Source organism: Ruminococcus sp. 1001136sp1, assembly GCF_039841815.1.
GTDB lineage: Bacteria > Bacillota > Clostridia > Lachnospirales > Lachnospiraceae > Blautia_A > Blautia_A faecis.
This window is the reverse complement of sequence record NZ_JBDPGY010000027.1, coordinates 1-49,543: the sequence shown is the minus strand read 5'-3', so window position 1 is coordinate 49,543 and position 49,543 is coordinate 1. Positions and strand designations below refer to the sequence as shown.

The window sequence follows — 49,543 nt, the reverse complement described above, 5'->3', positions numbered from 1 at the left end:
TGATATTTATTATATCAGAAAAGCGGTTCCAACAATAGCAAAACCCTGCAAAAGCAGGGCTTTGTCTACAGTCTGAAGCAGCTGGATTACAGCTGCTTCAGTACGTTTAAGAGTTTTGTATTATCGTCGTGCATCATGATGCAGAAGCGGACAAATTCGCCGTCCAGGCACTGGAAGGAAGAACAGTCGCGGATCATCAGGCCTTTTTTGATGCAGGCCTCAAAGACATCGGCGGAAGTCAGACCGTCCCGGCGGATTTTTAATAAGATGAAATTGGCATAGGCAGGATAAACTTTAAAAGTAGGGATATTTTGAAGTTCCTGCTCCATGCGGTCACGCTCATCGAGGATCAGATCACGCGTTTCCTGAATGTAGTCGTGGTCACGGAGCATCAGCTCTCCGGCAAAGGCACCAAGACTGTTCAGTGACCATGGCGTCTGTTTTTCTCGCATTTTGGAAAGAAATTCCATATTTCCGGTAATTCCGTAACCGAGACGCATGCCCGGTGCAGCATAAAATTTAGAAACACCACGCAGTACCATAAGATTGGTAAATTCTCTGGTCAGAGGAATTGCAGTTATTTCTTCGACATCTGGTGCGAACTCTACGTAAGTTTCATCGATCATGACAAAAATATCTTTATCTGCACAGAATGCGATCAGTTTGCGGAGATCTTCCTCCATGATTGCAGAGGAAGTCGGATTATTCGGATTGCAGAGAATCAGGAAATCATAACCGTTTTCCAGAGTTTTGCACAGATCCTCTACATCGAGAGTGAAATTTCGTTCTTCTCGCAGATGATAATATTCCTGTGTGCTTCCGGAGAAAGAAAGTTCTCTGGAATATTCGGAATATGTCGGTCCGAGAATCAGGGTGTGTTTCGGCGCACGTTCCTGAATCAGAAGTGAGATCAGTTCACTGGAACCATTTCCCGGTAAAATAAATTCAGCGGGAATCCTGCAGTATTCTGAGATCGTATTTCTGAGAGATACATAATCTCTGTCCGGATAAGAAGAAAAAAGATCGACATTTTCTGCAATTTCTTTTTTTACAGAGGCGGAGAGGCCAAGAGGATTGACATTTGCCCCGAATTTAACGATATCTTCTTTATTTAAATGATAGTAGTCACATATTTTTTCTATGTCACTTCCATGAAAAACCATTTTTGTAGTCATAAGGTTACACTCCTCATTATTTCGCTATTTACTATAATAAATCATCGAAGCGTTTTTTACAATAGACAACCGCCGAAGATGTGTTATACTAGAAAAACAGGTGTTGCTGTGAATACAGGCAGTATTCCGCGAGGTGTTTTGGAATGGATTTTGACCAAGTTGCTGTGAACGGAGTGAACAGTAACAAACAGGTGTTGTTGTGAACAGCAATAACTAATAAATATGCAAGACGGGGGAATGAATATGAGATTGCAGACAGTACAGGATGCATTGAATCAAAAAAATATCAGGTTTGAATATACCGAAGAAGACGGATGCGGAAGTCTGGATTTTATGTTCCGCGGACTGAAATTCCATGTGTGGGAATATCACGATGGAGTCTGGGGTGCAGAGACAAATATCTATGAGGCAGGCAGAAGTGAGGATATTGAGGGCGATTATGAAGAAAAGATTGCTGGAGAAATTCTGTCATGGCCGGATATGATCAATAATTAAGCAGGAGAGAAAAATGAAACTTGTAAACATTGCCGATGAAGGCGCAAAATATAAATGGCAGCTTTATGATCTGTATGATAAAGCATTTCCGGAACAGGAGAAAAAGCCCCTGCAGGTAATGGAAAACCTGGTAGCAGATGGAAAGATGGAGATGCTTGCAATGGTTGACGAAGATGAATTCGTAGGATTGGCAATCAATCTGATCGATGCGGAGCAGGATAGGTCGCTTCTGGATTATTATGCAATTGTACCGGAGAAAAGAAATTACGGATATGGAAGCAGGGGACTGGAGGCATTACTTAAAAAGTTCAAAAATCATAAATATATTTTTGAAATAGAAACACAGGATGAAAAAGCAGAAAATGCTGAAGAACGCAAAAAAAGAAAGGCTTTTTATCTTCGGAACGGACTTCAGGAGACGGGATTGTTTGTAAATGTGTATGATACAGATTTTGAAATCCTTACACCGGACGGTGAGCTGACTTTCTGGGAATATGTAGATTTTCTGCGAGAAGTAATGTATGAAGAATACGTACAGATTCTTCGCCCGACATTGATTGCGATGAAAAAATAATAAAAATACAAAAGGAAATTAAGGACAGGGAACGTGGGAGAAAATGTGGTTTTAGTTTATCTGGTAGTATGTTTTTTTGTATTTCTGGCAGGATTTGTGGATTCGATTGCCGGAGGAGGCGGACTGATCTCACTTCCGGCATATATGATTGCGGGACTGCCGGTACATACTGCAATTGCAACAAATAAAATGAGCAGCTCCATGGGAACTTTCGTGGCATCTTTTCACTACATGAAAAAAGGCTTTATGAAATGGAAAATCTGTATTCCGGCAGTTTTTGGTGCAATTGCCGGATCCTGGATAGGATCTCATCTGGCTCTTCTGATTTCGGAGAAAGCTTTAAAGATCGCCATGCTGGTTGTGCTTCCGGTCATTTTGTTTTATGTACTGAGAAGCAAAGCACTGAAAGGAAAAGACGAAAATGCAACAGAAGTAATCAATGGAATGCTGATTTTTAAAAGTATTCTGATCGCAGCTGTAGTTGGTATTTATGATGGGATTTACGGACCGGGAACAGGAACATTTCTGATGCTTTTATTTACCGGTTTCTGTCATATGACATTAAACGATGCAGTAGGTGCCACAAAGGCAATCAATCTGACAACCAATATCACAGCACTTGTCGTATTTCTGATCAATGGCAAAGTGCTTTTGCCACTGGGAATTGCAGCAGGAGTTTGTAACATGGCAGGGAATTATCTTGGAAGTCATAGCTTTACTTCAAACGGTCACAAGATCGTAAAACCGGTTATGATTGTGGTGATCGTGATCTTCTTCATTAAAGTATTAACAGAACTGATTTGAAACACACAAAAGGGGACTTATTTCACATCCCCCTTTGTCTACAGTCTGAAACCCTGGTGCGTGTGAGCAACAGGGTTTTTTATTGCGATAGTTTGTGATGATATCACAGAAAATGATTTACCTTTTGCTTATAATGTAACTACAAACAAAGTAAGGAGGTAGTCTAAATGAGATTAAAAGATAAAGTTGCAATCATTACGGGTGGAAGCCGTGGTATAGGATTTGCTACATCTGATAAATTCTTGAAGGAAGGTGCTTCAGTTGTGTTGGCAGCAAGTTCACAGGAATCGGCAGATGTTGCTGTAGATAAATTAAAAGAAAAATATCCCAATGCAATAGTTGCTGGAATTAGTCCAAATCTGACAAGCATGGAGTCTGTCAGAAAGGCTTTTAAAGAGGCAACTGAAAAATATGGATGTGTCGACATACTGGTAAATAATGCAGGGATTTCAGAAAACACCTCATTTATGGATTATACAGAGGAGACTTTTGATAAAGTCATGGATCTAAATGTAAAAGGAGTATTTAATACTACTCGTGTAGCAGCAGAATGTATGGTGGCAAGAGGCAAGGGGGTCATTCTCTCAACTTCTTCCATGGTGAGTATTTCGGGGCAGCCAAGTGGGTTTGCTTATCCGGCATCGAAGTTTGCAGTAAACGGATTGACTGTATCATTAGCAAGAGAACTAGGACCTAAAGGTATTCGTGTTAATGCTGTTGCACCTGGGATTACAGAAACTGATATGATGAAGGCCGTGCCAAAGGAAGTTATCGAACCTATGATTGAAAGAATTCCATTGCGTCGTCTTGGACAGCCAGAAGATATTGCCAATGCGTTTGTGTTTCTTGCTTCAGATGAGGCGAGTTACATTACAGGTGTTATATTAAGTGTAGATGGTATGGCAAGAAGTTAAGTTAATGAGGTATGGTGATGTAATCACGGAAAATAAATGAAATTAAGACTATAATAAATCTACAAAAAGAAAAAGATAAGGAGGACTGTAAAATGTCTGCTATTAATATCAATAAAAATAATTTTCAGAACGAAGTACTGAATTCCGATAAACCCGTTCTTTTAGATTTTTGGGCATCTTGGTGTGCACCTTGCCGCATGGTAGTACCTATTGTAGAGGAGATTGCAAGTGAGCGTAGAGATATTAAAGTTGGAAAGATTAATGTAGATGAAGAGCCTGAACTGGCAAATAAGTTCAGTATTATGAGCATTCCGACTTTAGTGGTTATGAAGAATGGGAAGATTGTACAGCAGGTTTCAGGGGCGAGACCTAAGAATGCGATTTTAGAAATGCTTTAGGGAGGTGTGCTAATGGGATTTTTGATCTCTTTAAACAGTCGAATATTAATCAAGGCATAGAAGAATATAAAAGGACTGATGATGCAGTTCTGCTGGATGTACGTACACCGCAGGAATATCAGGAAGGACATATACCAGAAAGTAAAAATGTGCCGTTGCAGCAACTTGACAATATTGCTTCTGTAGCGAAGAATAAGGATATCCCACTGTTTGTATACTGTTATTCCGGTTCACGAAGCCGCCAGGCAACTGGGATACTGCAACGAATGGGATATTCTAAAGTAAATAATATCGGTGGCATTGCAGCTTACTCAGGAAAGGTGGAAAAATAAGATGAAGGTAATAATTGTAGGAGGTGTAGCCGGAGGAGCTACAGCCGCAGCAAGAATACGCAGACTGAATGAACATGCTGAAATTACTGTGTTTGAAAGATCCGGATACATGTCCTATGCAAATTGTGGACTTCCATATTATATTGGAGACGTGATCACAGACCCGGAAGAACTTACACTACAGACACCAGAGAGTTTTTTTAAACGCTTCCGTATTAACATGAAAATTCATCATGAAGTTATCTCCATACATCCGGAACGTAAAACGGTTTCAGTGAAAAATTTAGAGAATGGTGAGATATTTGAAGAAAAATATGATAAGCTGATCCTCTCTCCAGGTGCAAAGCCAACACAGCCGAGACTTCCCGGAGTAGGTATTGATAAACTTTTTACACTTCGTACTGTAGAAGACACTTTTCGGATAAAGGAATATATAAATAAGAATCATCCAAAATCGGCTGTATTGGCAGGTGGCGGTTTTATTGGTCTGGAACTGGCAGAAAATTTGAGGGAGCTTGGCATGGATGTTACGATTGTCCAGCGGCCTAAGCAGCTGATGAACCCTTTTGACCCGGATATGGCATCCATGATCCATAATGAAATGAGAAAGCATGGGATAAAACTGGTACTGGGCTATACAGTAGAAGGATTTAAAGAAAAAGACAACGGAGTGGAGGTCCTGTTGAAAGATAATCCATCCCTTCAGGCTGATATGGTAGTTCTGGCAATCGGAGTCACACCAGACACAGTATTAGCAAAAGAAGCCGGTCTGGAACTTGGCATCAAGGAAAGTATTATAGTGAATGACAGAATGGAAACCTCTGTACCGGATATTTATGCTGCAGGTGATGCAGTTCAGGTAAAACATTATGTTACGGGTAATGATGCGCTGATTTCTTTGGCAGGACCAGCCAATAAACAGGGCAGAATCATCGCTGATAATATTTGTGGCGGTGATAGTCGTTACCTGGGCAGTCAGGGAAGCTCCGTTATAAAAGTGTTTGATATGACAGCAGCCACTACAGGTATCAATGAAACCAATGCTAAAAAGTCAGGATTAGAGGTAGATACAGTAATTCTTTCTCCTATGAGTCATGCCGGTTACTATCCTGGTGGAAAAGTGATGACCATGAAGGTGGTTTTTGAAAAAGAGACCTATCGTTTGCTTGGTGCTCAGATTATTGGATATGAAGGAGTTGATAAACGTATTGATGTGCTGGCAACAGCAATCCATGCAGGGCTGAAGGCAACTCAGCTGAAGGATTTGGATCTCGCATATGCACCGCCTTATTCCTCTGCCAAGGATCCTGTAAATATGGCAGGATTCATGATAGACAATATAGCAAAAGGTACCTTAAAACAATGGCATCTGGAAGATATGGATAAGATTTCTAGAGATAAAAGTGTTGTGTTGCTGGATGTGAGAACTGTAGGTGAATTTAACAGGGGGCATATGGATGGATTCAAAAACATTCCTGTAGATGAACTAAGGGAACGTATCAATGAAATTGAGAAGGGAAAGCCTGTTTACCTGATATGCCAGAGTGGGCTGCGAAGTTATATTGCCAGTCGTATTCTGGAAGGAAATGGATATGAAACATACAACTTCTCCGGCGGATTCCGCTTCTATGATGCAGTTGTCAATGACCGTGCGCTGATTGAAAAGGCATATGCATGTGGTATGGATTATTAAAAATAATCATAATATTTTTATAATTTTCTCGTAATATAAAAAGATCCCCCATTTATTAGAATGACTTTCATAATTCTGATAAATGGAGGATTCTTCTTTATATGTTACAGAAAAACAATTTTATGACCTTTGGAGTGTTTCCAGTCTTTTTGGATCAAGGATTGTGATTTTGCCGCGGGAGAGTTTGACGAGACCCTCGCCTTGAAAGTATCGAAGCATTCGAGTGATAACTTCCCTGTGGGAACCAAGATGATTAGCAATCGTCTCATGAGTGATTTTCAGCTCGTTTGTTCCTTCGATAGAGGTCTCTTCTAAAAGAAATGAAGCAACACGCTTATCCAAACTCTTCCACATGATTTGTTCAATCAGCCACATGACATCAGAAAAACGGGTGGCTATTAACTCATTGGTATAGTTTGCGACGGGAGCAGATTCCTTCATAATGCCCTTATAGATTTCAGCAGGGATGATCCAAAGATCAGTATCTTTTTCTGCTTCAATGGTTACTTCAAATTGAATGGAGCGTATGATACATGAGGCGGATAAAAGACACATATCCATATCGAACAGACGGTAAAGTGTAATCTCTCGTCCTTCATCTGAAAGTATGTAGGTTCGAAGCTGCCCGGATTTAACCAGTAATAATCCAGTGCAATCCAGGTTTCCATTGTGAATGATTGTCCCTTTTTTTACATACTGTGTGATTAAATTGTCTGAAATTATTTTTTTCTGTGTTGTATTTAAGTCATTCCATAGTGGAAAACAATTTTCGAAGTTCATAACCGTTATCTCCTTTACGAATATAGTATACTTGCTTTTTTTAGATGCGTCAATTATGTAACTGGCATATGCCATAAATAGAAATAAAAAGAAGTGTAATAAAGTAAATTATCTTTTCTGTGATATCATCACAGAAGCAAGATCTTTTATGCGATATATTAAGTTCAAACAGGAGAAGGAGTTGAAAAATATGACATCAATAAATATAAATAAAGAAAAGTTTGGACAATTAACTCATAAAGAAAAACCGGTTTTGGTTGATTTCTGGGCACCTTGGTGTGGTTATTGCCGTAGAATTGGAGCGGCTTATGAAAAAATAAGTGAAGAATACAGCGATATTCTTATTGCTGGAAAAGTAAATATTGATGAAGAACCACAGATTGCAGAAGCTGAAAAGATTGAGATAATTCCTAAGCTGGTTTTATATCGGGATGGAAAGGCAATAGATTCTATTGTTGCACCTGAATCAAAAATAATGATAGAGAATTTTATTAATGAAGCATTGGAAAAATAAAAGGAGGACTGCTGTATGAATGAAAATCATGTTTACGATATGATTATCGTGGGGGGAGGACCTGGAGGGTATACTTCAGCATTATACGCAGCCAGAGCAGGATTTGATACAATTGTTTTAGAAAAATTATCTGTAGGTGGTCAGATGTCATTGACCTGGCAGATTGATAACTATCCTGGTTTTGAAAATGGAATTGACGGATTTTCATTAGCAGAGAAAATGCAAAAACAGGCGGAAAAATTTGGCGCTAAAAGTGAATATGCTGAAGTTTTTAATATGGATTTAACAGGAAAGCTTAAGAGAGTAGAAACTAGTTCGGGAATTTATATTGGGAAAACAGTAGTGATTGCTACTGGAGCAAATCCAAGAGAACTTGGTCTCGCTAAAGAAAAAGAATTGATAGGTCATGGGGTTGCTTATTGTGCCTCCTGTGATGGTATGTTTTATAAAGATAAGATCGTGGTGGTTGTTGGTGGTGGAAATTCTGCTGTATCAGATGCTGCTCTTTTAAGTCGAATTGCTAAGAAAGTCATCATTGTTCATCGTAGAGATACATTACGTGCAACGAAAATCTACCATGACCAGCTGATGAAAACTGAAAATATAGAGTTTCGATGGAATAATACAGTAAATGAACTGATTTATGGAGAACGATTGACTGGTGTGCGGTTGAAAGATACAGTTACAGGAGAAGAAAGCATTATAGAATGTGACGGCCTGTTTGTGAGTATAGGAAGAAAACCGACAACAGATTTTTTAGATAATCAGATAGAACTGGATAATAAAGGATATATTGTGGCAGGTGAAAACACTGAAACGAGTATTCCGGGTGTTTATGCTGTAGGAGATGTCAGAACAAAGTTACTTCGTCAGATAGTAACAGCAGTGGCAGATGGTGCTATGGCAGTACATATGGCAGAAGAGTATATGGAGAAATAATAATCAGAATTTGAATAGTGAACTTTTTATACTGAAATATGTACGATTTCAATAATGACATGAACTTATGGGAACGTATTGCGGATACTTTGTGAACTTTATCCTGATACAATGATTATGCTGATGAAAGAAGGCATTCAGAATGGAATTACACTAGAAATACTTATGACAAAAAAACATAAGAAAACACCGGAAGAAAAAGCAGCTGTTGCGAAACAAAAGAAACAACAGATGAGAGCAAAACTGAAAAAAGAAACAAGAGATAATCTGGCTAAAGAAGAGATCTTGCAAGATGACCGATTTTTCTTTATTGCCGGTTATACCTCCGGAGGTGCACCGTATGGTATCACCTTGGAGGAAATGGGTCTGAAACCTTGGGATGATTTGGAGGAAAATAAAATGGTGTAAAAGTGGTGTAAACAAAAATCAGCTGTGAAGATTATTGAAAACTATTGAAAACAATACGCTTCTCATATAAATATGCAAAAAAAAAGTGGGTTATTATATTTTTTTACATATAAAAAGAAATTGTGAAATTTTTATCTTTAAATGTGCGAAAATTATGAAAATTGTGCGTATTCATATACTTATACAGAAGAATTTTCATGTAATAAGGCTAAAAAATGAAGCGTAGCGGTAGAATACGGAGCTGATTTGCACAATAAAATATAAAAAAACCAAATAAATCAATACGTCATTTAAAAACAAATTCTTAACAAATAATGAATTTTGTATATATTCAAACGTTTTTGTTGCACTTCTTTTGTCAATTTGCTATAATTGGTACAATAAACAGAAAGAAATGGGAGAGGTGAACTATGAATTTAGGTATCATTGCACATAATAGTAAAAAAGTTCTCATTGAAGATTTCTGTATCGCTTATAAGAACATCCTGGCCAAGCATGAAGTATATGCTACCGGCACTACAGGAAGAAGAATTGAGGAAGCCACCGGTCTTCATGTCCATAAGTTTTTACCGGGCAGTATCGGAGGCGATAAGCAGTTCATGGAAATGGTAGAGCGGCAGGATCTGGATATGGTAATACTTTTCTATAATCCTGTTATGATAGATCCGAAGGAGCCAGACATCACAGCTATTGTAAAGCGCTGTGACCAGTATAATATTCCGGTGGCGACCAATATCGCTACTGCAGAACTTCTTATTCTTGGACTGGCCCGTGGTGATCTGGATTGGAGACTGAATCTGAAATGAGAGTCATCGCAGGAAAAGCAAGACGACTGAACCTTAAGACTGTGCCGGGTATGGATACACGCCCCACCACAGACCGCATCAAAGAAACTCTTTTTAATATTCTTCAGCCTGAACTTCTGGATTGTCACTTCCTTGATCTGTTCAGCGGAAGCGGTGCAATCGGCATTGAGGCATTAAGCCGCGGAGCAGCTCGGGCTGTTTTTGTTGAAAAAAATCCCAAGGCATGCACATGCATAAGAGAAAATCTGACATTTACAAAACTTGCAGATAGTGGTACACTGCTGAATATGGACGTGATGCAGGCCCTTCGTTCCTTAGAAGGAAAGGGCGTTTTTGACTGCATATTTATGGATCCCCCATATAACCATGAGCTGGAGCGTCAGGTTCTGGAATACCTTCAGGACAGCAGTATTCTGGATGAGAATACACTGATCATCGTGGAAGCTGACCTTACTACAGATTTCGGTTATGTGGAAGATCTTGGCTACAGACAGCTGCGTTCCAAAGAATACAAAACTAACAAGCATATCTTTTTATGCCGGGGAAAGTGAGAAAAATACATGGTAATAGCTGTTTATCCAGGAAGTTTTGATCCGGCCACTTATGGTCATCTGGACATAATCAAGCGTGCAAGCGTATCTTTCGACAAAGTAATCGTAGGAGTTTTGCATAATTCTGCAAAAAGTCCGTTGTTTTCTGTTGAAGAACGTGTTAATATACTAGAAAAGGCAACAAAAGACATGGAGAATGTAGAAATCAAGGCATTCAAGGGTCTTTCTGTGAACTTTGCCAGAGAGAATCATGCACAGGTGATCGTGCGCGGGCTTCGTGCAGTTACAGATTTTGAATTTGAACTGCAGATGGCACAGACAAACCGAGTGCTTGCTCCGGATATTGACACCGTGTTTCTGACGACAAGCCTGGAATATGCATATCTTAGCTCTACTATTATGAAAGAAGTAGCAGGCTATGATGGCGACCTGAGCAAATTTGCTCCGCCGGAAATTACCGAAGCTGTTAAGAAAAAGATGCACGATTTGAAGAAATAGAATAAGGAGAGTTTACTATGAGCAGCAGAATTGAACAGATCATTGAAGAAATCGAAGAATATGTAGACAGTTGTAAATATCAGCCACTTTCTACAACTAAGATTGTAGTGAATAAAGAAGAAATCGAAGAGCTTCTTCGTGAACTTCGTCTTAAGACTCCAGACGAGATCAAACGTTATCAGAAGATCATCAGCAATAAGGATGCCATCCTTGAGGATGCACAGACCAAGGCAGATGCACTGATCGCAGATGCACAGAATAAAGCTCAGGAGCTTGTTACCCAGCATGAGATCATGCAGAAAGCATATGCGCAGGCAAACGAGACTATCAATGCAGCGAATCGTCAGGCTCAGGAGATTCTGGATTCCGCTACACAGGATGCTAACAGCATTCGTCTCAGCGCGATCACATACACAGATGACATGATGGCAAACATCGGTTCCGTACTTACCCAGACTCTTGAGGATGCTGGCGGCAAATATAAAGGATTCATCGATGCTCTTCAGGCATGCATGGATGTTGTAAACCATAATCGTCAGGAGCTTGCGCCACAGACTGCTCAGGCAGCTGCAATGTCCGGCTCTTATCAGCCGGCTGATACAGAGGCTTCCAAGGAAGATGAAGCTCTTCTGGACGAGATTGGCGATAACTAATTTTGCTGCGCGAAATATAGCAGACTTTATCTGATTGTGATTCACTAAAACTATTCTATAAATGTTTTATGTGAGCAGGGATCATGTTTATAAGAATATAAGTATGAGAGCAGCAGTAACTGCTGCATTCATACATTTGGCAGAAGCGTACGGATGAAGGGAGAGTTCCTTTCCAAGTACGCTTTTTGTTTGCGCCATAATACAGAATCCTCCGAATGCACTCATACACAGTGCAAGAAGTACACGAAGTGAATAAGAAAACCCGGACAGCAGGAGCCCATGGAGACCAGTGGTAACTTCTATCAGTCCGAGAAGAATATATTTTCCCTGTGCCGGAAGATACCAGAAATGACTTATGGCTGCGGACAGAATAGAGAACATAAGAATATAACCACCCAGTTTTGCCATAGTTTCAAAACTATTCATAATGACAAAATCCAGGAGCCCGGCAGAAGTATATTCCTGCTCAGATATTTTTGGCGTACAAAAGGAAAGCAGTGAGTTTTTTCTATAGACTGTAAAGCGAAAAAAACACATGCAGATCATGTCTGATAGAAACAGAATCCCCACAAGAAAACCAATATGTAATTTTCCCTCAAGACAGATATGTCCCACATAAGTAATAAGAAAGGCCGGACTTGGATTATTGCAGAAAGTTAACAAATATTCAGCCTCCTGCCGGCTGATTTTTCCAGCATAATACAAATCTGCGGTTAATTTTGCCCCCATAGGGTAACCGGTGAGAAGTCCCAGAAGAAATACATAGGCTCCTCCCGGAGAAAGCCCAAAAACGACCTTGAAAAAAGGAGCAGTTGGTTGTAAAATTTTTGTAATCCAATCTGTGTGCACCAGAATTCCTGTAAGGATCATAAACGGAAGAAGGGTAGGCAGTAAGGTCTCCAACCACAGTTTCAGTCCGTTTCTTGCCGCAGCAAGAGCTTCGGCCGGGTAACACAGAAGGAAGAGTAAAAGCAGGATAACAGAAAGCAGGATTATTTTTTTCTTCATTTTGACCTCGTTATTAAAATAAAAGCCCAACATGTGAAGTTATAGTCAGGTTGTGTTCAGCAGCCTGAAGTATGTTTAAAAAATCATTATATAAAATTTATATTCTGTTTCTGTCTCAAAATGCCGAAAAGATAAATACAAACCATATATAAAATTTTGGAGGTAACCCATATGGCAATTTTAGAAAACTTCGAACCCAAAAATGTGTTTCACTATTTTGAGGAAATCTGTGGTATTCCACATGGTTCAGGAAATACAAAACAAATCAGTGATTATCTGGTGAATTTTGCAAAGGAACATGATTTGAAATATGTTCAAGATGACATGAATAATGTTGTGATTTATAAACCTGCAACACCTGGCTACGAAAACGCGCCCACAGTCATCCTTCAGGGACATATGGATATGGTTTGTGCGAAATGCCCGGAAATCGAACATGATTTTACAAAGGATGGACTAAAGCTGGTTGTAAAAGATGGCTTTTTATCAGCCGAGGGCACTACTCTTGGCGGCGATGACGGAATTGCAGTGGCTTATGGCCTTGCGCTTTTAGACAGCACAGATTTGCCGCATCCGGCTTTGGAGGTTGTTTTCACCGTCGATGAAGAGACGGGGCTTCTGGGCGCTGACGGATTCGACTGCAGCCTTTTGAAGGGAAGAAGAATGATCAATCTGGATTCTGAAAAAGAGGGCTGTCTGTGGGTAAGCTGCGCTGGTGGTGTTGCTGGAAATTCTTATCTGCCAGTCCGGCGTGTGGACGCTTCCGGCAGAAAAGTTAACGTAAAAGTCTGTGGACTTGTGGGAGGCCATTCCGGAGCTGAAATACACAAAAACCGCGCAAGTGCCAATATTCTTATGGGACAGTTTCTTTATGAACTTTCCCATGTCTGTGGCTATGCATTAAAAGAATTAGAAGGTGGTCAGCAGGACAACGTTATTACAAAAGAATGCGAAGCGGTTCTTCTTGTGCTTCCGGAAGAAATTTCTCAGATCACTTCCCTTGCAAAGAAAATGCAGAAGGATTTCCGGGCAGAATACACTGGTACAGATGATACTATTACAATTCAGATAACAGAAGAAGGGGATATGGATGCACAGGTTCTTCATCCCACCAGCCAGGAAAAAGTGCTTTTTTATCTGATGAACATGCCATTTGGTGTTAAGAAAATGAGTGGTACCATAGAAAATCTGGTGGAAACCTCCTGCAATCCCGGAATTCTGAAGCTGTATGGGGACGAGTTGTTTGTACAGACCAGTATCCGAAGCTCTGTAGGAACTGCCAAAGAGGCTCTTTCCCATAAAATCCAATATCTGACAGAATTTCTGGGAGGCGAATATGAGACTGAGGGGGCTTATCCTGCATGGGAGTATCGTAAAGCTTCTCCTCTTCGTGACAAGATGGTAGAAATTTATAAAAACATGTACGGTAAAGACCTGGAGGTAGTTGCCATTCATGCCGGTCTGGAATGTGGTATTTTTTATGAGCGAATGGAAAACCTTGACTGCACCTCTCTTGGACCGGATATTCTGGACATCCACACCAGCAAAGAACGCCTTGATATGGCTTCTGTGAAACGGGTTTGGGAATATCTGACAGAAGTATTGAAAAATTTGAAAGACTGATAATTACATGTATATTTAAAAGCCTGTTTTTCATAAAGCTTTTGGCATACCCCCATTAAATAGTAACTGTGGCTGCCATAGCCTTTGATCATTCGAATCAGCTGTATTTGGAAAAATATTTTCCATACAGCTGATTTTTTGTTCTAATTTTTCTGATTTTCCATATATTATCTGAGGGTGAAAAAATCGTTACTATTTACTGGTAACAAAAAAATCATCCACCTTTTCCCATATATTAAAGAGAGGAAATGCCATGAAAAGAAAGACCGGGAAACACTTACTCCTTCTTCTTTTTCTTTTGCCGCTGCTTATCTTGCTTCAGAATTTTATTCAGCAAAGAAGCCAGGCCTCCCTGTTAAAACCGGACACCTGTTTTACAGAAAGCTTCCGGGAACAGGCTTTGTCGTCTGCGCTATATGCAGAGTTAGAAGAAAGAGTACATTCGGATGGAGAATTTGCCGATCTTCTTACAACAACTATGCTGAATGGAAAATTTTTTCCAAAATATCTTTCCGGGAACAGGGAAGCATATCTCCGCTTCAAGCCCAAAGCCTATTATGACCTGAGAAGCTGTTATCTGGCTGTCTGGAAAGACCTGGAAAATTTTCCCATTCCAATCAGAAACGATAGAGAAATATGGCAAGAGATTTTTTATGAAAACACCTTTGGCGCTGCCCGAAGCTATGGTGGAAGCCGGACGCACGAAGGCTGCGATCTCTTTGGCAGGGTTTCTCAATCCGGATTTTATCCTGTGATTTCCATGACTGATGGCAAAATAGAAAAAATCGGATGGCTTCCTCTTGGCGGATACCGGATCGGAATCCGTTCTTCTCATGGAGGGTATTTTTATTATGCCCATCTTGCATCCTATGAAAAATATTTTCAGACAGGTGAAGCAGTGGAAGCGGGGCAGATTCTTGGATTCATGGGAGATACCGGATACGGAGAAGAAGGAATGTCCGGAAAATTTCCGGTTCATCTTCATCTGGGAATCTACATAAATCCACAGGGAAAAGAGGAACTGAGTGTAAACCCTTACTATGTCTTACAGGCAATGGAGAAAAAAGTAAAAAAATACACTTATTGATAACAAATTTTTTGAAATATATGCTATAATGATTAAACATATGGGCAGACACACTTAAATTTAACTGCAGAATATTTTTCATAATACAATGCCCATATTCTGTAAGGAGCGATTTATATGGAAATACAGTTATGGAGAAGCATTTTATGCCCCTACGAACTGGCAGTCAGGGAACTGATTGTCAAATTTGAACACATTATCAGCGAACATCGAGAAAATGATCTGTATTCCCCTATTGAGCAGGTAAGCGGACGAGTGAAAAGTGTATCCAGCATTCTGGAGAAAATGCAGCGCAAGCATATTCCTATGGAACGCATGGAGGAAGAAGTAGAAGACATTGCTGGAATCCGTATTATCTGTCAGTTTGAGGAAGATATTGAGACAGTAGCATCCCTGATCCAAAACCGGTCAGATATGACCATTAAGAGTGAGAAGAATTATCTGAAGCATGTGAAACAGAGTGGTTACAGAAGTCTCCATCTGATCATTTATTATACAGTAGAAACATTAAATGGTCCCCGGAAGCTGCAGGCGGAAATTCAGATCCGCACCATGGCTATGGACTTCTGGGCAACGATCGAACATTCCCTTCAGTACAAATATAAAGGGGACATGCCACCGCATGTGGCAGAGCGTCTGACGAATGCCGCGGATGCTATTATTTTGCTGGATCAGGAAATGTCTTCTGTGCGCGATGAAATCATGGATGCCCAGAATTCTTCCCAGATGCAGTCCAATCTTGTAAAAGATATTCTCAATAATATAGAAAATCTTTACCGCGTATCCAGCGAACGGGAGATTACCAAAATTCAGACAGAATTCCTTCGTGTTTTCCATACCAAGGATTTGAAACAGCTGGAGCGTTTTCACAGACAGCTTGATATTATCGCGGAAGGTTACCGCGCCCAGGCTGTTTACCATAATATCGGACATCAGCCAGGCAAGAGCTGTATTTCATAAATCTGTCCGAAAATACGTTACTGTTCATTTTGTTCACACCATTCTTGGAACACGCCTTACAGAATGAGCAGTGCATAGGAGAAAAATATAGATGTCACAATTTTTACCAGTTACAAAAAAAGACATGGAGGACAGAGGCTGGGATCAGGTGGATTTTGTCTACGTGACAGGAGATGCTTACGTAGATCATTCCTCTTTCGGTACTGCTATTATCAGCCGCCTTCTGGAGAGCCGGGGCTATAAAGTGGGAATTATCCCACAGCCCGACTGGCGCAGGAAGGAGAGTATTGCCATATTTGGAGAGCCTCGCCTTGGCTTCCTTGTAAGTGCCGGCAATATGGATTCCATGGTAAATCATTATACCGTTGCAAAAAAGCACCGCCAGAAGGATTCTTATTCTCCTGGCGGTAAAATGGGTTTGAGGCCGGACCGTGCTGTTATTGTATACAGTAATCTGATTCGTCAGACTTTTAAGAAAACTCCTGTAATTCTTGGTGGAATCGAGGCAAGCCTCAGACGTATGGCACATTACGATTACTGGGAAAATAAGGTGAAGCACAGTATCCTCATAGATTCCGGCGCAGACCTGATTTCTTACGGAATGGGAGAGCATTCTATTATTGAGATTGCAGAGGCTCTTGACAGCGGAATCCCTGTCAGCGAAATTACCTATGTGGCAGGAACCGTCTATAAATGCAGGGATCTGTCCCGCACTTACGAGCCGATCATACTTCCTTCTTTTGATGAAGTACAGGCGGATAAGCTGGCTTATGCCAGAAGCTTTGCCATCCAGTATCAGAATACAGATCCTTTTACAGCAGGAACCATGGCCGAATCCTACGGAACAAAGGGCTATGTAATCCAGAATCCACCTGCATTACCTCTTACACAGGAGGAGATGGACGATGTATATGATCTTCCTTATGTGGGAAATTATCATCCCATGTATGAGAAAGACGGCGGAATTCCTGCATTAGAGGAAATTAAATTCAGCCTTACCAGCAACAGGGGTTGTTTCGGAAGCTGCAGCTTCTGTGCATTAACTTTTCATCAGGGAAGAATCCTGCAAACCAGAAGTCATGAATCAATTCTGAAAGAAGCGGTCCACATGACCGAGGAGAAAGATTTCAAGGGATATATCCACGATGTAGGCGGACCTACGGCAGACTTTCGCCAGCCTTCCTGCCAGAAACAGCTGACCAGAGGCGTTTGCAAGAACCGTCATTGTCTGTTTCCTGAGCCATGTAAGAATCTGACCGCGGATCACAAAGATTACGTTTCTCTTCTTCGTAAGCTCCGGGATCTTCCAAAAGTAAAAAAAGTATTTGTCCGTTCCGGTGTGCGTTTCGATTATGTGTTGGCAGACCCGGACAAAACTTTTCTTAATGAACTTGCCAAATATCATGTAAGCGGACAGCTTCGTGTAGCTCCTGAGCATGTTTCCAATCAGGTGCTGAAATATATGGGCAAGCCGTCACACGAAGTGTATGAGAAATTTTTGAAGGAATTTGACAAGGCAAATAAGAAGGCTGGCTTACAGCAGTTTGCCGTGCCATATTTTATGTCCTCCCATCCGGGATGTACCATGAAAGAGGCGGTGAAACTGGCAGAATATGTCCGTGATCTTGGCTTTACTCCGGAGCAGGTGCAGGACTTTTACCCAACACCTTCTACACTGTCTACCTGTATGTATTACACGGGAATCCATCCTCTTACAGGCGAAAAGGTTTATGTGCCGAAGAGTGCCCATGAAAAAGCCATTCAACGTGCGCTTATGCAATATAAGAATCCGGTCAACAGAGAACTGGTTCTCGAAGGATTGAAAATTGCAGGGCGTATGGATCTGGTTGGGTATGGGGAAAAATGTCTGATCCGGCCTGTCAGAAAAGAGCATGGCGACAACAAATATACAGAGAATGCCGGGCGTAACAGAGGATCAAAGCATGGTCCGGCACCAAAGAAAACCATCCGCAATCATCACACAAGAAAAAAGCAGAAATAGGAGTGTTTTCATGAAACTAATGCAGACAAACAAAGGAGAATTCGGATATCTGAAGCGTGAACGAAAGCGCAGGATCATAATTGCTGCCATTATGCTTGGTGTCCCCGTTTTTATTTTTATCAGTATGTGGATCTACCTAGGTACCAGAAATTCTATCTGGACGATCATTGCTCTGGTAGGATCTCTTCCAGGCTGTAAGGCTGTGGTAGATGTGATCATGGTCTATCTGGCAAAGCCTGTAGATCCGGTCCTGTACAAGAAGATCCATGCGCATCAGGGTGATCTTGTAATGGCGTACGAGATGTATATGACTTTCTATGAAAAAAAATGCACCATAGATGCCATTGCCGTGTGCGGAAATACCGTAGTCGGTTATACCAGTGATCCGAAAGCAGATACAAATTTTATGGCTGCAGAAGCCCAGAAACTGGTTCGCAAAAACGGCTATAAAGTAGATGTAAAAATTCTTGGAGAGCTTCGTCCTTTCCTGGAACGTCTTGATTCTATGAACGAACACAAGGAATCCTTAGAAGAAGGGCTTCGCTTTACACCAGATCCAAGATATCCTGATTTTACCAGAGATGAAATGGTGAAGCATGTGATCCTGAATTTGTGTATCTAAGAGGATATCCAACATGAAAGAATTTATTATTAATGAAAATGAAGCGGGACAGCGCTTTGACAAATATTTAGGAAAGCTTCTCCGTGAAGCTCCAAAAAGCTTTTTTTACAAAATGCTCCGCAAGAAAAATATTACCTTAAACGGCGGTAGGGCCACTGGAAATGAGAAGCTTTCCACTGGTGACCACGTAAAGCTTTTCCTTTCGGATGAGACTTTCGGGAAATTTGCAGGAGTACAGGAAACGGTAGCAAGAGCTCATCAGAAGCTTGATATTGTATACGAAGACGACAATATCCTTCTGATTAACAAACCTGTTGGAATGCTTTCCCAGCCTGCAGATGATAAGGAACCATCACTGGTAGAATATCTGACGGGGTATCTTCTGGAAAGCGGAGCGGTTACGGAAGCGTCTTTACATACCTTCCGCCCATCTGTCTGCAATCGTCTGGACCGTAATACCAGCGGACTTGTGGCTGCAGGGAAGTCCCTGGCAGGACTTCAGGAGCTTTCTTCATTGTTTCATGATCGAAGCCTTCACAAATTTTACCGCTGCCTGGTAAATGGTGTTATAAAAAATGAAAAATATATCAAAGGATATTTGCATAAAGACGAAAAATGTAATAAAGTAACAGTACAGGAAACGGAAACATCCGGAGCACTTCCCATTGAGACCAGATACCGTCCCCTTGAAGATAACGGAACCGTTACCCTTCTTGAGGTGGAGCTGATCACCGGACGCACACATCAGATCAGGGCACACCTTGCAGGAACTGGTCATCCCCTTATTGGAGATTACAAGTACGGCAGGCGTACCTTAAACGATGAATACTGCAGAAAGTATGGTCTGAAATCGCAACTGCTTCACGCATACAGGTTGGAAATTCCGGAAATTGAAGGGCGTCTTTCCTATCTGTCTGGCAAAGAGTTCACGGCTCCTTTGCCTTATCTGTTTCAAAAAATCCTGAAAGAGGAACACGTAGAGGAGAATAAATAATATGAAAATCTGGCATGAAGTATGGGACTATATAAAAATGATCATCATTGTAGTTGCTATAGTCCTGGTTATCAACAATGTAGTACTGATCAACGCAAAAATCCCTTCTCCATCCATGGAGAAGACTATTATGACCGGCGACCGTATCTTTGGATTCCGTCTTGCATATGGTATCAATCTGGATCTGTTTGGACATGAGATTTCCAAAAAAGTCAAGGATCCCGAGCGCTTTGACATTGTAATTTTCAAGTATCCGGATGATGAAAGCCAGCTTTTCATCAAACGTGTGATCGGACTTCCGGGAGAGACTGTTGAGATCAAAGACGGAAAGGTATACATCGACGGTTCTGAGACTGCTCTTGATGATTCCTTTATTCCAGAGAAAATGCAAGGAAGCTTCGGTCCATATACCGTTCCGGACAATTGCTATTTTATGCTGGGTGATAACCGAAATGATTCTAAGGATTCCCGCTTCTGGAAGAACACATTCGTCCGCTTTGACCAGATTGTAGGGAAAGCAGTTGTAAGATATTATCCATCCATCAAGCTTCTTGGCTACGAGGAACCGTAAGAATGGCGACATGGAACAGCAGAGGGCTCCGGGGTTCTACCCTGGAGGACCTTGTAAACCGAACAAACGATCAGTACAGGGAGAAGGGACTTGCTCTGATACAGAAGATTCCCACTCCCATCACTCCGGTACGCATGGACAAAGAGAACCGTCACATTACTCTGGCATACTTTGACCAGCGAAGTACTGTTGACTATATAGGTGCAGTACAGGGAATTCCTGTCTGCTTTGATGCAAAGGAATGCAGCGCCCAGACGTTTCCTCTGGCAAATATTCATCCTCACCAGGTGAAATTTATGGAGGACTTTGAAAAACAGAATGGCGTGGCATTTTTTCTTATATTTTTCAGTCAGCTGAATCTATTTTATTATCTGCCTTTTCAGGAACTTTTGGTATACTGGAGACGGATGGAAGAGGGCGGACGGAAAAGCTTCCGCAGGGAGGAATTGGATGAGAAGTATTACCTGCCGAAAAAAAGCGGATTTCTGGTTCCTTATTTAGAGGGATTAAAATTGGATCTGAAAACACGCGTGTTGCCATAACACACGCAACGTTACTGTTCACTCCGTTTACAGTAACACGCTTCGCGATGCACAGAAATCATGCTTTGCATGATTTCGCGCCGCAACTCTCGGGTTTTCTGTGAACTTTGTTCACAAAAAACATCTCGCGGAATGTTACCAGTGAACAGTAACCACGCAACACTTCGTCTTGACAATCTTGGAATATTCCACTATAATCAACATTGATTTTGCATTATCGTAGTAGCGTGATAAAGCGTTATGTAATTAACAAGCAAGAAACAACATGGAGGAAACATGATATGCAGAGAATTTTTCATACGCCGGAGGGTGTACGGGATATTTACAGTCAGGAATGCAGCCGAAAGCAAAAACTTCAGGAAAAGCTTCACCGTGTATTCCATCAGTATGGCTTTGAAGATATAGAAACTCCCACATTTGAATATTTTGAAGTGTTTAGTAAAGAAGTGGGAACCATTCCCTCCAGGGAGCTTTATAAATTTTTTGACAGAGAAGGCAATACCCTTGTTCTTCGACCTGACTTTACACCGTCTGTTTCCAGAGCCTGTGCCACCTATTTTAACCCTGAAAAAGAAGTAGTAAGTCTGTGTTATACAGGCAACACTTTTATCAATAATTCCAGCTTTCGCGGAAGATTGAAAGAGACAACCCAGATGGGCGTTGAACGTATGGGCGATGATTCACCGGAAGCAGATGCAGAGATTCTGGCTATGACAGTAGAGTGTCTGCTTGCGACAGGACTTACCGAATTTCAGGTAAGCGTTGGGCAGGTTGACTATTATAAAGCGATTTTTGCCCAGACAGGCTTGAGCCAGGAAGAGGAAGAAGAGCTTCGGGAGCTGATTTCCCAGAAAAATTACTTCGGTGTGGAAGAGCTTGTAAAGAATAAGAACATGGATAAATCCCTTGCAAGAGTTCTTTCCCAGCTTCCTCAGATGTTCGGATCGACAGAAGTTCTGGAAAAAGCAAAATCCCTTACGGACAATCCACAGGCATTAAAGGCGGTTGCGCGTTTGGAAGAAATCTATGAGCTTCTGAAGGTTTACGGCTATGAGAAATATGTAACTTTTGATTTTGCAATGTTAAGCAAATATCATTACTATACCGGAATCATTTTTCAGGCTTATACCTATGGTACAGGAGAAGCGCTGATCAAGGGCGGACGTTACAACCAGCTGATGAAACATTTCGGCAAGCCTGCTGCATCCATCGGGTTTGCCATTGTAGTAGATAACCTTCTGATGGCTCTTTCCAGACAGAAAATCGAAATGGAGGAAGAGGAGGGCGTTACGGTTATCACTTACCGCAAAGAAAACCGTATCCAGGCAATCCAGAAGGCCAAAGAGCTTCGCGCCCAGGGCAGAAATGTAGCCCTTCGCCCAGAGAAAGTAACTAAGGTTTGTGAGGTGGAATTATGAGATATCTGACTTTTGCCCTTACCAAGGGAAGACTTGCAGACAAAACCCTTGCCATGCTTGAGAAAATCGGGATCACCTGCGAAGAGATGAAAGATAAGGATTCCCGTAAACTGATTTTTGTAAATGAAGAATTAAAGCTTCGTTTTTTCCTTGCCAAAGGACCAGATGTACCTACATATGTAGAATATGGCGCAGCTGACATCGGAATTGTCGGAAAGGATACAATCCTGGAAGAAGGCCGTAAGCTTTACGAGGTAATGGATCTTGGATTTGGAGCCTGCCGCATGTGTGTTTGCGGACCTGAAAGTGCCAAACCCCTTCTGAATTCAAACCAGCTGATTCGTGTGGCAACCAAATATCCAAACATTGCCAAAGATTATTTCTATAATAAGAAACATCAGACTGTGGAAATCATTAAGCTGAATGGTTCTATTGAGCTTGCCCCTATTGTAGGTCTTTCTGAAGTGATCGTGGATATCGTTGAGACCGGAAGCACACTTCGTGAAAATGGACTGAAGGTGTTAGAAGAAGTTTGCCCTCTTTCAGCAAGAATGGTTGTGAATCAGGTAAGCATGAAAATGGAAAATGAAAGAATCAGTAAGCTGATTGAAGATTTACGAAAGGTAATCTGAAATTACTGTTTTTTCTGGAATAAAATAAAATTGGAAGGATCGATCACAATGCGTACAGTAAGATTAACAAAAGAATCTACCAAAGATATCCTGGAAAATCTTTTAAAACGGAGCCCTAATAATTACGGCAAGTTCGAAGCTGCAGTAGCAGATATTCTTGCAAATGTAAAAGAAAAAGGGGATGAAGCTCTTTTTTCTTACACAAAAGAATTTGATAAAGTAGAGGTTACTCCGGAAACCATACGTGTAACCGAAGAGGAAATCGAAGAAGCCTATAAAGCAGTTGATGCTTCCTTACTGGAAGTTATCCGCAAGGCACTTGTAAACATCCGCAGCTACCATGAGAAACAGCGTCAGAACAGCTGGTTTACCAGTACCGAAAAAGGCACCATGCTTGGTCAGAAAGTAACACCATTAAATCGTGTAGGTGTTTATGTTCCAGGCGGAAAAGCAGTTTATCCTTCTTCTGTATTAATGAATATTGTGCCGGCAAAAGTGGCAGGAGTACCTCACATCGTTATGACCACACCTCCTGGAAAAGACGGTAAAGTAAATCCCTCCACTCTGGTTGCTGCCAAAGAAGCAGGCGCTGATGAGATCTACAAAGTTGGTGGTGCACAGGCAGTCGGAGCACTTGCTTATGGTACTGCAAGCATCCCAAAGGTAGACAAGATCGTAGGACCTGGCAACATTTTTGTAGCCCTTGCAAAAAAAGCTGTTTATGGACATGTGAGCATTGATTCCATTGCTGGTCCAAGTGAGATCCTTGTCCTTGCAGATGAAACTGCAAATGCACACTATGTAGCTGCAGACCTTCTTTCCCAGGCAGAACACGATGAGATGGCTTCTGCAATCCTTATTACTACCAGTACAGAACTGGCACAGAATGTAGAGAAAGAGATTGAAGGTTATCTGAAGGTTCTTTCCAGAAAAGAGATCATTGAGAAATCTCTGGAAAATTTTGGATATATCCTTGTTGCAGAAGATATGGATGAAGCGATTGAAGCAGCGAATGAGATTGCATCTGAACACATGGAAATTGTCACCAAAAACGCCTTTGAGGTAATGATGAAGGTGCGAAATGCAGGCGCTATTTTCATTGGAGAGTACAGTTCTGAGCCTCTTGGTGATTACTTTGCCGGACCAAACCACGTTCTTCCTACCAACGGAACAGCCAAGTTCTTCTCTGCACTTTCCGTCGACGATTTTATTAAGAAATCCAGTATTGTATATTATTCCAGGTCTGCATTACAGGAAATCCACAAGGACATCATCCAGTTTGCATCCTCAGAGCAGCTAACTGCACACGCCAACTCCATTGCAGTCCGCTTTGAAGAGGAAGATAAAAAGGAGCAGTCATGACAAGAGAAGCTACTGTTGAACGAAATACAAAGGAAACTAAAATTGCCATAAAGCTGAATCTGGACGGAACCGGAAAAAGCAGTCTGGATACAGGTGTGGGATTTTTCGATCACATGTTAGATGGCTTTACCCGCCACGGACTTTTTGATCTGGATATAAAGGTAAAGGGTGATCTTCAGGTTGACGATCATCATACCATTGAAGATACGGGAATTGTTCTTGGCACAGCTATTAAAGAAGCGGTTGGAGACAAGAAAGGAATCAGGCGTTACGGAAGCTGCATCCTTCCAATGGATGAGTGTCTTGTGCTTTGCGCCATTGATCTCGGGGGACGCCCGTATCTTTCCTTCGAAGGTACGTTTACCAGTGAAAAAATTGGAGATATGTCCACAGAAATGATGAAGGAATTCTTTTACGCCATTTCTTATACGGCAGCCATGAATCTTCACATTAAGGTTCTAACACCGGGAAATAATCACCATATGGCAGAAGCCATGTTCAAAAGCTTTGCAAAGGCGCTGGATATGGCGGTAGCTTATGATCCTCGTATTACAGATGTGCTTTCTACGAAGGGAAGTCTTTAAAGGCAGAACAAACAGAATTACAATTAAGACGATATGATATATGCCACTTGTTTTCATTTTTTTCGAATTGAGCATGAAAGCAGGTGGCATAATTGCAGAAGAATTTTTCATAAAGGAGTATTAAAAATATGGAACAGAACCAATTAAAGTCCAAAATGTCCTGGTCAGATTTCAAATTAAACAGTGACGGCATGGTTCCGGTTATTGTGCAGGATTACAAAACAGACGAAGTTCTTATGCTTGCGTACATGAACGAGAAAGCATACCTTACCACTCTGAAGCTGGGAAAAATGACTTACTGGAGCCGCAGCCGCAACGAGCTCTGGACCAAAGGACTAACCTCCGGTCATGTTCAGTATGTGAAATCATTGACTATAGACTGTGATAATGATACAATTCTGGCAAAAGTAGAGCAGGTAGGGGCTGCATGCCATACCGGAAACCGGACATGCTTTTTTACCCCATTGCTCTAAAGCCTGTTTGAAAAATCATTCCTGCAATCTGCACGCCCCACTTTGCGATATATTTTGCAGAAAGCCTTTTTCAAACACGCTCTAAAAAAGACTGCAAAAGGTAAAATTATTACATGAAAAAACAAGTGAAAAACGGTGTGATCAAAGTTCTGATCCTGGTTCTGATTCTGGCAGGTGCGTATGGGCTGTGGTGTCATTTTCTTACAGATAATGTAATCTGGAAGAAGCTTAAAATAAACGGCATAGCCATTCAGGGAATGACCAAAGAGGAAGCCATTGACGCAATTTCAAAAGATTTTCAGGAAAAATATGAGAACACACAGATGACCATTACCCTGAATGGAAAGAACTTTAAGGTATCCATCTATCCTGTTCTCGGTCTTGATGTAAAATCAATTGTAGAAAGTGCCTATGCTCTTGGACATGGTGCCTGGTTTACTCATGGAACTGACCGCATCGAACTGATGAACAGCAAGACAAAGGAAGAAGTCACCCTTATGCCAGAAGCCCGAAACAAAGACGAACTGGACAAGCTTCTGGAGGATGCTGGAATTTCAAAGGGATCCACCACTATACAGACTTCCTGTGAACTTACAGATACAGAGCTGGTTATCACTAAGGGAAAAACCGGAATCGGTCCGGATATGGATGCATTGAAAGAAGCGATTCTAAAAGCAATTTCCATAGAAGATTATGAAGCTGTTATCGAATGTCCTACTATGAAGACACCGCCAGAGGAACTGGATCTGGAAGCCTATTATGAAAAAGTACATACAGATGCCACAGATGCTTCTCTGGGGGAAAATAATGAAATTATTCCAGCAGTTACCGGAATTTCATTTGATGTGAAGTCAGCTGCAAAGAAGCTGGAAAAAGCAAAAGAAGGGGCAAAGATTACCATCCCCCTTGAAATAACCCTACCCGAAGTTTCTACAGAAGAGATAGAAGCCCTTCCTTATCTGAATCTTCTTGGTACTTATACTACATATGGCGGCGGTACCGAAAACCGTGTTGCCAATTTGAAGCTTGCCGTGGAAGCCTGTGATGGAGTGGAACTTCAGCCAGGACAGATTTTTTCCTACAACGATACTTTAGGTCCACGTACTGAGGAACGAGGGTACAGGGAAGCAACTGTAATTGTAGGAGGCGAACATGCCCAGGATATCGGAGGCGGAATCTGCCAGATTTCCACTACGTTGTTTATGGCATGCCTGCAGTCTGATCTGACCATTGTTGAGCGTCATAATCACGCTGCCCGAATTGATTATGTTGAGGATGGTCTGGACGCAGCAGTGGTGTGGGGAGGTCAGGATTTCCGTTTTCAGAATAATACTGCTTATCCAATTAAAATTGAAGCCTCTTACGATGAAAAAGAGGAAGCCGTAACGGTATCCATTTACGGAACCCAAACTGACAATAATACGGTAGAGATTACTACAGAGCATTCCGATCCAAACACCTGTAAAACCTACCGCAGTGTTTACGATGAGAATGGAACACTTCTCCGCACAGATGAAGTCGGGTACAGTAAATACAAGCAATAACCCTATAAATCTATTGATTTCGACATAACGGTCTGCTATAATGAGGTGAATTGAATAAATCCGTTTTCAGTGCCAGACATATCTGTCTGCTACAGCGTGCAGATTGTGAGAATATTTTTTCAACACGCTCTAAGAGGGAATCAGGTGAAAGTCCTGAACGATCCGGTCACTGTAACCAGGGAGTAGAATCCAGTGAAACCATTGGTATATTGCTGAGAAGGATGGATTCTGTGTTGATCTGTAAGTCAGGAAACCTGCTGAATTCGTTTAATGAAAGCTTCCGAAGAAAGTACTTCATTCTCATTAATATATTTGATAATACAATATATTGAATTTTTAGTGCCTGTTTTCTCAGAGGAAGCAGGCATTTTTTTGAAATAATCCTGTCAGGATTGCCCATTGTACAAACAGGCTCCAGAAGCAATTGGGATTTATTCAAATTATAAAATAATAGGAAGAATCGAGGAAAAAGAAATGAAAAGAAATTCAAAACGCTTTCTTGCACTGTTCCTTTCCGTCGCGATGACGGTCACTCCTGCTGTACTTACACAGGCAGAAAATGAGGATGCAAACGTACAGGTTTCTGTTACACCAACTCCAGAAACAGAGGCGGAGAAGACTGCTGTTGCTGCTGAGACTCCTGTGCAGGAGAACGCAACAGCTGAGGAAGAAAACACTGACACTACAGTAACTCCGGCAGCAGTGGATGCCTCTGCTGTGAAAGAGACACCTGCTGCTACAGAAACACCTGCCTCTGAGACCACTCCTGAGGTTACTGCATCACCTGCTGAAGAAAGCAAAAATGAGGAAGCAGAAGCTCCACAGCCTACAGCTGCACCAGAAACAACAGAAGAGGGCAAAACCGAAGAGACAGATAAACCAGAAACAAAGCCAGAGGATCTGAACCCAGATGGTTCCAACATGACCATTGACAAGGAAGATAACAGTGCATATAAAATGCTTAAAATCAAAAGCTCTTCTGCTGAATTAAATGGTGATAAAATTAAGATAACCCTCAATACTGACGGAAAGAACTATGAGAAGCTTTATCTTGGTTCTAAAGAAGATCCTGACGAAGCAAAAAATGCAGCAGCAATCGTTGGTACAGAAAATGAAGATGGTTATACTTTCATTTTTGAGGTTCCTGCCAGTGAACAGGTCCAGACTTTCAGCATCGTACCATTTTCTGTAAAAAATCAGAAATGGTACATAAATATGGCTTTGAAACTGAACGTTCCAGGAATGAAAGCCCCGGAACCAACAGCTACTCCAGAGCCAACTGCAGCCCCTGAGCCAACTGCCACTCCACTGCCAACTGCAGCTCCAACCCAGGCACCAGCCCAGAATGAGATTACAGATGCCGGAATCAAGCTTGTAAAAGAAAACGGTGATGAATTTGCAATGTTCGTAATCACCGGTTCCACTGTAAAGGTTTCGGAGGATAAATATATTGTCACACTTTCTACCGCAAAACAGAATTATGACATGATCTATCTTGGCAGTGCCAGTGACTCTGATAAAGAAGCAAATTCCATCAAAGGAGTAGAGAACAGTGCAGGAGGCTATACCTACACCTTTGAAGTTACTGCAAGCAAGGAAGCTCAGACAATCGCAGTCGTTCCTCATTCCAAGAAGAGCCAGAACTGGTACGCAAAGGGTATATTGACGATTACCGTACCGGCGGTTCCAGGATATGGAGAGGCTGCTCCAACACCGGAACCAACTGTTTCCCCAGAGCCTACCGAAGCACCGGTTGAGACTCCTGCACCAACTGAAACTCCAGTGCCAAGCACAACTCCGGAAGCAACCACCACCCCAGAGCCAACAGCAACCCCTGCTCCAGGCAGCTGTGCAAGCGGAATTTATAATATTACAGTAAACTCCAGTTCATCTATGTTCCGTGTAATTGACTGTGTCCTTACTTCCAAAAACGGAAAAATGACAGCTGTTCTTACTTTAAGCGGAACTGGTTACGACTATCTATGTCTGGGAACAAAAGAAGAAGCTACCGCAGCAGATTCCTCCACCTGGGTTCCATATGTGGCAGACGCAAATGGCAAATATACATATGAGATTCCTGTTGAAGCCCTGGACAATGGAATTGCAGTTGCTGCTTTTTCCCACAAAAACCAGATCTGGTATGACAGGATCCTGACTTTCCAGTCCAGCACTTTAAATAAGATAGGTGACGTACAGGATGATCCGCAGCCAGATACTGCTCCTGACACAACAATCACAGCAACTCCTGCACCCACTGCAAAACCAAATAAAAAACCGACAGCAACTCCTACACCAACAGCAACTCCAAAGCCAGACAAGAAACCGGAAGAGGAATCCAAATACGAATCTGACTTAAGCGGCGGAACAGCATCTGTAAACAGTTCTACTACATTAGCAGATGGAACCTATACTCCTGACAGTTTCTCCTGGTCTGGTGGTTCTGGAAAGGTCAGCATTTCCTGTAACAAAGTTACGGTAACAAATGGTCAGGCATATGCGACTATTGTATTCAGCAGTGAATATTACGGTTATGTAAAAGCCAATGGAAATAAATACTACGGTGCATGCGGCGGCGGAACTTCTACTTTCACAATTCCGGTAGCACTGAACCAGAATAATACGATCATTGGTATGACAACCAGAATGTCCCAGGCTCATGAAATCACTTACACCATTTATATCGCTTTAAAGGGTGCAAACGATCCGAAGAAAACAGACAAGGATAACCCGGCAGATGACAACAGCATGCTTTCCACAGGAAACAAGAAGCTGGATGATTCTGCACCAGAGATCACAGGTCTTGAGTATAAAGACGAAACTACTCTTGAGCATGCAAAATACTTTAAGCTTTATCACTACGCAAAGGGTATTACCCTTCTTGAAGTAGATATGACAACAGATACTGCAAGAAAACCGGAAACTGTTGATTCCGGAAAAGAAAATGCAAAAACAGAAGCTGCTGATTCCCAGGAACTTACAGGTACAGAAAAGCTCTACATGGGCAATGTTGTAAAATACCTGATCGTACCTGAGGGTGCTGTTATCCCTGCAGGACTTGATAAAGATGTAATCGTAATCAACCAGCCGGTAGAATCTGCTTATGTGGCTTCCACAGATGCTCTTAACATTTTGGATAAGCTTGATCTTACAGACAAAGTTACTGCTCTTGGAATGGAAAAAGAGGACTGTACGGTAGACAGCCTTACAGCTGCTCTGGAAGATGGTTCCGTAACTTTTGCAGGAAAAGATGAAGATACAGATTACAAAGCTCTTGTAAAGAGTCAGTGCGGTATTTCTATCCTTTCTTCTGATATTCTCCCGACAGAGGAAGCAGACACAGAAGCAAAAGAAAATCTTCTGAAAGATTCCGCAGAGAAATATTCCACTCTGAAAATCCCGTTTATCGTGGACCGTTCTGCAGATGAAAAGGATGACAATGCAAAAGCTGAGTGGGAAAAAGCTTACGAAGCAATTTTTGTAACTGATGAGGAAGAATAAATTACTATTCTTCACCATATGCACAGTAGCAAGAATAATCAGCAGGAGAAAATAAAAATGTATGACAAAAAGCTGAAATATAAAATTTTAAGTATTTTTGCAGCAACAGTTATGACATTTACTGCCATTACTCCGGTATGGGCAGAAGAGGAGAACCTGGAAGCAGATGCTTCCGGGGAGACTTCTTCTGACACATCAGAAAAAAATGCTGCACCTGAAATTGCAGGTCTGACCTATGAATCCGCCATGGATCTGTCTTTTGCAGAATGCTTTGACGTGTATTATTACAATGACGGTTACAAACTTCTGGACATCCATGATGATGCCAGATATCTGATCGTCCCAGAGGGCAAAGAGGCACCTGATGATCTGGATCCTGAAATCCAGATCCTTCAGCAGCCACTTGACACCATCTACATGGCAGCCACTTCCCCGATGGCATTGTTCGATGCAATCGGAAGTGTAGACTCCATCAAGCTGTCAGGTCTTGATGCTTCCGGTTGGTATATCCAGTCAGCAGCTGATGCTATCAATAACGGCGAAATGACCTTTGCGGGAAAATACGATGAACCGGATTACGAGCTTCTGGTAGGTGACGACTGTGATCTTGCAATAGAGTCTACCATGATCCTTCATGCACCGAAGGTACAGGAGATGATCGAAACTCTTGGAATTCCTGTTTTCACCGATCGCTCCAGCTATGAGAGCCAGCCCCTTGGACGTACAGAGTGGATCAAGCTTTATGGCGCAATGATGAACAAAGAAGAGGAGGCAAAGACCTTCTTTGACCAGCAGGCACAGGTTATTGAGAAGCTAAAGGACTTTACAAATACAGAAAAAACAGTTGCATTTTTCTACATCAATACCAGCGGTTCTCCTGTAGTACGTAATCCTAAAGATTATATTTCCAGCATGATCGAGATTGCCGGTGGAAGAAATGCATTCGCAGATCTTCAGGATGACAGTGGAAAAACTTCCGTTGCCATTACCATGGAGGAATTCTATAATACTGCGTCAGATGCAGATTATCTGATCTACAACTCCAGTATTGATGCGTCTGTAAAAAGCATAGACGATCTTCTTGCAAAAGAAAGTCTGATGGCTGATTTTAAAGCCGTAAAAGAGGGAAATGTCTGGGTAACTGATGATTCCATGTACCAGCATACAGATACAATTGGTGAACTGATCACAGATCTGAACCTGATGCTTACCGGCGGAAGTGAAGAGGATATGACTTTTCTTCATAAGCTGAGCTGACAGCAGGTTCTGTTGTAAATGAAACAAAAATGGAGAAAAATAAAATGAGCAATCAATCCGCTGGAACCAGCTTCCACATGGAAAATTTTAAGAGACGATCTCGTTACGCTATGGTTTTCATTCTGCTGATCCTGGCCTTTGGCCTGATCACAGTTTTGAATATCAACACAGGAAATGTTCATATTTCTCTGTCTGAGATCATAGATATCCTGCTGAAAAAAGCCACAGATACAAAAGAATACAGCATCATCTGGAAAATCCGTCTTCCCAGGATCCTGATGGCTGCCATTCTTGGAGGTGCCTTATCCCTATCTGGTTTTCTTCTCCAGACCTTTTTTGAAAATCCCATTGCAGGACCTTTTGTTCTGGGAATTTCTTCCGGTGCGAAAATGGTAGTAGCTCTTACCATGATTTATTATCTTGGCAGAGCCGTAAACGTAACTTCTTACACTCTGATCATTGCAGCTTTTATTGGTTCCCTGATTTCCATAGGTTTTATTCTTCTGATTTCAAAAAGGATCAAGCACATGGCCACCCTTCTGGTTGCCGGAATCATGATTGGCTATATCTGTTCTGCAGTAACTGATTTTGTGGTAACTTTTGCAGATGATTCCGATATTGTAAATCTTCACGGATGGTCACAGGGAAGCTTCTCCGGTATGAGCTGGAGTAACGTTTACATTTCCTGTGTGGTGGTAGGAATTACCCTGGCCCTGACCTTCCTGCTGTCAAAGCCCATCGGTGCTTATCAGCTGGGAGAAGCTTATGCACAAAGCATGGGCGTAAATATCAAATTCTTCCGTGTTGCATTGATTTTGCTTTCCAGTATTTTATCAGCAACTGTAACTGCTTTTGCAGGACCGATTTCTTTCGTTGGAATTGCAGTCCCATTTCTGATGAAAAGAAGCTTCGGCACATCCAGACCACTTATAATCATTCCGGGAACATTCCTGGGCGGTGCAGTTTTCTGTATGATGTGTGACCTGATTGCCAGAATGGCTTTTGCCCCTCTGGAGCTGAATATCAGTACCGTTACCTCCATCTTTGGAGCACCTGTTGTTATTTTCATGATGTTGCGGAAGAAGAGAGGAAACTGAAATGGATAATTACTATTTTCATATGGATAACCTTTCTGTCGGTTATGACAAAAAGGCCTTAATTCATGATATCTGTATTGGAATTAAAAAAGGGGAGATTGTAACCCTCATTGGTCCAAATGGTTCTGGTAAATCTACGATTCTGAAAAGTATCACAAGACAGCTGCAGATCATTGGTGGAAAAGTTTACTTTGATGATCGCAATCTGAATTCTTTTTCCTATAAAGAGCTTTCCACACGCATGGCAGTAGTTCTTACGGAACGAATGCGTCCGGAGCTTATGACCTGTCATGATATTGTGGCAACCGGACGCTACCCTTATACAGGCAGACTCGGTATTCTTTCCAGAGAGGATGAGGAAAAGGTAGAGGAAGCCATGAGAGCGGTGCATGCGGAATCGCTTGGTAGTCGTGACTTTAACAACATCAGCGATGGCCAGCGTCAGAGAGTGCTTCTTGCCCGTGCGATCTGCCAGGAACCGGATATTATTATTCTGGATGAGCCAACCTCTTTCCTTGATATCAAACATAAGCTGGATCTTTTATCCATTCTTCGGGATATGGCAAAAAAGAAGCAGATCACAGTTATCATGTCTCTTCACGAAATCGATCTGGCACAGAAAATTGCAGATAAGATCATCTGCGTAAAGGGAGATACTATTTCTCATTTTGGAAAGCCGGAAGATATTTTTGAAGAGAACATGATCAAGGAGCTGTATGAGATCAACAATGGATTTTTTGATCCCCTGTTTGGAAGTATTGAGCTTCCGAAACCAGACGGAGAAGCGAAAACTTTCGTAATCTGTGGAAACGGCACTGGTATTCCCATATTCCGTCAGCTACAGAAAGAGCACACACCTTTTATTGCAGGTATTCTTTACACCAATGACGTGGATTACCGCCTGGCAAGACTATTGGCTTCAAAGGTGATCACGGAAGAACCCTTCATGGAAATCTGTGAAGAAGCCTTCCAGAAGGCGCAAAAAGCCATGGAAAGCTGTGAGCGGATAATCTGCACGGCTGTTCCGGTTGGAAGCTGCAATAAGCGGTTAGGAGAGCTTATAGATGCAGCGAAGAAGAGCGGGAAAACAGAGTTTGTATAATTCTGCCTTGCGGGATTCTTTGATTCCGTTTCTTTACAGGACTCATTTTTTACGTTATACTGAGTTCACCGAAAGAAGGAGAGGACTCGTTTTATGAAAAAAAATATATTTACAAAAGACAACCTGATGTTCTTTATCATTCTGAATCTGGGATTGATTTTTACAGCGGTTGGAATTGCCATTTTTAAAACACCCAACCATTTCGCATTTGGTGGTACATCTGGTCTGTCTATTATCCTTTCTACCTTATTTCCGAAGTGGAATGTAGGTGCATTTATGTGGATCGTCAATGCAGCACTTGTTGTACTTGGATTTTTCTTCCTTGGAATCCGCTCCATGGGCTGGACTGTCTATTCCTCTTTTGCCCTGTCTTTCTATGTAAGTGCCTGTGAAGCTATTTATCCCCTTAGTTCGCCACTTACACATGACGTGTTCCTGGAGCTTTGTTTTGCAGTGATCCTTCCTGCAGTGGGAGCTGCTATGGTATTTAATGTCGGTGCCTCCACTGGTGGTACTGATATTGTGGCAATGATTTTGCACAAATATACCAGCCTTGAGATCGGACGTGCCCTTTTGGTCAGTGACCTGGGAATTGTGCTGATCGCTGCTTACCTTTACGGTGCCCAGACCGGACTTTACTGTATTCTTGGAATGATCCTAAAATGCACTGTAGTAGACAGTGCAATTGAGAGTCTGAACCTGAGAAAGGTATGTACGATCATTAGTAAATATCCGGAGCAGGTAGAAGAGTTCATCATCAATGACCTGCATCGTTCTGCCACAGAGCAGAAGGCCTTTGGCATCTATACCAAGAAGGAGCAGAAGGTAATGATGACTGTGCTTACCCGAAGCGAGACCAACCGTCTTCGTATTCATTTAAGACAGATTGATCCTCATGCATTTATTACCATCGTAAACAGCAGCGAAATCATTGGAAAAGGCTTCCGTTCTATCTGATGCCTGCCAGCTAATGCAGAAGACTGATTTTTCCATAACAGAACAGTCTGATGAAGCTTGATTTTAAAACCAGAAAGGAATACAGGCCATGATTTCCAAAACCATGCGAGCAATTCTCCACACCCTTTCCTACGGCAATATCGAAGTGGAATCCTCCCGCAGACTGGTGGACATTAAGAAGCTGGATGCCATGAATATTTTTCTGAAAAAAATGGATATCCAGATTTTCAACGGGGACTACGAAATCCCTCTGCGGATTTATTTTCCTACTGAAGAAGCCATGACAAACGGGGTGGAAAAAGGTCATACTTTTCCAGTTCTTCTATTTTTTCATGGCGGAGGATGGGTGACAGAAAGTGTGGATACCTATAACCGTGTATGTGCCAGAATGTCTCAGTCTACCGGTCATATTGTAGTATCCGTGGAATACAGGCTTGCTCCTGAATACCGTTTTCCAACGGCTCTGATGGACTGTTATGCAGCGGCGAAAGCACTTTATACCAATAATCTGATCCTGAATACAGATTCCCGAAGAATCACTATTATGGGTGACAGTGCCGGAGGAAATCTTGCAGCCGCAGTTGCTCTTATGGCAAGAGACAAGGGCGACTTTCAGGTATTCCGGCAGATTCTTATTTATCCAGCCTTATATAATACCTATACAGCCGCTTCTCCCTATGCCTCTGTGCAAAAGAACGGCACCGACTACCTGCTTACTGCAGTGAAAATGCAGGATTATCTGAATCTGTATGAGAGCTGTCCGGAGGATCGGGTCAACCCTTATTTTGCACCTCTTCTGGCAAGAGATTTTTCTAATATGCCAGAAACCCTGATTCTCACAGCAGAGTTTGATCCTCTTCGTGATGAAGGCGAAGATTATGGAAAAAAACTGGCAGAGGCTGGTAATTATGTAGAAGTACACCGGATCAAAGATGCACTTCACGGCTTTTTTGCTCTTGGAATCCGCTTTTTCCATGTGCAGGAAAGTTTTTCTTATATGAACGAATTCTTAAAAAGGGAAGTGTGAAAATTGAAAGAAGGATATTCGAACTGGAGAAAACTGGATAACGCGGCCCTTGCTTTTCCTCTGGTAACTGGCAAAAATGATACCAGAGTATTTCGTTTTTACTGTGAACTAAAGGAAAATGTAAAACCGGAGCTTCTCCAGGCCGCTCTTGAAAAAACCATGGAAAAATATCCTCTGTTTCAGATGGTTCTCCGAAAAGGATTATTCTGGTTCTACCTGGAACACAGGGATATTCGTCCAATTGTAAAGGAAGAGAAGAAGCCTCCATGCAGCAGGCTGTATATTCCGGACAAAAAGAATCTTCTTTTCCAGGTCAGCTATTATGAAAAAAGAATCAATTTTGAAGTTTTCCATGCACTGACAGATGGTACCGGGGCAATGCATTTTCTCCAGGAACTGGTAAGCAATTATCTGAAAAAGGCTCACCCGGAAAAGGATCTGCCTTCTCTTCCAGTCACGGATATGAGCACCCCCGGTGATCAGGAGGAGGATAGCTTTTCCCAGTATTATTCCTCGGATATTCCCGGAAATTCTGAGAAAAAACCTCGCGCTGTCAGACTTCCGGGAGAACGGCTGCTTCATGAGGATATGCATATTACAGAGATTGTACTTCCGGTAAAAGAGCTTCATGCAAAAGCAAAAGAATACGGTGTCTCCATAACCATTCTGATCACAGCCATGTTTCTTTGTTCCATCCATGAGGAAATTCCCAAGAGCAGGCAAAATCGCCCCATTGCCCTTATGGTTCCTGTAAATCTGCGGAATTATTTTCCCTCACAGTCTATGGCAAATTTTTTTGGCTGGATAGAAGTGGGACATGATTTTTCCCAAACTTCTGATTTTACAGAAATTCTGGCTCACGTGAAAGAGCAGTTTGCCGCAGAACTGGTAGAAGAGAAAATTGCCAGACATATGAATAGCTATGTCCGTCTGGAGAAAAATCCGGTCATCCGTGCAGTTCCCCTGGAAATAAAGAAATATTTCCTTATGCTGGGAGCAAACCTAAGCTCTAGAAGCATTACGGCTGTTTATTCCAATATTGGAATTCTTCGTTTTCCAAAGGAGTATAACCAGTACATTGACCGTTTCGGAATTTTCGCAAGTACCAACTCCATGCAGCTTTGTTCCTGTTCTTACGAAAACGAAATGGTTCTTGGAGTTACCTCCAAGCTTCCCAAGGATAATATTCAGCGAAATTTTCTGAACATGCTGAAAAAAGAAGAAATTCCTTATACAGAAAAAACCAATAATTTCCCCGGCTGTTCCCTGAAAGAGAAAAAGGAGGCGCAGAGAATCGTGCAGGTTTTCAATTTTGTCTGCATTGCAGCTGCAATTCTCTGCGGCATGATCAATTACCTTACACGGGAAAAATTGGACTGGTTCTGGTTCGCCGCAGCTGGCTGTCTTTGCGGATGGCTGATCGTAGCGGTTGCTTATGCCAAACGGAGGAATATCTTAAAAAACGAGATCATACAGTTGATCCTGGTAACTGTTATCGCGGTTCTGTGGGACAAATATACCGGATGGCATGGCTGGTCTCTGGATTTTGTCCTTCCATTTGGCGCTCTTGCAGTGCTTGGCTCTATACCTGTGATCGTAAAAGTACAAAAGCTGGAAAAAGAAGAGTATCTGTTTTACCTTGTTCAGGCTGCTTTTGCTGGTCTGGTACCGCTGATCCTTATGTTTTTTCACCAGATCCGTTTCCCATACCCATCTGTGGTATGCACAGGAATCAGTCTGCTGGTATTTGCAGGAATGTTTATTTTTAACAGCAATGATACTATCCGGGAGTTTCATAAAAAACTTAGAATGTAATAAAATGGACACAGATTGCAAGGACTTCTTTGCTGAAATTTCGCTAAAGCAGTCCTTGCGATCTGTGTCCGTCTGTTATGTCTGATACCCTAAAGCGTATTTGATAAATCATTCCCGCAATCTGCACGCCCCACTTTGCGGGAGTTTTTGCAGAAAGCCCTTTTCAAACACGCTCTGGCAGTTAATATAATTAAATTTCTACAAGAATTCCCTTCTCTTTATCATACTTACAATATTTGCCATTTCCGGAAATAAATGGCTGATAAGTATTCGTACGTGTATCTTTCACATATACAATTCCTGTGGCGATCATTTCTACCAATGAGAAACGTTTACTCAGGCTTGAGATCCAGGAGTAGGTTTTATTACTGTCAGAATCAGCAGCAACCAGACTGTATCCCTCTTCACACGGTTTCAGAGAGAAGTAAATTTTTTCCGGCTTAGAAGTCTCTTTAAATACCTGGCTTGCTATATAAGTAGAAAAATTCTTCTCCACAAACTGCTGGAAAGAGTATAAGGTATAAACCTCTCCGCTGACTTCGTCTGTAATCCGGTCTCCGCGCTGCAGACGCGCCTTGATCAGAGACAAAGTCTCAATGGTCCAGTTGATAAAGGAAATGCTGCTGTAGGTCATGCTCTCCAGAAGCTGGTCGATCAGTTTCTTTGTGAGAACATTTGATTTCGTTGCTTCGTTAAACAATTCTTCATTCATAATCCGCACCCTCCATAACATATATATGTTAATTGATAATCTTAATTATAAGATCTTATTTTGTTAAAATCAATAATTTCTCCCTCGTTTTTGTATTATTTGTTATTTGTTATTTGTTATTGCTGTTATTTTATATATATTGTTTGCCTTTAACACAAAACCATGTTATCATCATAAGAGTTGGAGTTTATAAAAAGCAAAAACAAATTTTACGAATTTGGAAGGAAAAATTTATGGAAAAACATCATCATGAACGAAGTACTTTTTCCGGTAAACTGGGATTTGTACTGTCTGCTGCCGGAGCTTCCGTCGGACTGGGAAATATATGGCGATTTCCTTACCTTGCGGCAAAATACGGCGGTGGAATATTTTTACTGATTTACATTATTCTGGCACTTACTTTTGGCTACTCCATGATTGTCGCCGAAACCGCCCTTGGCCGAATGACAAGAAAAAGTCCGGTAGGTGCTTTTGGAAAATTTGGCAAGTCTAAATGGCTGTCCTTTGGTGGCTGGATCAATGCCATCATTCCAGTCCTGATCGTGCCATACTATTCCGTTATCGGCGGATGGGTTATCAAATATCTGATCGAATATATAAAAGGTAACAGCCAGAAGCTGGCAGAAGACGGATATTTTTCTGAGTTTATTTCGAATGGTACCTCCACAGAGGTCTGTTTCCTTATTTTTGCATTTTTAACAGTTGCAATCATTTATGCAGGAGTCCGAAACGGAGTAGAGCGCGTTTCCAAATTTATGATGCCGGTTCTGGTATTTTTATCTGTGCTTATTACTGTTTACTCTGTTACAAGACCAGGTGCCCTTGCAGGAGTGAAATATTTCCTGGTACCAAATATTGAGAATTTCTCCTGGATGACAGTGGTAGCCGCCATGGGTCAGATGTTTTATTCCCTGTCTATTGCCATGGGAATTCTGGTAACCTTTGGCTCTTATATGAAAAAGGACGTATCTATCGAAGGTTCCACCAAGAATGTAGAAGTGTTTGACACTGCAATTGCCATTATGGCAGGTCTGATGATCATTCCGGCTGTGTTTGCATTCTCCGGTGGAGATCCGGATACTTTACAGGCAGGACCGGCGCTTATGTTCATCACCATTCCCAAGGTATTTGCCAGTATGGGGTTGGGAACTCCCATTGGAATTCTGTTCTTTGTACTGGTGCTGTGCGCAGCTCTTACCAGCTCTATTGCCCTGACGGAGAGCGCTGTATCTACCTTCCAGGACGAACTGAGATGGCACAGAAAGAAAGCAACCGTTATTGTTGGTGTGATCATGATTCTTCTTGGAACTCTTTCTTCCCTTGGATATGGACCGCTTGGCTTTGTAAAAATCATTGGAATGCAGTTTCTGGATTTCTTTGATTTCCTCACCAATTCTATAATGATGCCAATTGCCGCACTTGCAACCTGTCTTTTAATTTCCAGAAAAGTGGGAGTGGAAAAGATTGAGGAGGAAGTAGTAGCTGAAGGCGGAACTTTCCGCAGGAAAAAGATTTTTAACTTTATGATCAAATACCTCTGCCCGATATTTGCAGCAATTATCCTGCTTAGCTCTGTAGCAAATGCATTTGGACTGATTTCCATGTAAATAATTTGTAACTGTTCTGTACTTCTCAGTTACCACTTCGCGAAATAATACCTGCTGAATAAATACTATAATTTTTTAATCGCCCCACCCATCTCAGGTGGGGCGATTGTATAAGGACTGCCTCCATATCTACAAAGCTTTAAAGTCTGCCACATTTCCATCAATAACGCACACAACTTTTCCCTATATCTGCTTTTTACAATATGGTTACATTTATCACTACCAAAACATGTATAATAGAACCAGTACATCAAATAAGGACTATTTTTCAGAGTATACAAGAAAGGACCCGAAATGAAAGCCAGAATACTTGTAATAGAAGATGAACCAGCAATCAATAACTTACTTTGCATGAACCTGGAAGTCACCGGCTACCAGACCGTAAGCTACCTGGACGGCAATGACGCCAGCGAAGGAATTGCCTGGGATCATGAGTTCCAGTGCGCCCTTGTAGATATTATGCTCCCTGGAAAAGATGGATATACCCTTTTACCAGAACTGAATCACTACGGCATTCCCGTCATTTTTCTCACCGCCAGAGCCGACATCGCAAGCAAAGTAAAAGGCCTTAAAGAAGGTGCCGAAGACTATATTGTAAAGCCCTTCGAGATGCTGGAAGTGATGGTCCGCCTGGAGAAAGTACTGGAACGTCATGGAAATTTACAGGAGCAGATACAGATTAACAATATTACCATAGACACCATAAGCCATACCGTTACCAGAAATGGAGAGGAAATTTACCTGAAACCAATGGAATACAACTGCCTTATGATGTTCGTCCGCAATCCCAATAAAGCTCTTACAAGAGAGCAGCTTCTGGCCGGTCTCTGGGGCGTAGAATTCGAAGGAGAAACAAGAACAGTAGATGCACATGTGGGACGTATCCGCAAGAAGCTGGGCTGGCAGAACAGGATCAAAACCATTCCCCGCATTGGATACCGACTGGAGGTGGAATTTTGAAGCTTTTTACAAAAATCTTTTTACAGGTGGCCTGCATGATCCTGATTTTATCCTCCGCTGTTTTTTTCTATACTTCATATCGCTGGAAGAATCAGAGTATTCAGTATATCAATAACTATGAATATACCAAATTTCAGAATAATCTTTTACAATTTGAGGAGAAATTAAGACTTACAAACAGTCAGTCCGCTAATTCCGATGAGAAAGTCCGAAACCGAATTCTTATCTACGCTTTCCGACAGATTTTCCATGACAGTGCTGTTCTATATCAGAATGATGAAGAACTTTACAACGGTACCGCCTATGACTTCGATGTTCAGGGAATCCAGGAACAACTGGGAGAAGTGGAATTACACGGAAAATGGTATGACGCGGATACTTATATCTGTGATCCCCTTATCAGCAAAGCCGACGGTAAAACACTGTTGCTTTTTTTTTATTCCTCCACAGAGTCAACTACAAATCTGAATTATCAGATTGTCACTTATAAAGACGTTTCTGATGTTCTGGAGAGTAACAGGATCCTTTTTTATCAGGCGGGTATGTTGACGCTGGTTCTTCTTCTGTTAACCGGAACAATTCTTTTTTTCAGCCTGCGGAAAATTATGGCACCCCTTACAAAATTAAGGGAAGCTGCGGTTTCTGTATCTGAAGGCAACTATGATATACAAGTTCCTGCGGAAGGAGATACGGAACTGGCGCAGGTTGGCAAAAGCTTTAATCAGATGTCCTCCAAGGTTAAAGAACAGATTGAATGCCTTTCCACTGTAAACCATACACAACGACAGTTAATGGGAAGTCTTGCCCATGAGCTGAAAACACCTATGACCTCTATCCTGGGATATGCAGATACCCTTCTCACAGTGCGCCTGCAAAGACAGCAGCAGGAGAGAGCTCTCTCCTATATTTCCAGTGAATGCCGCAGGCTGTCCCGACTTTCGGTAAAAATGCTGGAACTTACCGGATTATATGAAACTGGGGAGGCACGTTTTGCCCCAACAGAAAATTCAGTGAAATCTTTTCTGGAGGATTCCAGACAGCTTAACCTCTGCCGTCTGAAAGAGAAGAATATCTGTCTGGAACTTCAGTGTGAACCTGCTGATCTGAAGAAAAACTTTGACAAAGATCTTATGTTAAGTCTGGTAAACAATTTTATTGACAACGCAGTAAAAGCCTCCGCGGACAATTCCAGACTCATACTGGAAGCGACGGCTGAGAAACTGATGGTCCAGGATTTTGGCAAAGGAATCCCAGCTGAAGACCTTGATAAAGTGACAGAGGCATTTTATATGGTTGACAAATCCCGTTCCCGGGCGAATGGAAGTGTGGGTCTGGGACTTGCACTTTGTAAAAAAATCGCGGATATACATGGATTTCAAATGAAAATTGAAAGTGAAATAGGAAAGGGAACCTGTGTATTCATTGAATGGTAAAGAAATTCTTGCCAGATTACAATTCAGTTACAATTTACGGAAGATTTGGTGTAATTCCAAGTACTATAATCTATATCAGAACATGACCAGTGATTACTATGAGCAATATCAAACACCCGTTCCCCTAAATCTCCGGTTATGTTCAAACATCGAAAGGGAGACTTCAAACAAATGAGAAAGAATATAGAAAGAATAATCGGACTTACTCTCTGCATGGGAATGTTAGCGGGATGTGCACAGACACCAGAATCTTCCCTTGTAAGGCAGAAGGGAAATAAAGCACTGGATTCTTACAAAGAAGCGGATGACAAGGATGTCAATATGGCAGGAAATGCCTCCTCCGCTGATCAGACAACTGCTTCTGAAAGTACTGGTACAAGTGATACTGCTGCCTCCACTGACGTTCACCCGGATAATGCCTCAGCTGCCAGAACCACTATCCGCGACCTGATCAATGCGCCTGAGACTTACAAAAGTCAAGTAACAGACGACACATCCAAGCTTGTGGTAAATACGGATGCGGCAGTAGAAATACCAGATGTGGAAAAGATATCTGCAATTTCTGTTACACCAGCTGCAGTCACACAGGATCTTCTTGATGGTATCACAGATGCCTTTTTCTCAAATGCGAAGATTTACACTGCAGACAGCTATTATGTACAGACAAAGGATGAGATCAAGAAAAAAATCGACGAATTAAAAGAAGATGTTGCCAACGGAAATCTGGATCCTAATAATTGGGGAACCGATGATAATGGCAATCTCATATATGATATTTACGATGACATTGATTATTGGGAAAACCAGTATGAATCTGCACCTGAGACTAGAAATCTGGTAGAAGGAAGACCTGCCGTGGGAGTACAGACATACAGCAATACTGGTGAAGTTATGGAAGACAATGCTTTTACCGGTATCGCCCAGTTAGATGACGGCTCCCAATATTCTTATCGTACCTCTTCCTGGGGAGCCTATTCTTTGGAAGTAAGAATCCAGAAGATAGCCCAAAAAGACGGTAAAGAAATCCCTTCTGACGCTGTCTGGTCCGATTATTCCAGCAGCAGTCCATATGAAAAACCTACCGAAAAATCTATTGGAATTTCGTTGGATGACGCGAAGAAATTAGCCCAGGAAAAAGCAGATGCCATGGGCCTTGACGATTTAAACCAATGCGGATGGGATTATGCGATTCAGAGATCCATTGGAACAGATGATAACTCCAGTTATCTCGGAAGTGGTTATGTTATCTACTACAGCCGTACCATAAATGGAACTCCGCTTACCTATACCATGGATGCAGGTGGAGCGCTTGAAGACATGGACAGTACTATGGAAACCTGGGCTTACGAAAACCTTTATTTTTATGTAAATGCAGACGGAATCGACAGCATGACTTATTGCAATCCATACACCATCGGAGAAACTAAGACTGAGAATTTAAGCCTGCTTCCATTCAGCGAGATCATGAATATCTACGAAAAAATGATGATCGTCACCAACGCGGACAACCTTACCTATGAAAATTCCAGGGTATTCAATATTGACCGTATCGTTCTTGGCTATGCCAGAATTTATGAGCCATCCACAGATGCCCATACCGGTCTTCTGGTTCCTGTCTGGGATTTCTTCGGATCCCGCAAGATTGACTCCGAATATGATGGCGAAACCTACTCAGATACGACAGATTGGCCTACCTGGAGCTTTCTTACCATCAATGCAGTAGACGGAAGTATTATAGACCGTAGTCTGGGATACTGATATGAAGCAGACACTTGGAATTGTACGCTACAATTTCTTCGGCTTTTTCCGTAATCCCAAAGTGATTTTTACCCTCTTTCTGGAATTTGTGCTCAGTTTTCTGCTTACAGGAAGAATCATGGTTGTTATGGATAACTACAATACGCCTGTACAGGCAATTGAACCTTTCCTGTGGACCTTCGGGGATGGAACAGCAGTGCTTCTAAGTTCCATGCTTTTGCTTTTGCTGTTCTCCGACCTGCCGAAAATGACACCAGTCACTCCTTATCAGCTGATCCGTACCACCAAGAAGAAATGGCTCTTAGGCCAGTTTGTCTATATTACATTCGTAACGATTTTATATACATGTTTTACGCTTTTGTTTACTTCTGTGCTGTGCATGAAGGACAGCTATCCAGGCAATCTGTGGAGTGACACAGCAGCACTGCTTAGACAGTATCGATTCAAATAAAAATTCTACTGAATACAGCAGTTCCGTTTCCAGCAGTAGTTTCACGGCTATGGACAATCCCGGGAATAATATTTCACCAGTGTCCTGTCTTCCCTGTAAAGTTGCTGCAATACTCCCCGGAGAAGATAATCAGATCTATATCCCGCTCTCCCAGGCAAGAATTCTGTGCAGCGAATCTGGCACTGCGCTGACTGTAACAAAGGTGTTGCTAAAGATAAAGGGAAAGACCAATCTTGAAAACGCTAAACAGCATTTTGAATAACAAAGATACTTCCTTTTCAGGTGTAAATAAATATCTGCTTATGTTATACTATTGTACAAGACCAATAAAAAGGAGCACTCTATAATGAACAGACAGGAACTACTTAACCAAATTGAGCATTATACCCCGTTCAATGAACAAGAAGAGACGGATAAGCAGCTTATTCTGAACTGGATCAGAAATAATACCAATGCTTTTTCCAGAGAAAACACGGTAGCACATATGACTGCTTCTGCCTGGGTGGTAAATCAGGATAAAAGCAAAATTCTCATGGTCTATCACAATATTTATAATTCCTGGTCCTGGCTGGGAGGGCATGCGGACGGAGAAACGGATTTACTTGCAGTTGCCCTTCGGGAAGTGAAAGAGGAAGCGGGGATTTCCCATGTCTGTCCTGTATCTGAGGAGATTTTTTCTTTGGAATCCCTTACAGTAGATGGACATGTGAAAAAGGGCAAATATGTGTCCAGCCATTTACATCTGAATGTAACATATCTGCTGGAAGCAGATTTTGAGGAAGCTGTCTCCATAAAAGCCGACGAGAACAGCGGTGTCGCCTGGTTTTCCCCGGAAGAAGCGCTGAAGAAATCTACAGAACCATGGTTTGTAGAACATGTATACTCCAAGCTGATTGAGAAAATGTAATGAAAGAAGCCAACAATTGTAATACTTATATGATACAAAGAAAGAGAAGAGAATATGAGTGAGAAAATTGTAGTTTGCCTTGAAAAAGGTGGCGCAAGAGATATGGCTGAAGCTTTTTCCAGGCGCACAAATACCCCAATCTCTGAAAAGCCGGGAGAGCACCTGACGGTGCTTTTTAATTCCAAAGGTGTTTCTTTAACCGGATATGGTCTGGCTTATCAGGGAGATTTCGAAAATATGCTTCACCGGGTGACCAACGGAAGATTACAGCATGAAATGCTGGTACGGGCTTCCAAATCAGAAAAGCCAGGGCGCAAGGCGATAGATGCCACAGCAGGTATGGGAGAGGATGGATTTCTTCTGGCTGCCCAGGGGTATGAGGTAACTCTGTATGAGCAGAATCCAGTGATTGCTGTTCTTTTGAAGGATGCCCTGCGCCGGGCAAAGAAGCATCCCATATTGAAAGAGATCGCTGCCCGCATGAAACTGACAGAAGGCAACAGCGTGGAATTAATGCCCGCACTCCTGGATCCTGTAGACGTCATATACCTGGATCCCATGTTCCCCGCAAGACAAAAGTCCAGCCTGATCAACAAAAAACTGCAGCTCATCCAGAAGCTGGAGCCCCCATGCTCCCAAGAGACCGACCTTTTCGACGCCGCTATCAGCGCAGACCCGGATAAGATCATTGTAAAACGACCGCTGAAAAGTGATTTTCTGGCAGGAAGGAAGCCTTCTTATACGTTAAGCGGAAAAGCGATTCGATATGATTGTTATACGTTGTAGAGGAAATAAATTGGCAGAGCAGGCAGATGAATAAATGATATATGCATAGCAGCATTTTTATAATCCTTTTCGATTACTGTCAGAAGTGCTAGTGCAAATCAGAAGCAACTATGTATAATAAGAATAAAAAGGACAGTATTGCTTATAAGAAAGGAGAAAATGCTTATGAGAAATGGTAAAAAATCATTAAAAAAAGCCAGCGTACTGCTTACTACCTTCTTACTTGTAGTAATGTGTCTGGCAGTGGATACCACATCTGTAAGTGCCGCGAAGATCAAACTGAACAAAACAAAGCTTACCTTGACCCAGGGCAAGAAATACCGTTTAAAGGTAAAAGGCACAAAAAAGAAAGTGAAATGGTCCTCCACAAAGAAATCAGTGGCAACTGTCAATAAAAAGGGTGTCGTTACAGCAAAGAAAAAAGGAACTGCATATATTAAAGCTAAGGTTGGCAAAAAAACATACAAGTGTAAGGTTACTGTTAAGAGTAAAAAAGCACCTGCAAAGCCAGCACCTACAACACCTTCTGCTCCGGTAAATCCGCCGGCAGAGCCTACAGCAACACCTACCACAGCTCCATCAAAAACACCAGTACTAAGTGCAACATCTTTAAGCATGCGTAAAGGTGAATATTATCAGCTTAGCGTACAGGATCCTAAGCATCTGCCCGTATGGACCAGTTCAAACAAGAATATTGCAGAGGTAGACAGTCAGGGAAAGGTACATGCAATTAATGTTGGAACAACAGAAATCAAAGTAGATGCAGGGATTGTTCTTACATGCACAGTTACAGTTACCATGGAAACAAAGCCTCAGACTGAACCAGTTCTTTCGAAAGCAGTTATAAAAGGGCAGCGGTCAGTCAAGAATGAAGCTGGCGAATCTGTAGTGATTGAGATTCCTCTGAATACTTATACCTATACTTTCAGCACAATTCCAACAAACGTGGAAGAATTGAAGCAGTATAACATCAGCGGTGATGATGGAAGATATAAGGTGCTCGCTCTTTATGTCATGTCACTTCGGACCTGGAAACCGGAAAATCAGACAGATTGCGAAGAAATGATCGGATATTTATGCAATAAGCAGTTATCTGTTTATGAGAAGCAGAGATTAGCAGAGCAAATGAAAAAGAGTAAACAGTATCTCTATCTTGGAAATGCATTCTTAAATGGTGCAACTCCGGCGAATGACTACACACCTTCACAGCCTTATTCAATTACATTAACTCAGGATTCTGTAGTAGATGAAGATCAGATATACATTCCGGCAAATCCTTCCATACCATCTCCTGATCAGTATAGAGCCTTTATCTATTGCAAGGCTTCTGACAGTGGTAAATGGATCGATGTTTATAAATCATCTAAGGACGGAAACTGGTATATGTATAAATGGATGGATCTGATCACTTCAATAAAAGCCCCGGCTTCAAGTAATCCATTCTAAATATGTCTTCAGGTGATTCATTCTAATTACAAGAGGGCAGACATCAAAGACCTCGGTTTTTGGTGTCTGCCCAAGTGAAAATAGATATTCTACATTTTTAGGCTCTTGATACCATAATAGCAATCTAATTCCTACCATGCTAAAATACCCTCCATTTCCACTCCAGCCGTATTGAACATGACCATTAGCAAGCAGTCTTGCAATAATACTTGCATCACCCATTTTATATTCCTCCGTTCAGTATTTTATTGGACATAAACTGTGCTTTAACATATTCTTTTTAAATATAATATATTTTATATTGTATATTAAGTCATTTATCCCGTTTTTATGGTATTATAAGAAAACAAAGAACAGGATAGGAGGCGTTTGAAATGAATCATAATGATATAGTCAGACAGTCATTCAAAAAACAGGCTGAAAAATTTGTAGCATATCATATGTCAAAAGTGGAATATACAGACTATCTGATTCAGAAAATCGCAGCAACAGGAGAAGAACATGCATTAGAAGTAGCTGCCGGGACCTGTATTTGTGGCAGGGCTCTGGCTCCTTATGTAAAGGATATTACCTGTCTGGATATGACGGAAGAAATGCTGGCACAGGGAATCAGACTTGCCGAAGAAAGTCATATAGAAAATATTTACTTTCAAAGTGGTAATGCCGAAAAACTTCCATACGAACCCGAAACCTTTGACCTGGTGATCACAAGGCTTTCTTTCCATCATTTTGACAATCCTGAGAAACCTTTTGAAGAGATGAAACGTGTCTTGAAAAAAGGGGGAAAGATGGTGGTCTGGGATATGGAAGCTGCCGAGGAGCCTTTACGAGAAATTGATGATAAGATTGAAAATATGCGTGATCCTTCTCATACCAGAATCCTCAGCAGGGAAGAATTTGAAGAAATGTTCAAGAAAGATTTTGCACTGCAATGCGAAGAAACTACTCTGGTGCCGGTGAATCTAAAAAGTTGGATGGAACTGACTGATACTTCGGAAGATGTGCAAGAAGAGATAACAAATTTGATGAAAGCTGAATTGGAAGGCGGTAGAAAAACCGGTTTTTCACCATATAATAAAGATTCACAAATCATGTTTGATCATAGATGGCTATTACTAATTGGTGTAAAAAAATAATGGTAATAAAAATAAGCAGGAAACTCCTTTGAAGAGTTCCTGCTTTTCTTGAAATGTCCTAATATTTAGATAGGATTCGGGGGCATATTTATAAATGTAATTACAGCTCTAAAGAATCTTCTGCATCTATTCGGGTTTTGTTACACCAGACATCTGTACAAAATAAAGAAATCTCTGTGCAGATAAAAGCGACGTTGGAAAATAATAGTCAGATGTATAAACTGAAATTGCATACGCTGTGGTCACCTATGAAGAAAGACGTATGCATAGGAATTATCGGGTATTTTGACATTATAAAATAGAAAAATACAACAAATGTAGGATATGATGGAATTGCCGTTCATGTGTATATCTGGATGGAAGGAACAGACGCTGATTGCGTCAACGGAAAATCTGTTGAAGATGATTCGTCTACTTATGATGTGACAGTAAAACTTGCCGGAGTTGCAAGCGGAAATTAAATGTTCTTTTGAAAGGTCATGGCACGAACCATGGCTTTTCTTTTACCCCAACATCCCCATATTGGCAACTATCCCCACTCACCCCACTCTTTTTCAGTACATTAGGCGTTTGCGAAACGCCACAACACCACATAAATACGGCATTTTTTGTTACCTAAAAACAAATAACTCCTCACT

49 protein-coding genes and 1 riboswitch are annotated in these 49,543 nt (G+C 41.6%); of the genes, 44 read left to right on the top strand and 5 right to left on the bottom strand.

The window, feature by feature from the left end:
- Positions 1–86: 86 nt before the first annotated feature.
- Positions 87–1,175, bottom strand: coding sequence for a histidinol-phosphate transaminase (locus ABHC48_RS18265; RefSeq protein WP_173771954.1), 1,089 nt, complete (start codon positions 1,173–1,175; stop codon positions 87–89).
- Between the two features lie 243 nt (positions 1,176–1,418).
- Here ABHC48_RS18265 and ABHC48_RS18260 point away from each other — a divergent pair, with 243 nt between their 5' ends.
- From ABHC48_RS18260 to ABHC48_RS18230, 7 genes are all read left to right on the top strand, one after another.
- The gene (locus ABHC48_RS18260; protein ID WP_118583122.1) at positions 1,419–1,670 is read left to right on the top strand and encodes a kinase; all 252 of its coding nucleotides are present in this window, start codon (positions 1,419–1,421) and stop codon (positions 1,668–1,670) included.
- A 13-nt stretch (positions 1,671–1,683) separates the two neighbouring features.
- A complete protein-coding gene (locus ABHC48_RS18255; protein WP_195700296.1) occupies positions 1,684–2,244 on the top strand; it encodes a GNAT family N-acetyltransferase in 561 nt (186 codons plus the stop codon).
- A gap of 45 nt (positions 2,245–2,289) precedes the next feature.
- Entirely contained in the window at positions 2,290–3,048 is a 759-nt protein-coding gene (locus ABHC48_RS18250; RefSeq protein WP_173716728.1) for a TSUP family transporter, read from the top strand.
- Between the two features lie 167 nt (positions 3,049–3,215).
- The gene (locus ABHC48_RS18245) at positions 3,216–3,962 is read left to right on the top strand and encodes a 3-oxoacyl-ACP reductase family protein (protein ID WP_195700297.1); all 747 of its coding nucleotides are present in this window, start codon (positions 3,216–3,218) and stop codon (positions 3,960–3,962) included.
- 92 nt (positions 3,963–4,054) lie between these two features.
- Positions 4,055–4,360 carry a thioredoxin gene (gene trxA, locus ABHC48_RS18240; RefSeq protein WP_005421612.1) on the top strand — a complete coding sequence of 102 codons (306 nt, stop codon included), beginning with the start codon at positions 4,055–4,057 and terminating at the stop codon, positions 4,358–4,360.
- Positions 4,361–4,377: 17 nt separating this feature from the next.
- Positions 4,378–4,692, top strand: a complete 315-nt coding sequence (locus ABHC48_RS18235; RefSeq protein ID WP_195700316.1) for a rhodanese-like domain-containing protein — start codon at positions 4,378–4,380, stop codon at positions 4,690–4,692.
- A gap of 1 nt (position 4,693) precedes the next feature.
- A complete protein-coding gene (locus ABHC48_RS18230; RefSeq protein WP_195700298.1) occupies positions 4,694–6,385 on the top strand; it encodes an FAD-dependent oxidoreductase in 1,692 nt (563 codons plus the stop codon).
- A 120-nt stretch (positions 6,386–6,505) separates the two neighbouring features.
- Here ABHC48_RS18230 and ABHC48_RS18225 read toward each other — a convergent pair whose 3' ends face one another.
- A complete protein-coding gene (locus ABHC48_RS18225) occupies positions 6,506–7,240 on the bottom strand; it encodes a Crp/Fnr family transcriptional regulator (RefSeq protein ID WP_334285474.1) in 735 nt (244 codons plus the stop codon).
- A 115-nt stretch (positions 7,241–7,355) separates the two neighbouring features.
- Here ABHC48_RS18225 and ABHC48_RS18220 point away from each other — a divergent pair, with 115 nt between their 5' ends.
- The 7 genes from ABHC48_RS18220 to ABHC48_RS18190 all read left to right on the top strand — a co-directional run bounded on the left by ABHC48_RS18220 (position 7,356) and on the right by ABHC48_RS18190 (position 11,534).
- Entirely contained in the window at positions 7,356–7,679 is a 324-nt protein-coding gene (locus tag ABHC48_RS18220) for a thioredoxin family protein (protein ID WP_347505921.1), read from the top strand.
- Positions 7,680–7,694: 15 nt separating this feature from the next.
- Entirely contained in the window at positions 7,695–8,618 is a 924-nt protein-coding gene (gene trxB / locus ABHC48_RS18215) for a thioredoxin-disulfide reductase (protein WP_195700300.1), read from the top strand.
- Between the two features lie 165 nt (positions 8,619–8,783).
- Complete coding sequence (locus ABHC48_RS18210) at positions 8,784–9,026, top strand: hypothetical protein (RefSeq protein WP_173736064.1); 243 nt, start codon at positions 8,784–8,786, stop codon at positions 9,024–9,026.
- A gap of 410 nt (positions 9,027–9,436) precedes the next feature.
- Positions 9,437–9,832 carry a methylglyoxal synthase gene (locus tag ABHC48_RS18205; protein WP_021926957.1) on the top strand — a complete coding sequence of 132 codons (396 nt, stop codon included), beginning with the start codon at positions 9,437–9,439 and terminating at the stop codon, positions 9,830–9,832.
- Complete coding sequence (gene rsmD / locus ABHC48_RS18200; RefSeq protein WP_118583107.1) at positions 9,829–10,383, top strand: 16S rRNA (guanine(966)-N(2))-methyltransferase RsmD; 555 nt, start codon at positions 9,829–9,831, stop codon at positions 10,381–10,383. Before ABHC48_RS18205 ends, rsmD begins: the two co-directional genes overlap by 4 nt.
- Positions 10,384–10,392: 9 nt before the next feature.
- On the top strand, positions 10,393–10,881 hold the full coding sequence (coaD, locus tag ABHC48_RS18195; protein ID WP_118583104.1) for a pantetheine-phosphate adenylyltransferase: 489 nt from the start codon (positions 10,393–10,395) through the stop codon (positions 10,879–10,881).
- 17 nt (positions 10,882–10,898) lie between these two features.
- Complete coding sequence (locus ABHC48_RS18190; RefSeq protein WP_118583101.1) at positions 10,899–11,534, top strand: ATPase; 636 nt, start codon at positions 10,899–10,901, stop codon at positions 11,532–11,534.
- 87 nt (positions 11,535–11,621) lie between these two features.
- On the opposite strand, the gene ABHC48_RS18185 is transcribed toward ABHC48_RS18190, so the two are convergent.
- Positions 11,622–12,542 (bottom strand): nucleoside recognition domain-containing protein, encoded by a 921-nt coding sequence (locus ABHC48_RS18185; RefSeq protein WP_195700301.1) that lies wholly within the window; start codon positions 12,540–12,542, stop codon positions 11,622–11,624.
- Between the two features lie 171 nt (positions 12,543–12,713).
- On the opposite strand from ABHC48_RS18185, the gene ABHC48_RS18180 reads away from it, so the two are divergent.
- From ABHC48_RS18180 to ABHC48_RS18080, 21 genes are all read left to right on the top strand, one after another.
- Positions 12,714–14,165, top strand: a complete 1,452-nt coding sequence (locus ABHC48_RS18180; RefSeq protein WP_195700302.1) for an aminoacyl-histidine dipeptidase — start codon at positions 12,714–12,716, stop codon at positions 14,163–14,165.
- Between the two features lie 253 nt (positions 14,166–14,418).
- Positions 14,419–15,252: a M23 family metallopeptidase gene (locus ABHC48_RS18175; RefSeq protein WP_243110476.1), complete on the top strand. Its 834-nt coding sequence runs from the start codon at positions 14,419–14,421 to the stop codon at positions 15,250–15,252.
- Positions 15,253–15,369: 117 nt separating this feature from the next.
- Positions 15,370–16,212: a GTP pyrophosphokinase family protein gene (locus ABHC48_RS18170; protein ID WP_118583092.1), complete on the top strand. Its 843-nt coding sequence runs from the start codon at positions 15,370–15,372 to the stop codon at positions 16,210–16,212.
- A 91-nt stretch (positions 16,213–16,303) separates the two neighbouring features.
- The gene (locus ABHC48_RS18165) at positions 16,304–18,214 is read left to right on the top strand and encodes a YgiQ family radical SAM protein (RefSeq protein WP_177968565.1); all 1,911 of its coding nucleotides are present in this window, start codon (positions 16,304–16,306) and stop codon (positions 18,212–18,214) included.
- 10 nt (positions 18,215–18,224) lie between these two features.
- Positions 18,225–18,836 (top strand): hypothetical protein, encoded by a 612-nt coding sequence (locus tag ABHC48_RS18160; protein WP_173718994.1) that lies wholly within the window; start codon positions 18,225–18,227, stop codon positions 18,834–18,836.
- A gap of 13 nt (positions 18,837–18,849) precedes the next feature.
- On the top strand, positions 18,850–19,830 hold the full coding sequence (locus ABHC48_RS18155) for an RluA family pseudouridine synthase (RefSeq protein WP_195700303.1): 981 nt from the start codon (positions 18,850–18,852) through the stop codon (positions 19,828–19,830).
- Position 19,831: 1 nt separating this feature from the next.
- Entirely contained in the window at positions 19,832–20,401 is a 570-nt protein-coding gene (gene lepB / locus ABHC48_RS18150) for a signal peptidase I (RefSeq protein ID WP_173716740.1), read from the top strand.
- Positions 20,402–20,403: 2 nt separating this feature from the next.
- Positions 20,404–20,943: a Holliday junction resolvase RecU gene (locus ABHC48_RS18145; RefSeq protein ID WP_195700304.1), complete on the top strand. Its 540-nt coding sequence runs from the start codon at positions 20,404–20,406 to the stop codon at positions 20,941–20,943.
- A gap of 281 nt (positions 20,944–21,224) precedes the next feature.
- Positions 21,225–22,361 carry an ATP phosphoribosyltransferase regulatory subunit gene (gene hisZ / locus ABHC48_RS18140; RefSeq protein ID WP_195700305.1) on the top strand — a complete coding sequence of 379 codons (1,137 nt, stop codon included), beginning with the start codon at positions 21,225–21,227 and terminating at the stop codon, positions 22,359–22,361.
- Positions 22,358–22,993, top strand: a complete 636-nt coding sequence (gene hisG / locus ABHC48_RS18135; protein ID WP_148463394.1) for an ATP phosphoribosyltransferase — start codon at positions 22,358–22,360, stop codon at positions 22,991–22,993. Before hisZ ends, hisG begins: the two co-directional genes overlap by 4 nt.
- A gap of 48 nt (positions 22,994–23,041) precedes the next feature.
- Positions 23,042–24,355 (top strand): histidinol dehydrogenase, encoded by a 1,314-nt coding sequence (gene hisD / locus ABHC48_RS18130; RefSeq protein WP_195700306.1) that lies wholly within the window; start codon positions 23,042–23,044, stop codon positions 24,353–24,355.
- Positions 24,352–24,939, top strand: a complete 588-nt coding sequence (gene hisB, locus ABHC48_RS18125) for an imidazoleglycerol-phosphate dehydratase HisB (RefSeq protein ID WP_195700307.1) — start codon at positions 24,352–24,354, stop codon at positions 24,937–24,939. The genes hisD and hisB overlap by 4 nt, the downstream gene beginning before the upstream one ends.
- A gap of 128 nt (positions 24,940–25,067) precedes the next feature.
- Positions 25,068–25,412, top strand: a complete 345-nt coding sequence (gene hisI / locus ABHC48_RS18120) for a phosphoribosyl-AMP cyclohydrolase (RefSeq protein ID WP_118583473.1) — start codon at positions 25,068–25,070, stop codon at positions 25,410–25,412.
- A gap of 113 nt (positions 25,413–25,525) precedes the next feature.
- On the top strand, positions 25,526–26,956 hold the full coding sequence (locus ABHC48_RS18115; protein WP_195478328.1) for a VanW family protein: 1,431 nt from the start codon (positions 25,526–25,528) through the stop codon (positions 26,954–26,956).
- A gap of 75 nt (positions 26,957–27,031) precedes the next feature.
- Positions 27,032–27,233: riboswitch (cobalamin riboswitch) on the top strand.
- Between the two features lie 197 nt (positions 27,234–27,430).
- On the top strand, positions 27,431–30,454 hold the full coding sequence (locus ABHC48_RS18110) for a hypothetical protein (RefSeq protein WP_195700308.1): 3,024 nt from the start codon (positions 27,431–27,433) through the stop codon (positions 30,452–30,454).
- Between the two features lie 57 nt (positions 30,455–30,511).
- Positions 30,512–31,711, top strand: coding sequence for an ABC transporter substrate-binding protein (locus ABHC48_RS18105; RefSeq protein ID WP_173771931.1), 1,200 nt, complete (start codon positions 30,512–30,514; stop codon positions 31,709–31,711).
- Between the two features lie 44 nt (positions 31,712–31,755).
- A complete protein-coding gene (locus ABHC48_RS18100) occupies positions 31,756–32,808 on the top strand; it encodes an iron ABC transporter permease (protein ID WP_118583481.1) in 1,053 nt (350 codons plus the stop codon).
- Between the two features lies 1 nt (position 32,809).
- Positions 32,810–33,910 (top strand): ABC transporter ATP-binding protein, encoded by a 1,101-nt coding sequence (locus ABHC48_RS18095; RefSeq protein WP_195700309.1) that lies wholly within the window; start codon positions 32,810–32,812, stop codon positions 33,908–33,910.
- A 93-nt stretch (positions 33,911–34,003) separates the two neighbouring features.
- Positions 34,004–34,867, top strand: a complete 864-nt coding sequence (locus tag ABHC48_RS18090) for a YitT family protein (protein ID WP_118583485.1) — start codon at positions 34,004–34,006, stop codon at positions 34,865–34,867.
- A gap of 88 nt (positions 34,868–34,955) precedes the next feature.
- Positions 34,956–35,894 carry an alpha/beta hydrolase gene (locus ABHC48_RS18085; RefSeq protein WP_330674516.1) on the top strand — a complete coding sequence of 313 codons (939 nt, stop codon included), beginning with the start codon at positions 34,956–34,958 and terminating at the stop codon, positions 35,892–35,894.
- Between the two features lie 3 nt (positions 35,895–35,897).
- Positions 35,898–37,709 carry a DUF6320 domain-containing protein gene (locus tag ABHC48_RS18080; RefSeq protein WP_195700310.1) on the top strand — a complete coding sequence of 604 codons (1,812 nt, stop codon included), beginning with the start codon at positions 35,898–35,900 and terminating at the stop codon, positions 37,707–37,709.
- A 190-nt stretch (positions 37,710–37,899) separates the two neighbouring features.
- Here the strand turns inward: ABHC48_RS18080 and ABHC48_RS18075 are convergent, their stop codons facing one another.
- Entirely contained in the window at positions 37,900–38,421 is a 522-nt protein-coding gene (locus tag ABHC48_RS18075; RefSeq protein WP_118583489.1) for a hypothetical protein, read from the bottom strand.
- Between the two features lie 233 nt (positions 38,422–38,654).
- On the opposite strand from ABHC48_RS18075, the gene ABHC48_RS18070 reads away from it, so the two are divergent.
- The 8 genes from ABHC48_RS18070 to ABHC48_RS18035 all read left to right on the top strand — a co-directional run bounded on the left by ABHC48_RS18070 (position 38,655) and on the right by ABHC48_RS18035 (position 47,769).
- Entirely contained in the window at positions 38,655–40,028 is a 1,374-nt protein-coding gene (locus tag ABHC48_RS18070; RefSeq protein ID WP_195700311.1) for a sodium-dependent transporter, read from the top strand.
- A gap of 294 nt (positions 40,029–40,322) precedes the next feature.
- Positions 40,323–40,988, top strand: coding sequence for a response regulator transcription factor (locus tag ABHC48_RS18065; RefSeq protein ID WP_173716751.1), 666 nt, complete (start codon positions 40,323–40,325; stop codon positions 40,986–40,988).
- On the top strand, positions 40,985–42,421 hold the full coding sequence (locus tag ABHC48_RS18060; protein WP_195700312.1) for a HAMP domain-containing sensor histidine kinase: 1,437 nt from the start codon (positions 40,985–40,987) through the stop codon (positions 42,419–42,421). Before ABHC48_RS18065 ends, ABHC48_RS18060 begins: the two co-directional genes overlap by 4 nt.
- 171 nt (positions 42,422–42,592) lie before the next feature.
- Positions 42,593–44,179, top strand: coding sequence for a DUF6034 family protein (locus tag ABHC48_RS18055; RefSeq protein WP_195700313.1), 1,587 nt, complete (start codon positions 42,593–42,595; stop codon positions 44,177–44,179).
- Position 44,180: 1 nt separating this feature from the next.
- Entirely contained in the window at positions 44,181–44,630 is a 450-nt protein-coding gene (locus ABHC48_RS18050; RefSeq protein WP_243284593.1) for a hypothetical protein, read from the top strand.
- 346 nt (positions 44,631–44,976) lie between these two features.
- Positions 44,977–45,537, top strand: a complete 561-nt coding sequence (locus ABHC48_RS18045; RefSeq protein ID WP_173716756.1) for an NUDIX hydrolase — start codon at positions 44,977–44,979, stop codon at positions 45,535–45,537.
- 54 nt (positions 45,538–45,591) lie between these two features.
- A complete protein-coding gene (locus tag ABHC48_RS18040) occupies positions 45,592–46,323 on the top strand; it encodes a class I SAM-dependent methyltransferase (protein ID WP_195700314.1) in 732 nt (243 codons plus the stop codon).
- A 165-nt stretch (positions 46,324–46,488) separates the two neighbouring features.
- Entirely contained in the window at positions 46,489–47,769 is a 1,281-nt protein-coding gene (locus tag ABHC48_RS18035; RefSeq protein WP_195700315.1) for an Ig-like domain-containing protein, read from the top strand.
- On the opposite strand, the gene ABHC48_RS18030 is transcribed toward ABHC48_RS18035, so the two are convergent.
- A complete protein-coding gene (locus ABHC48_RS18030; protein ID WP_195700318.1) occupies positions 47,752–47,991 on the bottom strand; it encodes a hypothetical protein in 240 nt (79 codons plus the stop codon). The genes ABHC48_RS18035 and ABHC48_RS18030 overlap by 18 nt on opposite strands.
- A 152-nt stretch (positions 47,992–48,143) precedes the next feature.
- On the opposite strand from ABHC48_RS18030, the gene ABHC48_RS18025 reads away from it, so the two are divergent.
- Positions 48,144–48,905: a class I SAM-dependent methyltransferase gene (locus ABHC48_RS18025; RefSeq protein ID WP_148463379.1), complete on the top strand. Its 762-nt coding sequence runs from the start codon at positions 48,144–48,146 to the stop codon at positions 48,903–48,905.
- The last annotated feature ends 638 nt before the right edge of the window (positions 48,906–49,543 follow it).

Coding starts and splice junctions, on each gene's coding strand:
- ABHC48_RS18065 (WP_173716751.1), top strand. CDS start 40,323: ATGAAAGCCAGAATACTTGTAATAGAAGATGAACCAGCAATCAATAAC.
- ABHC48_RS18245 (WP_195700297.1), top strand. CDS start 3,216: ATGAGATTAAAAGATAAAGTTGCAATCATTACGGGTGGAAGCCGTGGT.
- ABHC48_RS18180 (WP_195700302.1), top strand. CDS start 12,714: ATGGCAATTTTAGAAAACTTCGAACCCAAAAATGTGTTTCACTATTTT.
- ABHC48_RS18175 (WP_243110476.1), top strand. CDS start 14,419: ATGAAAAGAAAGACCGGGAAACACTTACTCCTTCTTCTTTTTCTTTTG.
- hisG (WP_148463394.1), top strand. CDS start 22,358: ATGAGATATCTGACTTTTGCCCTTACCAAGGGAAGACTTGCAGACAAA.
- ABHC48_RS18050 (WP_243284593.1), top strand. CDS start 44,181: ATGAAGCAGACACTTGGAATTGTACGCTACAATTTCTTCGGCTTTTTC.
- ABHC48_RS18055 (WP_195700313.1), top strand. CDS start 42,593: ATGAGAAAGAATATAGAAAGAATAATCGGACTTACTCTCTGCATGGGA.
- ABHC48_RS18090 (WP_118583485.1), top strand. CDS start 34,004: ATGAAAAAAAATATATTTACAAAAGACAACCTGATGTTCTTTATCATT.
- hisB (WP_195700307.1), top strand. CDS start 24,352: ATGACAAGAGAAGCTACTGTTGAACGAAATACAAAGGAAACTAAAATT.
- ABHC48_RS18165 (WP_177968565.1), top strand. CDS start 16,304: ATGTCACAATTTTTACCAGTTACAAAAAAAGACATGGAGGACAGAGGC.
- ABHC48_RS18190 (WP_118583101.1), top strand. CDS start 10,899: ATGAGCAGCAGAATTGAACAGATCATTGAAGAAATCGAAGAATATGTA.
- hisI (WP_118583473.1), top strand. CDS start 25,068: ATGGAACAGAACCAATTAAAGTCCAAAATGTCCTGGTCAGATTTCAAA.
- ABHC48_RS18115 (WP_195478328.1), top strand. CDS start 25,526: ATGAAAAAACAAGTGAAAAACGGTGTGATCAAAGTTCTGATCCTGGTT.
- ABHC48_RS18160 (WP_173718994.1), top strand. CDS start 18,225: ATGAAACTAATGCAGACAAACAAAGGAGAATTCGGATATCTGAAGCGT.
- trxA (WP_005421612.1), top strand. CDS start 4,055: ATGTCTGCTATTAATATCAATAAAAATAATTTTCAGAACGAAGTACTG.
- ABHC48_RS18155 (WP_195700303.1), top strand. CDS start 18,850: ATGAAAGAATTTATTATTAATGAAAATGAAGCGGGACAGCGCTTTGAC.
- ABHC48_RS18220 (WP_347505921.1), top strand. CDS start 7,356: ATGACATCAATAAATATAAATAAAGAAAAGTTTGGACAATTAACTCAT.
- ABHC48_RS18040 (WP_195700314.1), top strand. CDS start 45,592: ATGAGTGAGAAAATTGTAGTTTGCCTTGAAAAAGGTGGCGCAAGAGAT.
- ABHC48_RS18225 (WP_334285474.1), bottom strand. CDS start 7,240: ATGGCATATGCCAGTTACATAATTGACGCATCTAAAAAAAGCAAGTAT.
- ABHC48_RS18210 (WP_173736064.1), top strand. CDS start 8,784: ATGACAAAAAAACATAAGAAAACACCGGAAGAAAAAGCAGCTGTTGCG.
- ABHC48_RS18265 (WP_173771954.1), bottom strand. CDS start 1,175: ATGACTACAAAAATGGTTTTTCATGGAAGTGACATAGAAAAAATATGT.
- ABHC48_RS18085 (WP_330674516.1), top strand. CDS start 34,956: ATGATTTCCAAAACCATGCGAGCAATTCTCCACACCCTTTCCTACGGC.
- ABHC48_RS18035 (WP_195700315.1), top strand. CDS start 46,489: ATGAGAAATGGTAAAAAATCATTAAAAAAAGCCAGCGTACTGCTTACT.
- ABHC48_RS18105 (WP_173771931.1), top strand. CDS start 30,512: ATGTATGACAAAAAGCTGAAATATAAAATTTTAAGTATTTTTGCAGCA.
- rsmD (WP_118583107.1), top strand. CDS start 9,829: ATGAGAGTCATCGCAGGAAAAGCAAGACGACTGAACCTTAAGACTGTG.
- hisZ (WP_195700305.1), top strand. CDS start 21,225: ATGCAGAGAATTTTTCATACGCCGGAGGGTGTACGGGATATTTACAGT.
- ABHC48_RS18260 (WP_118583122.1), top strand. CDS start 1,419: ATGAGATTGCAGACAGTACAGGATGCATTGAATCAAAAAAATATCAGG.
- ABHC48_RS18045 (WP_173716756.1), top strand. CDS start 44,977: ATGAACAGACAGGAACTACTTAACCAAATTGAGCATTATACCCCGTTC.
- ABHC48_RS18100 (WP_118583481.1), top strand. CDS start 31,756: ATGAGCAATCAATCCGCTGGAACCAGCTTCCACATGGAAAATTTTAAG.
- ABHC48_RS18205 (WP_021926957.1), top strand. CDS start 9,437: ATGAATTTAGGTATCATTGCACATAATAGTAAAAAAGTTCTCATTGAA.
- ABHC48_RS18070 (WP_195700311.1), top strand. CDS start 38,655: ATGGAAAAACATCATCATGAACGAAGTACTTTTTCCGGTAAACTGGGA.
- trxB (WP_195700300.1), top strand. CDS start 7,695: ATGAATGAAAATCATGTTTACGATATGATTATCGTGGGGGGAGGACCT.
- ABHC48_RS18170 (WP_118583092.1), top strand. CDS start 15,370: ATGGAAATACAGTTATGGAGAAGCATTTTATGCCCCTACGAACTGGCA.
- ABHC48_RS18030 (WP_195700318.1), bottom strand. CDS start 47,991: ATGGGTGATGCAAGTATTATTGCAAGACTGCTTGCTAATGGTCATGTT.
- coaD (WP_118583104.1), top strand. CDS start 10,393: ATGGTAATAGCTGTTTATCCAGGAAGTTTTGATCCGGCCACTTATGGT.
- ABHC48_RS18025 (WP_148463379.1), top strand. CDS start 48,144: ATGAATCATAATGATATAGTCAGACAGTCATTCAAAAAACAGGCTGAA.
- lepB (WP_173716740.1), top strand. CDS start 19,832: ATGAAAATCTGGCATGAAGTATGGGACTATATAAAAATGATCATCATT.
- ABHC48_RS18230 (WP_195700298.1), top strand. CDS start 4,694: ATGAAGGTAATAATTGTAGGAGGTGTAGCCGGAGGAGCTACAGCCGCA.
- ABHC48_RS18110 (WP_195700308.1), top strand. CDS start 27,431: ATGAAAAGAAATTCAAAACGCTTTCTTGCACTGTTCCTTTCCGTCGCG.
- ABHC48_RS18075 (WP_118583489.1), bottom strand. CDS start 38,421: ATGAATGAAGAATTGTTTAACGAAGCAACGAAATCAAATGTTCTCACA.
- ABHC48_RS18095 (WP_195700309.1), top strand. CDS start 32,810: ATGGATAATTACTATTTTCATATGGATAACCTTTCTGTCGGTTATGAC.
- ABHC48_RS18185 (WP_195700301.1), bottom strand. CDS start 12,542: ATGAAGAAAAAAATAATCCTGCTTTCTGTTATCCTGCTTTTACTCTTC.
- ABHC48_RS18255 (WP_195700296.1), top strand. CDS start 1,684: ATGAAACTTGTAAACATTGCCGATGAAGGCGCAAAATATAAATGGCAG.
- hisD (WP_195700306.1), top strand. CDS start 23,042: ATGCGTACAGTAAGATTAACAAAAGAATCTACCAAAGATATCCTGGAA.
- ABHC48_RS18145 (WP_195700304.1), top strand. CDS start 20,404: ATGGCGACATGGAACAGCAGAGGGCTCCGGGGTTCTACCCTGGAGGAC.